The organism is Enterobacter asburiae (assembly GCF_001521715.1).
GTDB classification, from domain to species: Bacteria; Pseudomonadota; Gammaproteobacteria; order Enterobacterales; family Enterobacteriaceae; genus Enterobacter; species Enterobacter asburiae.
On sequence record NZ_CP011863.1, the window covers coordinates 1,419,472 to 1,477,142 of the forward strand.

The 57,671-nt window shown below is 57.9% G+C and carries 48 protein-coding genes and 1 pseudogene (2 of these 49 only partly in view); 20 read left to right on the top strand and 29 right to left on the bottom strand.

The features are described 5' to 3' along the window. Positions 1-1,429, bottom strand: partial view of a response regulator gene (locus tag ACJ69_RS07065; protein WP_155616770.1) — the start only. It extends 2,177 nt beyond the left edge of the window; the window shows 1,429 of its 3,606 coding nt (coding positions 1-1,429); its start codon is at positions 1,427-1,429; the stop codon falls past the left edge of the window. Then, positions 1,422-2,045 (bottom strand): response regulator, encoded by a 624-nt coding sequence (locus tag ACJ69_RS07070; RefSeq protein ID WP_054829801.1) that lies wholly within the window; start codon positions 2,043-2,045, stop codon positions 1,422-1,424. The genes ACJ69_RS07065 and ACJ69_RS07070 overlap by 8 nt, the downstream gene beginning before the upstream one ends. A 236-nt stretch (positions 2,046-2,281) precedes the next feature. Here ACJ69_RS07070 and ACJ69_RS07075 point away from each other — a divergent pair, with 236 nt between their 5' ends. Next, entirely contained in the window at positions 2,282-2,914 is a 633-nt protein-coding gene (locus tag ACJ69_RS07075; protein WP_059346766.1) for a helix-turn-helix domain-containing protein, read from the top strand. A gap of 53 nt (positions 2,915-2,967) precedes the next feature. On the opposite strand, the gene ACJ69_RS07080 is transcribed toward ACJ69_RS07075, so the two are convergent. The 4 genes and pseudogenes from ACJ69_RS07080 to ACJ69_RS07095 form a co-directional block, all read right to left on the bottom strand. After that, complete coding sequence (locus ACJ69_RS07080) at positions 2,968-3,984, bottom strand: beta-propeller fold lactonase family protein (protein ID WP_059346767.1); 1,017 nt, start codon at positions 3,982-3,984, stop codon at positions 2,968-2,970. 219 nt (positions 3,985-4,203) lie between these two features. Next, positions 4,204-5,199, bottom strand: coding sequence for a DUF2891 domain-containing protein (locus ACJ69_RS07085; RefSeq protein ID WP_059346768.1), 996 nt, complete (start codon positions 5,197-5,199; stop codon positions 4,204-4,206). Positions 5,200-5,208: 9 nt separating this feature from the next. Next, positions 5,209-6,194 (bottom strand): annotated as a pseudogene (locus ACJ69_RS07090) (DUF979 domain-containing protein). Then, on the bottom strand, positions 6,191-6,913 hold the full coding sequence (locus ACJ69_RS07095; protein WP_047647698.1) for a DUF969 domain-containing protein: 723 nt from the start codon (positions 6,911-6,913) through the stop codon (positions 6,191-6,193). Before ACJ69_RS07095 ends, ACJ69_RS07090 begins: the two are co-directional and overlap by 4 nt. A gap of 199 nt (positions 6,914-7,112) precedes the next feature. On the opposite strand from ACJ69_RS07095, the gene ACJ69_RS07100 reads away from it, so the two are divergent. Then, the gene (locus ACJ69_RS07100; RefSeq protein WP_023335754.1) at positions 7,113-7,658 is read left to right on the top strand and encodes a winged helix DNA-binding protein; all 546 of its coding nucleotides are present in this window, start codon (positions 7,113-7,115) and stop codon (positions 7,656-7,658) included. A 2-nt stretch (positions 7,659-7,660) separates the two neighbouring features. On the opposite strand, the gene glgX is transcribed toward ACJ69_RS07100, so the two are convergent. The 3 genes from glgX to treZ are packed head-to-tail and all read right to left on the bottom strand — an operon-like array spanning position 7,661 to position 14,004. Further along, positions 7,661-9,736, bottom strand: coding sequence for a glycogen debranching protein GlgX (glgX, locus tag ACJ69_RS07105; protein ID WP_059346769.1), 2,076 nt, complete (start codon positions 9,734-9,736; stop codon positions 7,661-7,663). A 15-nt stretch (positions 9,737-9,751) separates the two neighbouring features. After that, entirely contained in the window at positions 9,752-12,220 is a 2,469-nt protein-coding gene (treY, locus tag ACJ69_RS07110; protein WP_059346770.1) for a malto-oligosyltrehalose synthase, read from the bottom strand. Then, a complete protein-coding gene (gene treZ, locus ACJ69_RS07115) occupies positions 12,217-14,004 on the bottom strand; it encodes a malto-oligosyltrehalose trehalohydrolase (RefSeq protein ID WP_059346771.1) in 1,788 nt (595 codons plus the stop codon). Before treZ ends, treY begins: the two co-directional genes overlap by 4 nt. A gap of 132 nt (positions 14,005-14,136) precedes the next feature. Here treZ and ACJ69_RS07120 point away from each other — a divergent pair, with 132 nt between their 5' ends. The 4 genes from ACJ69_RS07120 to ACJ69_RS07135 all read left to right on the top strand — a co-directional run bounded on the left by ACJ69_RS07120 (position 14,137) and on the right by ACJ69_RS07135 (position 17,541). Continuing rightward, positions 14,137-14,664, top strand: a complete 528-nt coding sequence (locus ACJ69_RS07120) for a GNAT family N-acetyltransferase (RefSeq protein WP_029741295.1) — start codon at positions 14,137-14,139, stop codon at positions 14,662-14,664. Positions 14,665-14,750: 86 nt separating this feature from the next. Continuing rightward, a complete protein-coding gene (locus tag ACJ69_RS07125; RefSeq protein ID WP_407027165.1) occupies positions 14,751-15,500 on the top strand; it encodes a 5'-nucleotidase, lipoprotein e(P4) family in 750 nt (249 codons plus the stop codon). 141 nt (positions 15,501-15,641) lie between these two features. Next, on the top strand, positions 15,642-16,628 hold the full coding sequence (locus ACJ69_RS07130; RefSeq protein WP_059346773.1) for an MBL fold metallo-hydrolase: 987 nt from the start codon (positions 15,642-15,644) through the stop codon (positions 16,626-16,628). 1 nt (position 16,629) lies between these two features. Then, positions 16,630-17,541 carry a LysR family transcriptional regulator gene (locus ACJ69_RS07135; protein ID WP_059346774.1) on the top strand — a complete coding sequence of 304 codons (912 nt, stop codon included), beginning with the start codon at positions 16,630-16,632 and terminating at the stop codon, positions 17,539-17,541. Here ACJ69_RS07135 and ACJ69_RS07140 read toward each other — a convergent pair. Next, entirely contained in the window at positions 17,532-18,416 is an 885-nt protein-coding gene (locus ACJ69_RS07140; RefSeq protein WP_054829803.1) for a LysR substrate-binding domain-containing protein, read from the bottom strand. The genes ACJ69_RS07135 and ACJ69_RS07140 overlap by 10 nt on opposite strands. Positions 18,417-18,528: 112 nt before the next feature. Here ACJ69_RS07140 and ACJ69_RS07145 point away from each other — a divergent pair, with 112 nt between their 5' ends. Continuing rightward, a complete protein-coding gene (locus ACJ69_RS07145) occupies positions 18,529-20,016 on the top strand; it encodes a UbiD family decarboxylase (protein WP_047060908.1) in 1,488 nt (495 codons plus the stop codon). A 28-nt stretch (positions 20,017-20,044) separates the two neighbouring features. On the opposite strand, the gene ACJ69_RS07150 is transcribed toward ACJ69_RS07145, so the two are convergent. Genes ACJ69_RS07150 through opgC form a run of 5 tightly spaced genes read right to left on the bottom strand, consistent with a single transcriptional unit; the run spans position 20,045 to position 24,151 of the window. Further along, complete coding sequence (locus tag ACJ69_RS07150; protein ID WP_054829804.1) at positions 20,045-20,470, bottom strand: ATP-binding protein; 426 nt, start codon at positions 20,468-20,470, stop codon at positions 20,045-20,047. After that, positions 20,471-20,809, bottom strand: coding sequence for an STAS domain-containing protein (locus ACJ69_RS07155; RefSeq protein WP_059346775.1), 339 nt, complete (start codon positions 20,807-20,809; stop codon positions 20,471-20,473). Continuing rightward, positions 20,799-22,013, bottom strand: a complete 1,215-nt coding sequence (locus tag ACJ69_RS07160) for a PP2C family protein-serine/threonine phosphatase (RefSeq protein ID WP_059346776.1) — start codon at positions 22,011-22,013, stop codon at positions 20,799-20,801. Before ACJ69_RS07160 ends, ACJ69_RS07155 begins: the two co-directional genes overlap by 11 nt. A 9-nt stretch (positions 22,014-22,022) precedes the next feature. Continuing rightward, positions 22,023-22,922, bottom strand: coding sequence for a hypothetical protein (locus ACJ69_RS07165; protein ID WP_029741304.1), 900 nt, complete (start codon positions 22,920-22,922; stop codon positions 22,023-22,025). Between the two features lie 11 nt (positions 22,923-22,933). Beyond that, positions 22,934-24,151 (bottom strand): OpgC domain-containing protein, encoded by a 1,218-nt coding sequence (gene opgC / locus ACJ69_RS07170; RefSeq protein WP_059346777.1) that lies wholly within the window; start codon positions 24,149-24,151, stop codon positions 22,934-22,936. Positions 24,152-24,432: 281 nt separating this feature from the next. Between opgC and ACJ69_RS07175 the strand changes: the two genes are divergently transcribed. From ACJ69_RS07175 to ACJ69_RS07215, 9 genes are all read left to right on the top strand, one after another. Further along, the gene (locus ACJ69_RS07175) at positions 24,433-26,250 is read left to right on the top strand and encodes a glycosyltransferase family 2 protein (RefSeq protein WP_029741306.1); all 1,818 of its coding nucleotides are present in this window, start codon (positions 24,433-24,435) and stop codon (positions 26,248-26,250) included. Next, positions 26,247-27,578, top strand: coding sequence for a DUF3131 domain-containing protein (locus ACJ69_RS07180; protein WP_059346778.1), 1,332 nt, complete (start codon positions 26,247-26,249; stop codon positions 27,576-27,578). The genes ACJ69_RS07175 and ACJ69_RS07180 overlap by 4 nt, the downstream gene beginning before the upstream one ends. Beyond that, positions 27,575-29,122, top strand: coding sequence for a DUF3131 domain-containing protein (locus tag ACJ69_RS07185; protein ID WP_059346779.1), 1,548 nt, complete (start codon positions 27,575-27,577; stop codon positions 29,120-29,122). Before ACJ69_RS07180 ends, ACJ69_RS07185 begins: the two co-directional genes overlap by 4 nt. Next, on the top strand, positions 29,107-30,501 hold the full coding sequence (locus tag ACJ69_RS07190; protein ID WP_059346780.1) for a DUF3131 domain-containing protein: 1,395 nt from the start codon (positions 29,107-29,109) through the stop codon (positions 30,499-30,501). The genes ACJ69_RS07185 and ACJ69_RS07190 overlap by 16 nt, the downstream gene beginning before the upstream one ends. Then, positions 30,498-30,923 carry a globin family protein gene (locus ACJ69_RS07195; RefSeq protein ID WP_029741310.1) on the top strand — a complete coding sequence of 142 codons (426 nt, stop codon included), beginning with the start codon at positions 30,498-30,500 and terminating at the stop codon, positions 30,921-30,923. Before ACJ69_RS07190 ends, ACJ69_RS07195 begins: the two co-directional genes overlap by 4 nt. An 11-nt stretch (positions 30,924-30,934) precedes the next feature. Next, positions 30,935-33,601, top strand: a complete 2,667-nt coding sequence (locus ACJ69_RS07200) for a hybrid sensor histidine kinase/response regulator (RefSeq protein ID WP_059346781.1) — start codon at positions 30,935-30,937, stop codon at positions 33,599-33,601. Continuing rightward, positions 33,598-35,754, top strand: coding sequence for a glycoside hydrolase family 2 protein (locus ACJ69_RS07205; protein WP_059346782.1), 2,157 nt, complete (start codon positions 33,598-33,600; stop codon positions 35,752-35,754). Before ACJ69_RS07200 ends, ACJ69_RS07205 begins: the two co-directional genes overlap by 4 nt. A 108-nt stretch (positions 35,755-35,862) precedes the next feature. Beyond that, positions 35,863-36,150: a VF530 family protein gene (locus ACJ69_RS07210; protein WP_033145603.1), complete on the top strand. Its 288-nt coding sequence runs from the start codon at positions 35,863-35,865 to the stop codon at positions 36,148-36,150. A gap of 7 nt (positions 36,151-36,157) precedes the next feature. Next, positions 36,158-37,450: a glycoside hydrolase family 10 protein gene (locus tag ACJ69_RS07215; RefSeq protein WP_059346783.1), complete on the top strand. Its 1,293-nt coding sequence runs from the start codon at positions 36,158-36,160 to the stop codon at positions 37,448-37,450. Positions 37,451-37,489: 39 nt separating this feature from the next. On the opposite strand, the gene dsbG is transcribed toward ACJ69_RS07215, so the two are convergent. From dsbG to ACJ69_RS07285, 14 genes are all read right to left on the bottom strand, one after another. Beyond that, positions 37,490-38,248: a thiol:disulfide interchange protein DsbG gene (gene dsbG / locus ACJ69_RS07220; RefSeq protein ID WP_059346784.1), complete on the bottom strand. Its 759-nt coding sequence runs from the start codon at positions 38,246-38,248 to the stop codon at positions 37,490-37,492. A gap of 41 nt (positions 38,249-38,289) precedes the next feature. Next, a complete protein-coding gene (locus ACJ69_RS07225) occupies positions 38,290-38,901 on the bottom strand; it encodes a DsbA family protein (protein ID WP_059346785.1) in 612 nt (203 codons plus the stop codon). 7 nt (positions 38,902-38,908) lie between these two features. Continuing rightward, positions 38,909-40,933 (bottom strand): protein-disulfide reductase DsbD family protein, encoded by a 2,025-nt coding sequence (locus ACJ69_RS07230; RefSeq protein WP_059346786.1) that lies wholly within the window; start codon positions 40,931-40,933, stop codon positions 38,909-38,911. A 47-nt stretch (positions 40,934-40,980) separates the two neighbouring features. Continuing rightward, entirely contained in the window at positions 40,981-41,352 is a 372-nt protein-coding gene (locus ACJ69_RS07235) for a hypothetical protein (RefSeq protein ID WP_059346787.1), read from the bottom strand. A gap of 87 nt (positions 41,353-41,439) precedes the next feature. Further along, positions 41,440-42,000, bottom strand: a complete 561-nt coding sequence (locus ACJ69_RS07240; RefSeq protein WP_059347818.1) for an RNA polymerase sigma factor — start codon at positions 41,998-42,000, stop codon at positions 41,440-41,442. A gap of 5 nt (positions 42,001-42,005) precedes the next feature. Then, complete coding sequence (locus tag ACJ69_RS07245) at positions 42,006-42,425, bottom strand: MATE family efflux transporter (RefSeq protein WP_054829807.1); 420 nt, start codon at positions 42,423-42,425, stop codon at positions 42,006-42,008. Between the two features lie 194 nt (positions 42,426-42,619). Further along, on the bottom strand, positions 42,620-44,170 hold the full coding sequence (locus tag ACJ69_RS07250) for a methyl-accepting chemotaxis protein (RefSeq protein ID WP_059346788.1): 1,551 nt from the start codon (positions 44,168-44,170) through the stop codon (positions 42,620-42,622). A gap of 89 nt (positions 44,171-44,259) precedes the next feature. Then, positions 44,260-45,276, bottom strand: coding sequence for a LacI family DNA-binding transcriptional regulator (locus ACJ69_RS07255; protein ID WP_029741322.1), 1,017 nt, complete (start codon positions 45,274-45,276; stop codon positions 44,260-44,262). A gap of 28 nt (positions 45,277-45,304) precedes the next feature. Then, entirely contained in the window at positions 45,305-46,711 is a 1,407-nt protein-coding gene (locus ACJ69_RS07260; RefSeq protein ID WP_059346789.1) for a sucrose-6-phosphate hydrolase, read from the bottom strand. Next, on the bottom strand, positions 46,711-48,081 hold the full coding sequence (locus ACJ69_RS07265; protein WP_023619263.1) for a sucrose-specific PTS transporter subunit IIBC: 1,371 nt from the start codon (positions 48,079-48,081) through the stop codon (positions 46,711-46,713). The genes ACJ69_RS07260 and ACJ69_RS07265 overlap by 1 nt, the downstream gene beginning before the upstream one ends. 66 nt (positions 48,082-48,147) lie before the next feature. Beyond that, the gene (locus ACJ69_RS07270; protein WP_059346790.1) at positions 48,148-49,665 is read right to left on the bottom strand and encodes a carbohydrate porin; all 1,518 of its coding nucleotides are present in this window, start codon (positions 49,663-49,665) and stop codon (positions 48,148-48,150) included. Between the two features lie 173 nt (positions 49,666-49,838). Continuing rightward, positions 49,839-50,729 (bottom strand): aminoimidazole riboside kinase, encoded by an 891-nt coding sequence (locus ACJ69_RS07275; protein WP_059346791.1) that lies wholly within the window; start codon positions 50,727-50,729, stop codon positions 49,839-49,841. An 88-nt stretch (positions 50,730-50,817) separates the two neighbouring features. Next, entirely contained in the window at positions 50,818-52,029 is a 1,212-nt protein-coding gene (locus ACJ69_RS07280) for a diguanylate phosphodiesterase (protein ID WP_059347819.1), read from the bottom strand. A 95-nt stretch (positions 52,030-52,124) separates the two neighbouring features. Then, positions 52,125-53,606: an alpha/beta hydrolase gene (locus ACJ69_RS07285; protein ID WP_059346792.1), complete on the bottom strand. Its 1,482-nt coding sequence runs from the start codon at positions 53,604-53,606 to the stop codon at positions 52,125-52,127. 266 nt (positions 53,607-53,872) lie between these two features. Here ACJ69_RS07285 and ACJ69_RS07290 point away from each other — a divergent pair, with 266 nt between their 5' ends. The 4 genes in view from ACJ69_RS07290 to ACJ69_RS07305 are tightly spaced (at most 23 nt apart) and all read left to right on the top strand, a layout consistent with a single transcriptional unit that may run on beyond the window. Then, a complete protein-coding gene (locus tag ACJ69_RS07290) occupies positions 53,873-54,727 on the top strand; it encodes a MurR/RpiR family transcriptional regulator (RefSeq protein ID WP_029740906.1) in 855 nt (284 codons plus the stop codon). A gap of 12 nt (positions 54,728-54,739) precedes the next feature. Continuing rightward, on the top strand, positions 54,740-55,315 hold the full coding sequence (ddpX, locus tag ACJ69_RS07295; RefSeq protein ID WP_059346793.1) for a D-alanyl-D-alanine dipeptidase: 576 nt from the start codon (positions 54,740-54,742) through the stop codon (positions 55,313-55,315). Between the two features lie 15 nt (positions 55,316-55,330). Then, positions 55,331-56,863 carry an ABC transporter substrate-binding protein gene (locus ACJ69_RS07300; protein ID WP_059346794.1) on the top strand — a complete coding sequence of 511 codons (1,533 nt, stop codon included), beginning with the start codon at positions 55,331-55,333 and terminating at the stop codon, positions 56,861-56,863. Between the two features lie 23 nt (positions 56,864-56,886). Beyond that, positions 56,887-57,671: the 5' portion of an ABC transporter permease gene (locus tag ACJ69_RS07305; protein ID WP_032656950.1), read on the top strand. Its footprint extends 238 nt past the window's final position; 785 of the gene's 1,023 nt are visible here — the first part of the coding sequence; it begins with the start codon at positions 56,887-56,889; its stop codon lies beyond the right edge, outside the window.

Sequence of the window (57,671 nt, forward strand, 5' to 3'; positions counted from 1 at the left end):
TCTTCAACTTGTCCCGAAAATATCGGTCGATCATGAAGCTGGCGCCCAGCTGGTTATGCAGGGCGCCATCCGCTTTCCCCGAGTTGACCAGCTCCAGAGCGGTTCCGCAGTTTTCCGTATAGATCCACCTGATGCCCGGCCATTCTTTCGAGAGCTGTTGAACCAGCGTCTGAGTCCTGTCTCCAACCACCGCAAGCGTCATTGCGTTATTCAGCGCAACAGGGGCACGCGGCTGGTTTTTTACGACCAGCACGCCGGGGGTGTAGATCCACGGACGGCTGAAAAGCGCCATATCTTCGCGGGAGGAATCAAAGATGGCCGTGCCGACCATGTCTCCTTCATTATTCTCCAGCCGATCGTACACCTCCAGCGCAGAGTTAACCCTGACAGGCTCGAAGCGGATCCCGGTGCGAAGATGAATAAGACGCAGGAGATCGGCGCTTATACCATGAAACGCGCCGCTATCGTCCAGCATGCTGAAGGGGGTATAAAACGAGTTAACGAGCACCCTTACCGTCGGGTGATGCGTAATCCAGCGTTTTTCCTGCTCCGTCAAATCAAGCGGTTTCTGAAAGCGCCAGATGTCAGGCCGCTGCACCCACTGGCGAGAAATGTTCTTTTGCAGCGTCTCAGGTATGGCGCTCAGAACGGTATTGATAGATTCGAGAAGCTCTTTGTCATCGCTGCGCAAAATAAAGCGGTTACCGGCCCCTTCCGCATCGAAAACGTCCGTTGTCGTCAGGGCGTTGCCGTAGTTGCGTTCAATAAGGAAGCTCGTGGTGGTGATGTTGCCAAAGAAGAAATCGCACTGACCATGAACCACGCAGGCCAGGCCACTTTCATTGGAAGGAAAGCGAATGATACTGGCCGCAGGAAAGCGCTCCGAAACCTGCCGATCGCTGAGATAACCTTCTGTAACGGCAAGCTTCATGGCCATATCCGGTTTGACCGTATGTGACGCAGTGCTTTCATTGGTCACCAGTACCGGGAGATTTGCCATAAAGCTTCTGCTCTCGGCGAGCCCGTCCTGATTTACCGGTTGCCCACCGCCATCATCAACGAGGGTATCGACTTCCTTACGCTTCAGGGCTTCAATGGCCTTTTCCCGTGACGGGTAACGGAAAACGCGCACGTCAAGGCCAAGGTTGCTGGTAATGAGCCGGATATAGTCAGCATAGATGCCTTCGTAGAGACCGGAATCAGGAACGATATCAAACGGAGGATTATCCGGTGCCCATGTGGCGACTTTTAATTCGCGTTTCAGCCCTAACCAGCGCCAGTCACTGTCATCCAGGTTAAAGCTGAGCAACACGGGCCGCTCGCGGCTGAAAATCTTTAGCTGTTGTACTGAGGGTTCACCTGCATAATCAACCGTCGCGATCATCCAGAGGGGAAGAAACAGTAGCGCTCGGGACAGAAATTTATTCAAGATTGTTACGCCGTGCGAATTCAAAAATATCCAGTTGAGTTTTACAACCCAGTTTATCCATCAGGCGGCTTTTGTAAGTGCTGACGGTTTTGTTGCTGATCTTCATTTTGGCGGCAATTTTCATATTTTCCAGCCCCTTAATAATATGCTGGAAAACCTGAAACTCCTGGGGCGACAGCATCCCCAGCCTTTCCCGATCGTCTATCGCCTGCTGGCTTTGCGGGGATTCGAAACGTTTGAGAGGGAAATAGCCATAGCCATTTTGCGCCGCACGGATGGCGGTGATGATCTCGGGTAAGTTATTTTTTTTGCTAATGAAGCCATCCGCGCCGCTCAGGGCACTTCGGGGCGAATAAAATTCAGGGTTTTTGCCGGAAATCACAATAATGATCCCCGGATAGCTGTTCGCACGTAACGTCCTGACGACTTCGATACCATCGAGCGTGGCAATATCAATGTCGATCACAAGAATGTCCGGATGATGCTCGTCGATCAGCGAAAGCGCTTCCGCGCCATCGCCTGATTCAGCCACAACGCTGTGCCCTTCCTTTTCGACCAGAAACTGAATAGCCATTCGGGCTATTGGATGATCGTCAACAATCATGACTTTTGCCATATTAATACCCGAGATAAATTTAGCGCCTTTGTATTTTAGCTGAGTTTATATTTATTAAACACCCTCTCAACTATAGGGATAATAATCGCAAAGATTGTAGTCCCTGTCCTACACCGCCATGATGACCATTCCGATTTTATGCCGCTGACAGGCCACGTATATTTATCTGTGTTTTGAAAAATAAAGCTACGTCAGTTTTTTCATATTAAATGCAGAAATAGGTGAGGCGATTTCGTATGGTCAATAATCCCGACAATGGTTCTCATGCTATGCATGAAAAAGAAAAGCGAATTATCATCGTCGTCCGCTGTGTGTTTACGTTACAGGGTCTGAGTGCTTTATGTCATTCTGCCCACTGGCGGGTACAGGCGATAACGCCTGAGGCATTTGATGCGTACACGGTGCTCAACGATCAAAGACCTGATTTACTCATTATTGAATCGGAGTGTTTTGATGAACAACGTTCACAGGCGTTGACCGTCATGAACGTGCTGCCACATAAAACGATCGTATTGACGAACAGTTACTCCGGTGGGCTCTGCAAAGTCCCTTCTGCGGGCGGAACGACAATCATGGTTGATAAGTCGGGGTCCGTGATGGCCCTAAAATGGCTGCTTCAACGAACCGCAAATGAGAGGCACAGCGTGCAACCAGGGCCCTGTCGCGTTCGACACCACCGGGCCAGAATGGCGGAACGTGAAGTTCTCCGTCCTCTGCTCAACGGTGACAGTCCCGATGCGGTTGCTGAAAGAATGGGTATCACCTATTCGGCCGTTAGCCGCTATAAAATGTCCGCCCTGCGCCGTGCTGGCGTCAGAACGCTTAATGAAATTGTTATCGGAAACTACAAAGGATTGCTGACAGCTTAAGGCTGTCAGCACGTGATTCTTGCCTGAAAACACGTTCAGGCAAGACGATTGCGTTACTCTTTAATGGTAGCAACGACCTTTTGCTCTTTTCGGTCGACTTTTGACAGGCTGAGATCTTTATTCAGCACCCAGAGATAGTTACCGTCCTTCGTAAAAACAAGTGCTTGTCTTGGCTCATTAAACCCTTTGATGGTGGTCGTGACGTTCAGGCTGGCAACATCGATCACCGACAGGCTGTTCCCCGTTAAGTTACCGCTATAAATGAATTTTCCATCCGGAGAGAGCGCGGCGCCATAGGGATTTTTTCCAACCTCAACGGTGCGGATGATTTTCTGTTTCGGCAGATCGACGACCGCGATGGTGTCGCTCCCGCTGTTAGCCGCATACAGTGTTTTACCGTCCTGACTAACAGAAATAGCGCGTATTTTGCTGAATCCTTTTATTTCCCCCGTAATTTTATTGGTTGACGTATCCACTGCGGTAATCTTGTCGCCAAGGAAGTTTGTCACGTAGAGAGTACGGCCATCCGGACTCAGCTTCACGCCCTGTCGGGGCTGCGAAAAACCGGTAATGACCGTTTCTGCCAGCCCGCTATCGGTATTAAGACGGGTCACGGTGTTACCTGCCTGATTGTTGATCCAGAGCGTTTTGCCATCTTTGCTTAAGGCTGTACCAAAACTGCCCGGCCCCGTTGAAAAGGTATGCGTGACGTTCAACGACGCGCTGTCAATACGTTCAACGGTCCCCTTACTGCTGTCTGATACGTAAAAGCTGTTGCCATCCGGTGCGAAAACGATATTACGCGGCGTAATAAAACCGTTGATAACCTGCCGTAACTCGCCCTTTTCAAGATCGTATACGGCGATATCCGTTCTGGCGCTGTAAGAGACCACCGCCAATTTTTCATCGGGACTTATTGCCAGCGAGTTGTTTTGAATAGAACCATCAAATGTTTTTTGTACGGCGACAGGCGTGGATACTTTTTCATTTGCCAAAACGGGGGCGCTTAGCGTGGAAACGAAAAGAGTTCCGGACATATATATAATTAATGCAAGCGGACTTTTATTCATCGTAAGACTCCATAATAAAAAACAGTCAATAATATGAAAGTTATTATCTGTCTGTTGAGTCTGTAGAGTACTTACCTGTCCTTTTAAACTAAAGATATAACGGCGTGAATATTCCGAAAGCGTGTAAATTAAAATAAGGGAATCTTTTGATGCTTTACAATAATGCAAAGAAACCGTGTACCAGCGAAAAATAACCGACACACGGTAGATGCCGTTTGTTTACTCCAGCGCCAGCAGCGCAAAGCTCGCCAGCCAGTGTCCGCCGCTGTAGTGGCTGCCGACCACATGCTCAACGCTTGCCGACAGGTGTTTCGCCACCGCCTCGCGCAGCGCCCGCTGCGCCGGATGGTTAGCGGGAAGCGCTTTAGCAATATGCTTCATGCACCAGGCGCGGCTGAGGTTTAACCCGTCGAGATGGGCAATTTTCGGGTCGGTACGGTCGCTCACTTCCGCCGGGTTCATCAGCGCCGCAGCGGAGCCGACATCCGGCAGAAACGCGTCAAACCAGGCCGGGAAGTCTTTCAACATCTTGCTCATCAGCAGCGCTTCCGTCAGCGCCCCGGAAATATACTCATCCCCGCCGGGTTCGTAGTGGGCCGGATAGCGCGTATCGGCGAGATAAAACCGCTCCGCCGCCGTGACAATCGCCTGCTCAAGCGCGCTATCTTCTACGGCTCGGGCGTAGTCCAGCCCCAGCGCGAGGGCAAACGCCGTGTTGTAGTGCGTCCCGACGCGGATCGGATAGGTGAGCTTGGTGAGGTAATCCACCAGTCGGTTACGGATATCCTGGGTTAACGGCTCCAGCGTCCGGTACCAGCCTGCGGCCTGCGGCAGCGAAGACTGTTTTAGCTCCTGGGTCAGCGCCAGCAGCCAGCCGTAGCCATACGGGCGCTCAAACGAGGTGCGGAACGGCGCGGTGAAATAGGCCAGCTCCTTCGCCACGTTATCTTCCGTCAGGTGCTCGTCGAAAAGCGCGACGATCGCGTCCCGGCTCGGCAGTTCCGGATAGAGTCGCACGCAGCGCAGCAGCAGCCAGTAGCCGTGCACCGCCGAATGCCAGTCAAAACAGCCGTAGAAAATCGGGTGCAGTTCGCGAGGCGGCAGCACGTCGCCATCATCATTCAGCAGATGCATGATGTGGTTCGGGTATTCCTGGCGCAAATAGGTCAAAGGCATGCGGGCAAACGCGTCAGCCTGATGTTGCGTTAATTCCATAACAGCTCCTTAGCGAAACACGAGGAAATACATGAGGAACACGTTCACCACCAGCAGGGTTAACGCGGTCGGGATCTGGATCTTGATCACCTGATACTTATCTTTCAGCTCCAGCAGCGCGGCGGGAACGATATTGAAGTTCGCGGCCATCGGCGTCATCAGCGTGCCGCAGTAGCCCGCGTACATGCCAATCGCCAGCAGCGGCGCCGGGTTGCCGTGATGCACGTTAATAAGAAACGGCAAGGCGATCCCGCGCTCAGCACCGGGAAGGCCGCAAACGCATTCCCCATGATCATGGTAAACAGCGCCATCCCCACGCAGTAAATCACCACCAGCATAAAGCGGTTATCCGGGTTAACGAACAGGCTCACCACCTTCTGCACCGAATCACCGGTATTGGCCGCCACGAACACGCCGCCGAGCATGGCCAGCATCTGCGGCAGGATCACCGCCCAGCCGATGGTATCGACAAGGCGACGAGACTGACGAATGGCATGCAGCGGCGTGCCCTTGGTCAGCCACCAGCCGGTGAGGATCGCCGCTACGCAGGCCACGCACAGCGCCGCGAGGGTAAGCTGCTTCTGGTCGAGAAGATAAACGCCGCCAATTGACACGCCCTTCAGGAACAGTGTTCCGATAACCGTCACCACTGGGATCATCAGCGCGGGCAGGAACAGCCAGTTTTTAAGGCGGTTTGACGACGCGAGACGTTCGTCTTCGGTGGACATTTTATAGTGCCCTTTCCCGACCAGGCCAAAGCCCGCCAGCAGCGCGATAGCGATAACGCCCCCGCCGATTATTCGATACGCCAGCGATTTCCCCAGCTCCTGCACCATCAGGTCACCGAACAGGAAGATCCCGCCGAATAAAAACCAGAACAGCGCCGTGGTAAAGCGCTTCGGATTGGCGCGATCGCGCAGGGTCATCACAACCAGCAGCATCACGACGAAGCCGATCAGGTAGTACACGCGGTTAATGGTGATAAGCGTCATCATTGCGCGGCCCCCTGCGTACCCTGCTCTGCACGCCAGGCCATGACGTCGCGACGGATGCTGGCATCCAGACGCAGCAGGCGCGTCATATGAATAACTAATGCCGCAATGGCGGTAGGAATGGCCCACAGGCCAATATGCAGCGGTTCGATGCCCGAAATACCGTTCTCTTTCAGGAACGCGTCGATCAGCAGCACCGCGCCGAAGGCAATAAAAATATCTTCCCCGAAGAAGACCGCGATGTTGTCGCACGCGGCGGCATGGGCTTTGATTTTGTCGCGGATGTGCTGCGGCAGCTCGCCGTATTCGTTCAGCGCCGCCCCTTCGGCCATCGGCGCCAGCAGCGGACGAACCGTCTGAGCATGACCGCCCAGCGACATCAGCCCCAGCGCGGCGGTGCCTTCACGGGCGACAAAATAGAGCATCAGAATACGCGCCGAGGTGGCGCTGGCGATTTTCGCCACCCAGGCCTGGGCGCGCTCCTTGAGCCCGTAATATTCCAGCAGACCAATCACGGGCAGGATCAGAATGAAGGTCGCCAGCGATCGGCTATTCACGAACTTTTCGCCAAAGGTCTCCAGCAGCATCCCAAAATCCATCCCGACCAGCAGACCCGTCGCCAGCCCCGCCACCACGACCACCAGCAGCGGGTTGAAGCGCAGTGCAAAACCAATAACCACGATCGGTATCCCGATCAGCGGCAACAGCGTAGTACCGTCCATAACGTTTACCCTATCCAAAGTGAGCGTTGCGCGCCGACGGCTATTTTTTTAATTTGCGGCGAGCGATGTTGTGTTTTTCGTCAGGTTTCGGAAAACCTGCGCTAAAAAGCTATATCTGAACCTCAAAAACATGTAAACAAATTATCAATAAAATGTTCTTATTTTATCGATGAGTTTACATTTCTGGCTAAGGAACGTTATGACCTCGAAAAAGAGTGCTTCACCCGATCGCGACGATATCAACGATGGCCGGATCGTCTCTTCCCGTCATCTGGTGTCCGAGCGCTGCGCGGAACTGTCAGAGCTTGAGTACGCGCTGATCATGACCAGCAACGCGTTCAATAAATGGATGGTGCGCTGCATGGCCGCTGCCGGTGAACCGGATATGGGCGCATTTGACGTCTCGCTGCTGCATCATGTGAACCACCGCGACCGCAAGAAAAAGCTGGCCGATATCTGTTTCGTACTTAACGTGGAAGATACCCACGTGGTGACCTACGCCCTGAAAAAGCTGGTCAAAGCGGGCTACGTGACGAGCGAGAAAGCGGGCAAAGAGCTCTTTTTCTCGACTACCGAGGAAGGGAAAGCGTTGTGCATGAAGTACCGGGACGTGCGGGAGGCGTGTCTGATCGCAATCCACGCGGAGAGCGGCATTGCCGGGAAGTCGATTGGCGAGACCGCGCAGCTGTTACGCACGATCTCCTCCCTGTATGACACCGCCGCCCGCGCGGCGGCATCACTCTGAAGCTAAGGACGTCTAAAGAGGGTAATACTGCGTCCGGCCAGTTCGTACTCTACGGTTTCGGTGAACGCTGTCCCGGCGGCAGCGCCATCTGCCGTAGACAGCTCCAGCACCCATCCCCCTTCGCCAAACTGCGGGATCTGGAACGGCACGGTGCCTTCAAACGGGTTGAACAGCATCAGCACGTCGTGCCAGATGCCGTCCTCCTGCCTGAGATCCGGCCTGCTGATGGAGACGCCGAGCGTTGAGCCCTCATCCCACTGCTCGGCCTGCTGCGGGCCGCCTCCGGCATTGAACCAGCGGATCTCCAGCCCGTCGCGCCAGCTTTCACGGCGCAATAACGGCTGCGATGCGCGAAGCGCAATGAGCCGTCGGGTAAACTCGCGCAGCGCATCGTCGTTTTCGGTGATCCCGTTCCAGTCGATCCAAGAGATCTCACTGTCCTGACAGTAGCCGTTGTTGTTGCCCTTCTGCGTGCGGCCAAACTCGTCCCCGGCCAGCAGCATCGGCGTGCCGTGGGAAAACAGCAGCGTGGTCAGGAAATTACGCTTCTGCCGTTCGCGGGTAGCAATAATATCCGGGTTCTCCGTCGGCCCTTCTTCGCCATAGTTGTACGAGCGATTATCGTTATGCCCGTCGTTATTGTCCTCGCCGTTGTCGGCGTTGTGCTTCTCGTTGTACGACACCAGGTCATTCAGCGTAAAGCCGTCGTGAGCGGTGATGAAGTTGACGCTGGCCCACGGGCGACGCCCGCGCAGATCGTACAGATCCCCGGAGCCCAGCAGGCGTGCGGCAAAGTCGGTAGAGACGTTATCGCCCTTCCAGTACTCGCGTACAGTATCGCGGTATTTGTCGTTCCACTCCCCCCAGCCCGGCGGGAAACCGCCGACCTGATACCCGCCGGGGCCAATATCCCAGGGTTCGCCAATCAGCTTCAGTCTCGATAACACCGGATCCTGCGATATGGCGTCGAAGAAACCGCCGCGCGGGTCAAACCCTTCCGGCTCGCGCCCCAGTATCGTCCCAAGGTCGAAACGAAAACCGTCAATATGCATCGACTCCGCCCAGTAGCGCAGGGAGTCCATCACCAGCTGCAGCACGCGCGGGTGCGAGGTGTTGACCGTATTTCCCGTCCCGGTGTCGTTGATGTAGTACCGGTGCTGGTCCGGCAGGGTGCGGTAATAGCTGTAGTTATCAATCCCCTTAAACGAGAGCGTGGGGCCAAGCTCGTTCCCTTCCGCCGTGTGGTTGTACACCACGTCCAGAATCACCTCGATGCCCGCATCATGATACGCGCGGACCATGTCGCGGAAGCCCTGGATCCCCGCCGGGCCGTAATAGCGCGACGCCGGAGCAAAAAAGCCGAGCGTGTTATAGCCCCAGAAGTTCTTCAGGCCGCGGTCGAGCAGATGCTGGTCGTCGGGGAACCAGTGAACCGGCAGAAGCTCCACCGAGGTGATGCCAAGACTCTTGATGTAGTCGACCGAGGCTTTGTGTCCCATCCCCTCAAACGTGCCGCGCAGCTCGGGCGGGATGGCCGGGTTCATCTGGGTAAACCCTTTCACGTGGCTCTCATAGACGACGGTATGCGGCCAGGGCACATTGGGCCGGCTGTTGTCCTGCCAGTCAAAGGCGTTCGGGTCGATGACCTTGCATTTCGGGGTGAACGGCGCGCTGTCGCGCGTATCAAAGCTTAAATCTAATTCGTCATGCCCCAGCTCATAGCCGAAATGGGCGTCGTTCCAGTCAATATCGCCCACCAGTTCGCGGGCGTAGGGGTCGATAAGCAGCTTGTGCGGGTTAAAGCGGTGACCGTTTTCCGGATCGTAAGGGCCGTAGACGCGATAGCCGTACAGCGCGCCGGGCTTCAGATCCGGCACATAGCCGTGCCAGACCTCATGGGTATATTCCGGCAGTTCCAGCCGGGCGATTTCGGTTTTCCCGGACGGGTCAAACAGACAGAGCTCCACCCGCTCGGCGTGAGCGGAAAACAGCGCGAAGTTGACGCCCTTCCCGTCATAATTCGCCCCCAACTGCTGGCCATGACCGGCCCGAATTTCAAACGTAGTATCCTTTGCCATTTTCGTTCTCCACGATTATTCGCAGGTAAGCAGAACCAGTACACATCCCTTTTCTGACGTTAAATTCAGCGTCTCTTGCAGAATGCGGCTCTCACCGCTGAACAGATCCCGATAGCGTTTCCCCGCCAGCTCCTCGGGTATCGCCACCGTGGTATTGACCCACAGCTGATGATTATCGGTGACATCAAAAACCAGACGCGGCACGGCGACAATCAGCGCCTCCTCGTCCTTAACGCGCGCATAGACAATCAGATTTTCCTCGCGCTCGCCGGAGACCTTAAGCGGCAGCCAGTCGCCGTAGCGGAAAAGCGCGTCGTAATGCGGACGCAGCCGCAGCAGCGTGGCGGTGACGAACTGCTTAACGCGCCCGTCTCGCCAGCAGGCCGGGTTGTCAAACACCGTGGCATCCGCCGCGCTGAGGTTGTGCACCAGCGTGTTGAAGTCCGGCTCCCGTCGGTTATCAGGATCGACAAGGCTAAAGTTAAGCGCCTCGCTGCCCTGGTAGATATCCGGCACGCCGGGAGCCGTCAGCTTGATCGCCGTCTGGCTGAGGCTGTTCATCAGCCCGGCCCGGATAAAGGGCTGCATCGCCTCGCTAAAATCCTGCAGGAACAGCGCGTTGTCCGGCGAAAGCAGGTGCCGCGCATAGCTCAACACCACGCTCTCATAGCTCTCGTTGCTGTCGATCCAGTCGGTGCGCTGTTTTGCCTCGCGCAGCGCTTTCTCGAGGAAGCCGATAAAACGCGCTTCGAGTTCTTTAAGCCCTTCGGCGTCGTCCGGAGACTGCGTGGCGGGCCAGACGCCCGCCAGCGCCTGATAGATCATCCAGGTATCGGCGGCGTTCGGCGCGGTGCCGTCATTGAGAAAACGCACCTGGGTCTGGTTCATCTGTCGCCAGCGGGCCAGGTTCTCACCCCAGCGTTCAGGCGCTTCCGTCAGGGTGTAGAGTCGCGCCCGGGCGTCTTCCCCGCGCTTGGTATCGTGCGTGGAAGTGCCCAGCAGCGCGTCGGGCTGACGGGCCAGACGAATGCGCATCTCCTGGTGGAAGCGGGATAATGAAAACGCGCGCGGCGTCGGGTCGGCGCCCACTTCATTGAGCGCCAGCTCCAGGTTGTGGCGGAAGAACAGCGTGTCTTCAACGGACTTCGCCATCAGCGGCCCGGTAAGCTGCTGGAAGCGGGTTCTGAAAAGCGAGGCGGACTCGCGGCACTCTTCCGGCAGGTCGCCGGTAAGAATGCGCACAAGCAGGCTCAGCGCCGCTTCAGACGTCGCCACGCTGGCGACCACGCGGTTAAGCAGCGCCACGTCAGGCGGGGTTAATCCCTCCCGGGTGCCGTAGGTGCGGTAGACCGGAAAGGCGATAAGCAGCTCGCGCAGCGCGTGGCGGATCTCCTCGCGCGGCAGCGCAACCTCATTGCGGCGGGCCAGATCGTCAGCAAGGTTAAGAAGCGTGGTGAATTCACCCTCAAAATTGCGGTCGGTCATCAGGCCCTTGGCATCGCGCAGTTCCGCGCGGCGATCGACCGTTATCCCCAGCGTTTCGTCGTGGATGGTCTCCAGGCGGGTCAGGTTATCGTCGTCGACCAGCACTTCCGCCAGCGAGGCGATAAACTCGTAGCCGGTGGTGCCGGATACCGGCCAGTCTGCGGGGAGCTGTTCTCCCTTCGCGAGGATTTTTTCAACCGTGATGTAGCACTCGGGCCCGGTTTTCTCCCGCAGGCGCTGCAGATACCCCAGCGGATCGGCCAGGCCGTCGACGTGGTCGATTCGCAGGCCGTCCACCACGCCCGCGTGAACCAGCTCAAGGATCAGCCGGTGCGAATCGTCAAAGACCGCGTCGTCTTCAACCCGAACGCCGAGCAGCCCGGTGATCTCGAAGAAGCGCCGCCACGAGAGCTGCTTCGGCGCTTCCCGCCAGGACATCAGCCGCCAGCTTTGCGCTTCATGTAGCTCAGCGATGCTCTTATCCTCGCTGTACGTGCCCGGGTTGAGCGGATACTCGGCGTCATAGTAGACCAGCGCGGCCTTGTTCGTGACAGGGTCACGTTTTAGAGTGATCGCACCCTTCTCCAGCTCCGCCTCAAAGGTGTCGCCGAGGAACGGCAGCGTAAGCGGGCGCGAGCCGTCGATATCGAAATAGCGGAAATAGCGGCTCTGCTGGCCGTATTCAATCACGTCCCTCCACCAGGCGTTTTCCAGCGAGGTGGACATATGGTTAGGGACGATATCCAGAATCAGCCCCATGCCGGCCTGCTTAAGCGCCGCGGCCATGCGGTTGAAACCGTCTCGTCCGCCGATTGCGGGGTCAATTTCATTCGGGTTGGTCACGTCATAGCCGTGAGTGGAACCCGCTGTGGCGGTAAACACGGGCGACGCATAGAGATGGCTGATGCCGAGATCTTTCAGGTAAGGCACCAGCGCCGCAGCGCGGTCGAAGGTCATGCCGTTACGGAACTGAATACGGTACGTGGCGGAAGGGATCATAACGATGCTTCTCCATCAGCAAAGCGAACGACAATACCGTTCGGCGTTAAAACGTCAGTGACTTCCGGCCAGGCAAAGCGCGTCTCACCCGCGAGTTCGGGCAGCGCGACGGGCTTATTACCGATATTCAGCGCCAGAGAGAGCGTCCCCGACGTGAAGCGCCAGCTCACCGCCACCATGCCGGGCGCGGTCTTGATTACCTTGCCCTCAACGGCGCCGCCATGATGCAGAAGCGGAACGATATGGCGATGACGCAGCGTCAGCAGGTGGCGCGTGAAGCGCAGCCACGTTTTACCTTCGTCGGTGGCAATCTTATTCCAGTCGAGTTTTGAACGGATAAACGTGTTCACGTCGTTCGGATCCGGGACGGTTTCATCGTGCCCGGCGTGGCCGGTAAACTCTTTTGCGCGCCCTTCCCGCACCGCCTTTGCCAGATCGCCGTGAAAATCGGTGAAGAACAGGAACGGATGCGTTTCCCCAAACTCCTCGCCCATAAACAGCAGCGGGATATGGGGGGAAAGCAGCAGCGCGGCAAGCAGCACCCGCGTCTTGTCGGCACCGGCCAGGGTGATAAGCCGCTCGCCCTGGGCGCGATTCCCGGTCTGATCGTGGTTCTGAATAAAATCGACGAAGAACTGCGGCGGCTGCGTCTGGCACTCCACCCCGCGGGATTCGCCGGTTTGCAGCGACACCTCGCCCTGGTAGACAAAGCCTTCCGCCAGCGCCCGGGCGAACTTTTTCTCCGGCTCAAAGGCAAAATCCTGGTAATACGCGTGGGTCTCGCCGGTGGCAAACACGTGGGCAGCGTTGTGGAAGTCATCATTCCACTCGGCGGTAAACAGCGGCGTGTTGCCCTGTTTATCGCGCGGATGCAGGAAAATCACGTTGCGGCTGTCTTCCGTGGTCAGGTGAACGTGGCGGTGCGGGATCGTCTCGCGGATTTTGGCGGCAATCTCCTCCAGAATGTGCGTCTCCGCGCTGTCTTTAATCTGGTCGATGGCATCAAAGCGCAGGCCGTCCAGACGATACTCCGTCAGCCAGTAGAGCGGCGCATCGGTGATGTACTGCCTCACCGGCTCGCGTTCGTAAGCGATGCCGTTGCCCCACGGCGTCATCCGCTGTGCATCGAAAAACGCGGGCGACAGCAGGGGCAGATAGTTCCCCTCGGGGCCGAAGTGATTGAGCACGATATCCAGCACCACGGAAAGCCCCAGCCCGTGCGCGGCGTCGATAAACGCGTGGAAATCCTCCGGCGTACCGTAGGCAGAGTGCGGGGCGTAGAGCAGCACGCCGTCATACCCCCAGCCGCGGGTACCGCCAAACTGAGAGACGGGCATCACTTCAAGCTGGGTAATACCGAGCTCTGCCAGATACGGCAGCTTGTCGATGGCGGCCCGGAAGGTGCCCTCCGGGGTAAACGTGCCAACGTGCAGCTCGTAGATAACCGTGTCTTCCCACGGCCGCCCTGCCCAGTCCCGGTTGACCGGCTGATAGCGTTGGGGATCGATAACGATGGAGGGGCCGTTAACGTCGCCTTTTTGCGCGCGCGAGGCAGGATCGGGCACCGTCATGCCGTCATGCAGAACAAATTGATATTCTGCACCGTGCGTCACGCCGGGTACGTCAGCCTGAAACCAGCCGTCGCCAGCTGCCGTCATCGGCACGTCGGCGGCGGCCAGACGTAGCGTAAGTTCTTTCTGTCCTTCTGCCCAGACGCGAAAACGTACAACGTCATCGGAAATAAACTCAGCACCCCACTGCTTTTGAAATGTCCTGAATTCCATTCATTGTCCTCGAATGACCCACATTTTACGCGGAACGAAGTACAAGCTTAGTTCAGGATTAAAAGTGTGTTAGGCCAGCGAATTTAACCGCTTCGTCTATTCTTTATGAAATAACTCACTACCGGGAATACTATGCAGATTCGAAAAGGACTCAGTACCGACCTCACGCGCCTTGAATGCTGTGACTTTTCTTTCACCATTAGCCACATTGCGCGAGAGCCCTTTATCCACTGCGATTTGCATATCGAAGCCGTCGCCGTTCCCTGGATTAAAACCTACGAGCTCGACATCCAAACTCTTGAAAACCACTGCGTTAATCCGGACGCCATATTTCTTATTGCCGAAACGGATGACGGGGAAATTGCGGGATTTATTACCGCGTCAATCGGCTGGAATAAGTTTATCTCGGTGGATTACATTGCTGTAGAGCGCACGAAACGCAGAACCGGCGCCGCGCAAAAATTAATGGCCGCCGCGCACGTGTGGGCCCGCAGCGTAAACGCCCCGGGATTACGGCTTGAAACACAAAATGTGAACGTCTCTGCCTGTCTCTTTTACCGCAACTACGGGTTTACCCTGGGCGGGTACGATCGTTATCTCTACAATGCCTTACCGGAAAAGGACGAGATCGCCCTGTTCTGGTATTACATGCTGGTCTAACGGCGCGGCCTTCATATTTCTGTCATTGAATTTCATTACGCTTTCGGGATTTTAACCAGGGTGTTGAGGAAAAAAGTGTGAATTCAATGGCTAAGGCATTACTGCTGGCATTACCTGTTTTGAGTGCAACGGCAGCGGCGAAGGCCGCCGGGGGCGAGCTGTGTGAACCCAAAGCGTACGAAATGGCGCTGCGCTATCAGCAGAAATCGGCAGAGATCATGGCTCTTCAGCTGCAGACGTATCGGTTTGCCACCGAGCGTTTCAACGAAAAGTTAAAAGACCTGAAAACGCCTGAAAATTACGCCGTAGTAATGGACCTGGATGAAACGGTGCTGGATAACCCCCCTCTGCTGGTGCGCGACACGGAGCAGTGTCACGACTTTACAAAATGGGACACCTGGAGCGACTGGGAGAAACAGGGTAAACCCGGCTTAATTCCGGGCGCGAAGGCGTTTCTTGACCATGTGAATCAAAGCAAGGTCCGTATCTATTACGTTTCGGACCGTATGCAGGAAAATAAAGCCGATACGCTCAGGACGTTAAAAGCCCTGGGACTTCCGCAGGTATCCGATGAAAGCGTTCTTCTGGATACGGTCAGCAAGGAAGAGCGTCGCCAGAGCATCCTCAAAAAGCAGCAGATCGTGATGCTGTTTGGCGACAGCCTGCCGGATTTCGCCGTGCAGTTTAAAAATAAAAAGCCGAGCGAACAGCAGCGCGAGCTGGTTGAGGCCAGCGCGGAACACTTCGGAAACGACTGGATTGTGCTGCCAAATGCCGCTTATGGCTCCTGGTCGAAAGCCACGCCGGACAGCTGGAGTGCGCAGCTGAAAAAATAACGTTTTACGAGCCGGGAAAGGCAGCATCGCCACCCGGCCTCTTCGCTGTGCTATCCACTGCGTTTATAGGTCCTATCATTTCTGGGCAGGTTCTTATAATTTTACGAAGAAGTAAGATGAGCGCTTTCAAAGGAGACTCGTATGCTTACCGTGAAAAAACTTGCTCTGTCCACGCTGATTTCCAGTTCATTGCTTTTTTACCCTGCGCTGCAGGCGTCGGCAGAGACGCCTCAGCACGTCGTTAAACAACCGGCGGGCGGATACAGCGTTCAGGTCGGCGACGTTCTGGTCACCGCGTTTACGGACGGGACCGTCGCGCAGGATCTGCACAAGCTGCTGCGCCGGACAACGCCGCAAAAAATTGATGCGCTGCTCGCGAAAAATTTCCAGACCAACCCGCCTGAGGTATCCATTAACGCGTTCCTGATTGCGATGCCCGGACATAAAATTCTGGTGGATACAGGCTCAGGCCAGCTTTTTGGCCCCGGCAACGGCGGACGTCTGATTGAGAGCCTCGCCACGCAGGGGATTAAACCCGAGGACATTACTGAAGTCCTGCTGACTCACGCCCACTCCGATCATGCGGGCGGCCTGGTGAAAGACGGCAAGGTGGTGTTCAGCAACGCGCGCGTTTTCGTTGGCAAACCGGACGTCGACTTTTTCTTTAACGACGAGAATCAGAAAAAAACCGGCTACGGCAAGAATTACTTTGACGTCGCGCAGAAGACCTTAAAACCCTATCTTGACGCCGGTAAAGTGGTGCCGTTTAGCGGCACTTCGGAGATTCTCCCGGGGCTCACCGGCACGGTTCATCCCGGCCATACGCCCGGCTCAGCCTTCTACACGCTGACGAGCAAAGGCGAGAAAATCACCTTTGTCGGCGACATCATTCATGCCGCGGCGATACAGTTCCCGCAGCCTGACGTGACCATTACCTACGATGAAGATCAGAACAAAGCCGCAAGCGTGCGCGAACATGCGTTTGCGGACTTTGTGAAAAATAAAGACCTGGTCGCCGCGCCCCATCTGCCGTTCCCGGGTATCGGCTATGTCACCAAAGGCGAAAACGGCGGCTATGCCTGGGTCCCTGTGACCTATACCAACCGGGACGCCGGCTGCGCGAAATAAGATGACGCCCAGCTCTGACATGGACATAGACCTGATCCTGACCCTGGACGCCCTGCTTCAGGACAGGAATATCACCCATGCGGCCGCGCGGTTGGGCATCAGCCAGCCCGCGCTGTCCGCTCGTCTGGCGCGTCTGCGAACGCTGTTTGGCGAACCGCTGTTTATTCCTTCCCCACATGGACGTGGGGTGCTGCCCACGCCGCGTGCGGAAGCGCTTAAGCCTCAGGTGGAGAGCGTGCTGCGCGGCATCAGCGCGCTGTTTGCCCCCACCACGTTTGATGCGCAGACCAGTACCCGGACCTTTGTCATCGCCCTGCACGAAAACCCGGCGCTGATGCTCGGCGCCGGGCTGCTTAACCAGGTGGGTACCGAAGCTCCAGGTATTCGCCTGCGCTTCGCCCTGCCACAGATGTCCGAACTGGCGCAGCAGCTGGAAAACGGAGATGTGGATATCTACATCGGCGTAAGCGCGGGCGCCCATGACGGCTGGGTGAGGCGCAAACTGCTCGACGATACGTTTGCCACCGCCCAGCGCAAAGGCCATCCGCGCGGGACCGGAGCGTTAGACCTGGAAAACTACTGCGCGCTTTCTCATCTGGTGGTGTCATCGGCGGGAGATCCGTTTACCGGCTTTGTCGATCAAACCCTGGCCGGGCTGGGCTACCAGCGACACGTTGCGATGTCCACGCAGAGCTACGCCATGGCGCCTGCGCTTGTTGCCGGTACAGACCTGGTGTGCACCCTGCCGGAACGGATGCTGAAACAGTTTGCCAGCACGCTGGATCTCTTTGCGCCGCCGCTGCCGCTCCAGCCGATTATCATCAACATGTACTGGCACCCGAAAAACAGCCAGGATCCGGCGAACGTCTGGCTGCGCGAGCAGCTGCTGCAGGCCGCCGGGCGTCAGGTGTGATCGAGCGTAACCAGAAACTTTTTAAGCACTTCTGAGCGAATAATCCGGTAACAAACCAGCGTCAGCTCGCTTTCCCGGAGTCGGTCGAGGATGTCCACGTAAACCACATTCTCGACGCTCACCGCCTTTGCCGACGCGGGCAGCAGCGCCAGCCCAAACCCCGCCGAGACCAGGCTTATCACCGTGGGCACGTCGGTCGCGTTTTGCACCACGTCCGGCTGAAAGCCCGCCCCGCTGCAGGCGTCATAAAAGTACTGTTCCAGCCCCATTCCCTCCGGGTCGCGCAGGGAGATCCATTTTTCGTCTTTCACCGACGAAAGCGTCAGCGCGGAAGATCCCGCCAGCGGATGCTGACGATACAGTGCCAGCACCGTTTTCTCTGACGTGAACGGGCGGCTTTGCAGATCGTCAGGCAGCGACGGCAGCGGCGCCCGGATAATAGCCACGTCGAGCTGGTTGCTCTGCACGGCGGCGTAGAGCGTCTGCACGTTTCCCGTCACCAGCGACATGGTAATGGCCGGCCAGCGCGTATGCATCTGGCGCAGCGCGGCGGGCAGCCTGCCGTCGAACATCGCGCTCGACACGCACCCCAGGTTTAATACCCCCTGCTCGCCCCGTGCCGTTTGCCTGGCGTCGAGAACCGCCTGCTCGGTCAGGGAAATGGCGAGCCTGGCTTTCACCAGAAACGCTTCACCCGCGGGCGTCAGGGTTAAGCGGCGATTCGCCCGGCTGAAAAGAGTGACGCCTAAACGTTCTTCCAGCGCCTTTATCTGCTGGCTCAGGGCCGGTTGCGCCATGTTCAGACGCTCGGCGGCCCGGTGCATATGGAGCTCTTCGGCCACGACGATGAAATGGCGCATCTGACGAAACTGCACGGAACGCTTCCTTTTTTGATATGAATTTACTTATCAATTTAGCAGTAATGATGCAATTGATGCTATTGGTCATTGCCATAAAAATGGAGGTATTCAAACGAGGGAGGAAAATATGGAAAACCCGATCAACGATCTCCGCAGCGCCATCGCCCTGCTTCAGCGCCACGAAGGGCAGTATCTTGAAACCGATTATCCGGTCGATCCCAACGCGGAGCTGGCGGGGGTTTACCGCCATATCGGCGCGGGCGGCACGGTAAAACGTCCCACCCGTACGGGACCGGCCATGATGTTCAACAGCGTGAAGGGCTATCCTGGCTCCCGCATCCTGGTGGGCATGCACGCCAGCCGCGAGCGCGCGGCGCTGCTTCTGGGCTGCGAGCCCTCTGAGCTGGCAAAACACGTCGGTCAGGCGGTGAAAAAGCCGGTTGCGCCGGTTGTCGTTCCGGCCTCGCAGGCGCCCTGCCAGGAACAAGTTTTCTACGCGGACGACCCTGACTTCGACCTGCGCAAGCTGCTTCCGGCCCCAACAAACACGCCGATTGATGCCGGTCCGTTCTTCTGTCTGGGGCTGGTGCTGGCAAGCGATCCGGAAGACAGCTCGCTGACGGATGTCACCATTCACCGCCTCTGCGTTCAGGAGCGCGACGAGCTTTCCATGTTCCTTGCCGCCGGTCGGCATATCGAAGTCTTCCGCAAAAAGGCGGAAGAGGCCGGAAAACCGCTGCCGGTAACGATCAACATGGGGCTCGATCCCGCCATCTATATCGGCGCATGTTTTGAGGCGCCCACCACGCCGTTTGGCTACAACGAGCTGGGCGTCGCCGGGGCGCTGCGCCAGCAGCCTGTCGAACTGGTGCAGGGTGTGGCGGTAAAAGAGAAAGCGATCGCGCGGGCGGAAATCATCATCGAGGGCGAACTGCTCCCTGGCGTGCGGGTAAGAGAAGATCAGCACACCAATACCGGCCACGCGATGCCGGAGTTCCCGGGCTACTGCGGCGAGGCGAACCCGTCCCTGCCGGTGATCAAAGTGAAAGCCGTGACCATGCGAAACCACGCGATCCTGCAAACGCTGGTGGGACCGGGAGAAGAACATACCACGCTGGCCGGTTTGCCGACGGAGGCCAGCATCCGCAATGCCGTTGAAGAGGCGATCCCGGGCTTCCTGCAAAACGTCTATGCGCATACCGCAGGCGGCGGTAAGTTCCTCGGGATATTGCAGGTGAAAAAACGCCAGCCGTCAGACGAAGGTCGTCAGGGCCAGGCGGCGCTGATTGCCTTAGCCACTTACTCGGAGCTGAAGAACATCATTCTTGTCGATGAAGACGTGGATATTTTCGACAGCGACGACATCCTGTGGGCGATGACCACCCGCATGCAGGGTGATGTCAGCATCACGAATATTCCGGGGATCCGCGGCCACCAGCTGGATCCGTCCCAGTCGCCGGATTACAGCACCTCGATTCGCGCAAACGGCATCTCCTGCAAGACCATCTTCGACTGCACGGTGCCGTGGGCGCTGAAGGACCGCTTCGAGCGAGCGCCGTTTATGGAGGTGGATCCGCGTCCGTGGGCGCCGGAGCTGTTCGCTGATAAGAAATAGGAAAAATTTCGGGCGTATGGCCAGCAGGTCATACGCTTATTTTCTTTTCAAGCGTGGCAATATTTTTATCCGCCTTTCGCTCCACCGAGAAACGATCGACGCTCAGCAAAATGAGCATCAGCCCCCTGCCGCTCTCCAGTAACGGCGAAATTTCGCAGAAGCGGTCTCGTCGGGCGGCCTCAAGCCGCTCCAGCGGGAACGCATCACCCGCGTCGGTAAAGACAACGCAGACATTATGGTTCCGGATGTCGAACTGTACGCTGAATGCGCGTGAGGCATCCTCATGCAGCGCGTGCCGGATGATATTCGTCGCCACTTCACTGACGGCCAGATCGAGCGCGAAACGCCACTCATCGTCAACGGCAAGCGCGCTCAGACGTTCTCCCAGCCAGCCAGCAAGCGGCGTCAGGGAGCCGAGCTCTGCCGGAAATGCCGCATGCTCCGGCGTCAGCATCTACTGCCCCAGCTGCGCAAGCGCGCTGTTTTTATCCGGATAAATGCGGAATATGCGATCCATTCGGGTCAGGGTGAACATATTCATGATGCCGGGGTTCAGGGAGCACAGCGCCATTTCGCCTTTCCCGTTCATCAGCTTAAACAACGACACCAGCATCCCCAGCCCGCTGCTATCGATAAAGTCCACTTTGCTAAAATCGACAATTAAGGCTTTACGATCGCTGCCAATTTCTTCCGTCACAGAGGCCTTAAACGTCGCGGCAATGGACGCATCCAGCCGCCGGACCGCTGGCGTGAGAATGTTGGCATGCGGTAATCGTTCAGTGTTAATAATCATTCTGTTCTCCCTGACGCTCAATAACTAACAGTGAAACGTCATCGGTTAAGGCGGTCGGTTCATGTCTATTTTCATTGCGCCAGCCGGTCAAATGTTGGCCGAACCGCGGCAGGAGCTCGTCAACCGGCAGATGGGCATGCTCATGAAGCCAGCGTTCCAGACGTTGCGGGCCAAACTGCTCGCCCTCGCTATTCTCACACTCCGTGATGCCGTCACTGAATAAGCATAAGCGATCCCCTGGATTGAGGGTAAAAGCGACGTCCTCCCAGCTGAGGTCGGGCATCAGTCCGACAGGCGACCCACCCTCGCCAACGTAAGTGACGGCACTCTCTGCGTTCACAATCACGGGAGTAGGATGCCCCGCCTGACACAACAACCCCTGACCACTGACGGGGTCGATCGCGCCGTAGATGATGGTGAAATAGCTGGTGATGTCGTTTTCTTCACTGCAAAAGCGGCTGTTCAGTATTCTGATGACCTCAGCAGGCGACTGAATTCCGCCCTCTGCGGTAAACAAAAAACGGTCCACAACCCGGCCGTGCAGGAACTGACGCGCCACGGCGAGGGACATCATTGCTGCCCCTACGCCGTGACCGGACACGTCAACGCAGTAGAACCCCAGATGAGAGTCCAGAGGAAAAATATTGAAGACATCGCCCGATACCCAGGCAGACGGTAAGAAAAGCCAGTCGGAAAAGTAGTTCCCGAAGCGCAGCCGGTGTGATGGCAGAACCGAGTGCTGAACGCGCGCCGCCAGCTCAAGATCCTGTTCAATCTGGCGTAACGCTTCACTCAGGCGCTTATTATGCGCCGCAAGGGTCGCTTCCAGCGTCAAAATACGTACCCCGGCATGGAGTCGCGCCCGTAACTCAGCCTGTTCGACGGGCTTGCTTAAAAAATCATCCGCCCCGGCATCAAAACCCTGCGTTAAATCTCCTGCATTCTCGCGGGCCGTGAGCAGAATGATATACACATAGTGGCCAAACTGACGGCTGCGGATCGTCTGACAGAGCGTAAGCCCGTCCATTTCCGGCATCTCCCAGTCGCTTATCACCATACTGATCGGCTGGCTGGACAATATTTCCAGCGCGGCGACACCATTTTCCGCCTCGCTCACGATATACCCCCACTGGGTGAGCATTCGGGAGAGTAACCGACGATAAATCAGCGAATCTTCAACGATTAACACGTGCAGCGCTGACATGTATCCCTCCTATAGCGGTAAGAACCATATAAGACTCACGGTCCCTTCCCTGAATTTTGCGTTACCGTTGCCGTGCCCCGGATAGCGCGTCCCCGCATAGTTCGCGTACTGGATGGAGAACGAACCTGGCGTATAGCCCGCATAGCCAAAGCTGTAGCTGTAATCGCCGTTCCAGGGCTGCTGCTGGCTGCTGTCCGGGAACCAGAACGCCGTTGCGCGAACGAAGAAATGTTGTTTGAAGGTATAGCCGCAGCCGCCGAGCATGACGTTTTTATTTTTACGGATGTCATCGCTGCTGAGGTCGTAGTAGCGCGGAACCCAGCTGTACCCGACCTGACAAATGATAGAGTCGCCTTTATTAATCAGGAGCGTGTTTTCAACCGGTTTCGGTAGCGAAAACTTGTAGGCCAGGGTAAAGGCGCCCTGTTCGAAATAGGTGTGTCTCCGGCTACCCGACGTCCAGAAGTGGTTATCGCCGTAGTTGCCGTAGACCAGGCTGAACGTATTGGCATGCCAGTCGTCATAGCCAAAACTGTAGCGAAAATCGGCGGTATAGCGGTTGGTATCTCTGACCGGCAACCGGGAGGTGATGTTGGCAAACCAGAAGCTGTAGGGGGAATACTGCAGACTAAGATTCAGCGTCTGGTTAATTTTTTTCGCCTGCGCGGCGCTGTCCGAGCTGTTGGGCACGCTCACCATCTGCTCTTTCAGCCCTGAACTGAAGCTCAGGGCGCCTGAAAATTTCTTGTCATTGCCTGAGAACAGACGCCCCCACCGGCTGGTAAACACGCCTGCCTGAACGGGTTCGCCGTTCTTATCGCGCAACGTCTCTTTCTCACTGCTTTGCGCCGCATCCGCCGCGGGCATTGCGGCGAGTAAGACGCCCGCCAGGAGCCATTTTTCGCGCATAACCGCCATCCTTAGTTAGGTATCCAGCGTGCGGCGACGTTGTATTTTGCCATGAGCCACAAAATGCCCAGTGCCGCAGCATGCACTAACGTATTTTCTATCCAGGCATGACGCCACAAATCGAAGGTGATGAACTGACTGACCAGCAGCACCACGTACACATGCAAAATGAAGGTATAAAGCGAGTGCTGGCCTAACGGAATAAGAAACCATCCCAGCAGGCGGTTGAGCGGCGTCCAGCAGTATGTCAGCACCAGATAGACGGTAACCATCAGGGCGATATCGTTTAACACCCGCACCGGGCCCAGCCCATTTTTCGCCGCCCAGGTGTGATAAAAGGTGTTGAAGCTGTCAGGCGGGATCACGTGCATCAGCAGCGCGGGGGGCATAAACGGGTTGGTATGGTTCTGTGCTATGAACCCCAGAATGAGCGCCACTATCACCAGCGCAACCACCACCACTTTACCAGCAGGCGTGCGTGCGAAAGAGATCAGTTCGGCTTTATACCAGCCGCTGGCCATGCCCAGAACAAAGATGAATTGCCAGGCCAGAAGCGGAAAGGCAAATTCGAACTCCGACGGCGTCAGCCGGAGCGGCCACCGCTGCCACAGGCCGTACACCAGCAGAGATGCCCCCAGCAGCCACCAGACGTTACCCTTCTGTAGCATCCCCAAAAATAGTGGGCTGAAGAGCAGCAAAAAGATATACAGCCCCAGAATTTGGGTCTGATGAGGGCCAATCTGCAAATAGAGGATAATGTTGAACCAGGTCTCTTTTATTTGCGGCGTGACCGGATAAAGCGACCAGCTTTCACCCGAAAAGCGGTCGGTAAAATGAGTGACCTCGAAAATATTAATATGTGGGATATATGCCAGGAGAATAAAAGACACTATGATAATGATATTTACACGATATATTTTCCACGCTCTAAGATAAAGCCCCCACGAAACCGTGAGTAATACCACTTTTTGCAGGCGAGCGCGATTCAACATCCCCAACATAAATCCCGAGAGAATGACAAAACCTTCTGCGCCGGTTGTTAACCCAAAGCGCTCCCAGGAGAATATATTAAATACCGACATAACCTCCGTATGCGCCACGACCATCATGACGAGGGCAATGCCGCGCATAAAGTCAATTCTCAGGTCCCTGACCCCTGCAATGGCATACCGCCATGATGTTGATTTGGCTAGATCTTCTTGCGCGATAGACGGCGCAATATGGCTCATAGGATGTCCTTTGCCTGGAAACGAAAATTAACGCCTAAATAAAGTAGATAGCCTAAAGGAATAGTAACCGCAATTTATCACGGACAGATGAGACGAATTAAGCAGCATTTAATCTTAATTAACCCCCACTAAATAATAGTCATAAACGTGGCTGGACACTTTTATTCGGCGTTCTACACTTATCTTAAATCTTGTTTAATCGCTATTTTCTTTCGCTTTTGGGCAACTGCCTGCGCAGCAGAATGGCTCTGCATTTTCACGGAATCAGGAACGCCGGAACTATGGATTTTTATTTTTCCCGTTTTGAACATCGTCGACCTCCGGAACCGTTAAAAACGCCGCGCTGGGTAATGATGACCTGGCAGGTGTTAGCGGTCGCGGCGCTTATTCTGGGCGCAAATTATATTTACTGGCGCTGGACCGCCTCCCTGAATACGGACGCGCTATGGTACGCCATACCGCTGGTACTCGCCGAAACCCTGGCCTGGATCGGTACCGTGCTGTTTACCATCAACTTATGGAAAGAACAGGATCCTCCCCAGAGTCCACCTCCGAGCGAGATTAACGACTGCCTGTTATCGGAGGAGGCCGTAGAGCCCCGTCCCGTTAAGGTGGATCTGTTCATTGCCACCTACTCCGAAGACACCGAGCTGGTGAGGCTGTCCATTCGCGACGCCCTGAAGATGGATTACCCGTACCCGATTGACTACCGGATCCACGTCCTCGATGACGGCCGTCGCCCGGAGATGAAAGCCGTTTGCGATGAGGAAGGCGTCAATTACATCAGTCGACAGACCAACATCGGCTTTAAGGCCGGTAACCTGCGCAATGGTCTTGAGCAAACCGACGGCGATTTTATTGTCATCTGCGACGCCGACACCCGGGTCTTTCCCACCCTTCTCAGCCATACGCTGGGCTATTTCCGCGACCCGGACGTGGCCTGGGTGCAGACGCCGCAGTGGTTTTTCGATCTTCCGGAAGGAGAAAGTTTGTCGCGCTGGGGCAAGCGGAAAGCGGGAAAAGTGGGCTATGGCCTGGGCTGGCTGATTCAAAAGTGTGTCGGCCCGGTCACGGTTGGCCGCGACCCGTTTTTTAACGATCCGCGCATGTTCTATGACGTGATCCTGCGGCGGCGCAACTGGGCGAACGCTGCGTTCTGCTGCGGCGCGGCGTCCATCCACCGTCGCGAGGCGGTCATGCAGGCCGCGCTGAGAAGCTACGTCTGGTCCGTCGAAGAGGAGATCCATCGCCATACCCGCGACATCCGCGATGACGAAACGCGGAGCGCGCTCCAGGAGGCGATGCGCCCGCACGTGGCATTTGACACCGAACTCACGCCCTACAAGTTTCACGTCTCCGAAGATATTTACACCTCGGTACTGCTGCACGGTGACGCCGCAAGACGCTGGCGTTCGGTCATGCATCCGCGCGTTGAGTCGAAGATGCTCTCTCCGCAGGATATGCTGACCTGGATGATCCAGCGCTTTAAATACGCCGCAGGTTCACTGGATATTTTATTCCATGACAACATCTTCAGCCGTCGTCGCTTCAGGCTTTCACTCCCCCAGACGCTGATGTATGCCACGACCTTCTGGTCCTATATGGCCTGCGTGTGGAACACGGTATTTTTGATTTCACCGATTATTTATCTGTTCACCGGCATTCCGCCGGTATCGGCCTGGTCGACGCCGTTCTATCTCCATTTTCTCCCCTTTTTTATTTTCTCCGAACTGGCCTTTATGTTCGGGACATGGGGGATTTCGGCCTGGGACGGCAGGGCCTCCTACCTCTCCTTCTTTTCCATGAATCTGCGCGCGCTCAATACGGTGCTGCGGGGCGAACAGATCAAGTTTCACGTTACGCCAAAAGAGAGGCAGACGGGCCGTTTTCTCTATCTGGTGAAGCCGCAGATTGCCATTGTGGTGCTGACCCTGGCAGGGCTTGTCTGGGGAGGCATTCAGGTTGCACGCGGACAGGTCGACGATCCTTCTGGCTACGTCATCAATATTTTCTGGGGAGGAGTGAACATCGCCGCCATGCTGCCGCTGATATTCGCAGCCATGTGGACGCCCGCCGAAGACGATGAGGTCACCCAATGAGAATACGTGATGCCCTGCTTTCCGCGCGCAGTTATCTCACTATTCTGCTGGGGTTCCTGCTCGGCTTTGCCATTGTGGTATGGGTTGAGAAACAAATGCCTTCGCGCGTGGAAAGCAGCGGCGGAATCGCGCTCAGTAAAGATTTCCCTCCGCTGCCCGCGAAACGCGGGCTGACCTATGAAGAGGCCATCTGGGCGCGGGTGGCCTGGCAATACTATGTGAACAATACCCAGCCAAATGGTCTGGCGAATGCCAGCGACGGTGAGCCCTGGCTGAGCCTCTGGAGCGTAGGGAGCTATCTGTTTGCGGCCGCTGCCGCAGAGCAGCTCAATATCATTTCCACCGATGAGTTTGACGAGAGGGTCAGCGCGGCCCTGTTTACGCTGGAGCAGCTGCCGCTTAATGAGAAAGGCCTCCCTGCCGCGTATTACCATGCGGACACCCTCAAAATTCTGGGAAAACCTGACGCCTCCGCAATAGGCCTGAGCCGCCTGCTGACGGCGCTGCAGACCATTCTGTGGCGCTATCCTCAGCACGCGGCGGCCATCCGCGATCTGTTTAGCGCCTGGCGCACCGGCGCGCTGATGGAAAACAGCACCCAAAGCCAGGCGGCGGTACCGCTCCATCACTGGACGCTGGCTGCCGACGAGCAGCGAGACAGCTTTGGCTACCGGCTCTATGCCAGCCATACGCTGCGCTTGATTGACAGTGCGGCGGGACTGGCGGTCACCAATCCGCCCGAAGGGCAAAAGATGATCGACCTGGACGGGATCATGGTTCCTGATGAAGGGCTGCGCACGCCCTGGGGCAAGCAGACCTCCCTGATCAGTCTGCCCTATCTGCTAACCGGACTCGAACTGGGTTTTGACGCACAGAGCGCTGAAATTGCATGGCGGATTATGCAGATCCAGCAGCGGCGCCACGGTCTGCGCAGCCCAAAACCACCTGTCAGCACCGATTACGCCGAACCGGCGCCGGATTACGTTACCGATCTGCCCAACAGGCAGCCGGTTCAGGCGCGCGCCCTGCGCGAAGAGGTCCCGGAGAAGGTCGCGATCGCCTCCACCCGTACCGCGTTTGCCTGGTATGCCCTGTTCCGCAATGGCTGGAGCGAGGCGCTGCGCCAGCAGGTTCTGCCGCTTCTGGTGCCGGGTAAAGGCTGGCAGCGCGGCTTCAATCTTAATAACAGCGTTAATAGCGTCGTGGACGCCGACACCAACGCCATCGTGCTTGAAAGTCTGTCCTACATCGCGCACGGCCAGATGCTCTGTCTGGCCTGCCTTAACACTGCCCCCCATTCATCCACTCCCGCAGGAGCAACGCCATGAAGCCACGATCCCCAATCCTTTTCCACCTGCTCACGGGAATAACGATCTGCTGGCTGGCGATATCGACCGTGCGTGCGGAAACCGAGCTGCCTGCATCAAGTTACTCCCCACGCAGCGGCGAGCTGACGGCCCGAGAGATGACCATTGCGAAAAACGCCTGGCAGTATTTCGTCTCCAACTATCAGCCCACGACGGGGCTGGTAAATGCGGTCAACAAATATCCCTCCACCACCATGTGGGACAGCGCATCCTATCTGGCCGCCATGACCGCAGCGCGCGAGCTCGGGATCATAGATAAAGCAGAGTTCGACCGCCGGATGCTGAAATTCCTCGCCACGCTTAACACCCTGGTGCTGTTTCGCAACGAGCTGCCCAACAAAGCCTATAACACCATCAGCGGCCAGAAGGTGGATTACACCAACAAGCCCGGCGAAATTGGCTTCTCGGCCCTGGATATCGGGCGAATGCTGGTCTGGCTGAAAATCATCAAAGAGCGTTACCCGGAATACGGCAACAGCGTTGATAACGTGGTGCTGGGCTGGGATTTCAGCCACGCGATCGACCCCTGCGGCACGCTGTACGGGGCCTATCTGGAGAACGGCCAGCCGAAGTATGTTCAGGAAGGCCGCCTGGGCTATGAAGAGTACGGAGCGGCAGGTTTTCAGCTGTGGGGGTTTAATACCTGTAAAGCCAGCCGTCCGCAGCCGTACGAGCTGGCCGAGATTTACTGCGTGCTGGTTCCGTATGATTCACGCGACCCGCGCAATACGTCGCAGCATAACTACGTGGTGACGGAATCCTACCTGCTCTACGGTCTGGAGTTCGGCTTCGATAAGCCGACCGACCGGGATAACGCCCCGCGCGACTACTCCCTGACGTGGATGAAAAACTTTGCCGATCGGGTTTATCAGGCACAGGAGAACCGCTATACCATCACCGGTGTCCTCACCGCGCGCTCTGAGCACCAGCTCGATAAAGCGCCATACTTCGTCTATGACACCGTCTTCAGCGACGGGTACAACTGGAACACCATTACCGACAAAGGACAATTCGTCCCTAACGCTGCCGCCATTTCACTGAAGGCGGCGCTGGGGATGTGGGTCCTGTGGAACTCGCCTTATACCGACCGCCTGCTGAACACCATTGAGAATGCGAACGAAGAGGGAAAAGGCTATTACGAAGGGCTGTATGAAAACGGCGACGGGCCGATCAAGGAGTTCACCGCGAACAATAACGGCATCATGCTGGAAGCACTGCTGTTCAAAAAAGAGGGAAAACTGCTGGCCTTCAATACCGACAACCCGAAAAGCAAGGATTTTGCTCCGTCGCTGTGGGATCAAAAGCTGCTCGATCAGTTTGAAGAGAACAACGCCCTGCGCAGCCGCCCGTTCCTTGCCAGCACGCCGGCCGTAAAAAGCTGGTGCGACCGGACCGGCGTCACGCAGCGCACCAAACCCGCCTGCCAGGCCTGTCAGTGCGCGTCATGCAGCGCGGACGAGCCGGTTAAACTGCCTCCGGTAACTGCGCAATGCTTAAAACCTTAGCCAGAGGGCTCGCGGGATTAATCCTCGCAGGTGTGGTCATCTTTGCTCTGTTTGGCCATCAGGGGGCTGGCTGGCGCTGGCTAATCAATGGCGGCTGGCACTCCAGCGCGCGTATCGCTGCCCTGACGCCGGAAGAACAGAAATGGGCGGCGATCGCCTGGCGCTATTTCGTCAATAATACCCAGCCGCAAACGGGCCTGGTCAACGGAAGCGACAAACAGCCCCGCGTCACGCTCTGGCAAATGGGCGATACGCTTATCGCCCTGCTGGCGGCAAAAGAGCTGGGGCTGATTGATGAGGCCGAGTATGACGCCCGCCTGACGCGGCTGATGGGCACTCTCAACCGCCTGATGCTGACCGAGACCCGAACGCCAGGACGGCTCTATTCCAGCCAGACGGCGGCGCCGATCGATTTTAGCGGCAAGCCCGCTAAAAATGGCTGGTCCGCACGCGACATGGCTCGCCTGATGCTCGCCCTGCGCCTCACCGCTGAGCGGGAGCCGCAGTACAGCGAGTATCTTGATAAAATCATTTTGCGCTGGAACTTTTGCCCGGTCATCGATGGTGAAGGCGAACTGTGGTCCTCTTCCCTGCAAAACGGCCAGCCGTTGGTCCGTGAGGAGCTGCGCCTGGGCGAAAGCGAATATGCCGCGACGGCGTTTCATCTGTGGGGATTTTCCCCGGATAAAGCGTTTACGCCACCGATGCACCACGTCATCATCGCTCAGCGGCGCGTTGCCGTGGACGCCCGCGATCCGCGCACCACGTGGCAGCCCTCCCTGATAACCACCCTTCCCTATATGCTGCCGGGCCTGGAGTTTGGCTGGGAGCCGGAAGGCGTTGCGGCCGATCTGCAAAAGCGCCTGCGCAAGCAGGCGGAAAACGTCTGGCTCAGTCAGAAAAGCCGCTGGGAGACCGATAAAATCCTGACGGCCAGAGCGGATTTTTCACTGCCTCAGGCCCCCTGGCATATACAGGATACGGTCTGGGGAAATGGCTATGCCTGGAACTCTGTTGGCGATGATGGCAGGGATTACACCCGCTTCGCGCAGGTGTCGACAAAAGCGGTTTTTGCTCTGTGGGCCTTGTGGGATACCTCTTATACTGACGTGCTGATGTCGGTCACCGAGCACCTTAACGATCCGCAGAGAGGCTGGTACGAAGGCCGCCTTGAAGCCACGGGCGATACCAACGCCTCCCTGACCCTTTCTACCAATGCCACGGTTCTGGAAGCCCTTTTCTTTAAGCACAATGCCGGGCCGCTGTTTGACGCCCGCCGGTCTAAGAAAGAGAGCTACTTTACGCGCCGTGTGGCAGAGGAATATACGCCAGTCGGGCACTGTCTGCCGGGCGAAAACGCCTTAAGGAGGACGCCGTGAAGTTTTACCGCGATCTGTTTGAATCCAGTCTGAACCGCGTCTTTCCGGATAATGACAAAACAGCTTTTTTTCAGACGTTCTATGACGCCTTCGTCCATATGTCACCCGAGACGGAGCAGCATTTTTCTCGCCTGCCGGATCGGGAAGGCCAGCAGACCCTGTTTAAAAGTTTCTTCGCCATGCTTGCGGTAGACGGCGCCCTGATCGTACCTGATTTTCTCGAGCGGCTGGCGCGGGAGCAAAGCGACGACGGCCTGCACCTTCCCCCACGATTTTTCGCCCTCTGGCGCGAAGCGATGTTGAACGCGGTGAGCCAGCGCGACCCGCAGTGCGACGATGAGATCCTGACGGCCTGGGCGATGGCGATAGCGCCCGGGCTGGAATACCTGCGCCGACAGGCCGAACTGCACTACCGCGCATAGGGAGGATCACGATGAACGCATTCTCGTACGATCTTAACGCGCTGCCGGCCGCCGTCATGATTTATGACCGAGATGAACGCCTGCAGGCCTGGAATGACAACGTGGCCCTTTTTTATCCGGTCATCACCCCCTGGCTGCAGGTGGGTACGCCCCTTGCAGAGCTGGCGGAACGCTTTATCGATGCTGTTTACAACGTCGACCCCGGCCTGCGCCAGACGCTACGCGAGTCGGTCGTCCGCAACTGTCGGCAGGATAAACACTGTGAGGTGCGGCAAGTGGGCCAGCGGCGTATTTTCGTCCAGCATCAGCGCCTTGCGGACGGCGGTATTGTCAGCTTGCACAGCGATATTACGGAGCTGGATGAGGCGCAGCGCTCGCGCCACCAGCTGCATGACGATTTCCTGCTGACGGCGGAATCCATTCATATAGGGATCTGGGACTGGCAGGTTTCCGGCGACGCGTTACAGGTTAACGACACGCTGCTTGCCATGCTGGGTCAGTCGCGATCCCAGTGGAGATATCCGCTTCAAAAGCTGCTAGACCTTGTTCACCTTGACGATCGCCTCATACTACGTGAGGCGCTGCTTGCTTCAAAACAGGCGCATCGCCCGGTCTTTGAATGTGAGATCCGCATGCATCACCCCACCGAAGGACTGCGCTGGATGCTGCTGTCCGGGCAGGTGGTCACGCTCTCCATCGAGGGAAACGCCGAGCACGTTATTGGCACACTGCAGGATATTACGCGGCGCAAAGAGGCTGAGATTCAGGCGATCGCCTCAGCCCTTGAAGCACAAAAAGCCAATGAGGCCAAAAGCGCATTTCTGGCGAACATGAGTCATGAAATCCGCACCCCGATGAACGGCATTATTGGCATGACCCAGCTGTGCCTGGATACCACGCTCAGCGCCGATCAGCGCGATTACCTGACGCTGGTGATGAGTTCCGCGCAGTCTTTGCTGCATATCATCAACGATATTCTCGACTTCTCCCGTATTGAAGCAGGCAAAATTGTACTGGATATTGATCCGGTCAATCTTCGTCACTTCATTCAGACCTTAATTCGCCCGCATATGCCGGGCGCGAGCGAAAAAGGCATCGAGCTTCTGGTTGATATTGCACCCGACGTTCCCGACGTGCTGCTGGTCGATGGCGCCCGGCTGCGTCAGGTTCTGACCAATCTGCTGGGTAATGCGCTGAAATTTACGCACCAGGGAGAAGTTATCCTGATTGTTGAATCCGGGGATGACCCGAATCACTGGCGTTTTCGGGTGCGCGACAGCGGTATTGGCATCCCGGCTGATAAGCAAAAGGCCATTTTTGAAGCCTTCAGCCAGGCGGATAACTCAACCACCCGCCGCTACGGAGGAACAGGGCTCGGGCTAACCATCTCTTCGCGACTGGTTGCGGCGATGGGCTGCGAGCTAACGGTCACCAGCGAGCCGGGGAAAGGCAGCGAATTTTCGTTCGTCCTACCGCTTGCAACACAGTTTCTTGCCCCGGAGGCACGCCCGCGCAGCCAGCGCTTTAATGGGGAACCCGTGCTGGTGGTCGATGATAACGAAACCAACCTCCGGCTGCTGGCCGCCATGCTGAGCCAGATGGGGCTGAAACCCACCTGCGTCAACAACGCCAGCGAGGCCATCAACCGGGTTAAAGCGAGTGCCTGGCCGCTGATCCTGCTGGACGCGCAGATGCCGGATATGGACGGCGTGTCTCTGGCCCTTGAGCTTTCGGTGCTGCCGCAGATTTCTGAAAGCCATATCATCATGCTGAGCTCCATGAGCCGACATTTTGATATCAATATGCTGAAGCGGATCGGCATCAAAAACTATCTGCATAAGCCTATCGCTCAGGACGAGCTGCATCAGGCGATTGCCGCGGCGTTTGAACGTGCGCCGAAGACCGTGGGGGAAACCGCGCCCGCCCCCGTCGCCGCCCCGGGCGCTACGGGGCTGCGGATCCTGCTGGCTGAAGATAACCTCGTTAATCAGAAAGTTGCCGCGCGCCTGCTGGAACGCCTCGGCCATACCTGTCAGATCGTCGACAACGGCGTCGCGCTGCTTGAACGCTGGCGCGCGGGCGAGTGGGACGTTCTGCTGATCGATCTTCAGATGCCCGAGATGGACGGCGAGACCGCCATTCGCCTGCTTCGTGAGGAGGAACGCTCCCGGGCAGAACCGGCTCAGCCCGCCGTCGCCATGACCGCACACGCCATGCAGGGGGATAAGGAGCGCTGTCTTAACATGGGCTTCGACGGCTATATTGCCAAGCCCATCAGCCAGGAGCGTCTCGCTGAGGAGATAGCTCGCGTGCTCGAGCATCATGATGATTCCTCCGTTTTTCCTGATGAAGCTCGCCTGATGAAACAGTGCGCTGACGACCCTGCCCTGGTTCAGGAGCTGCTGGCCCTGTTTGGCGAAGGGCTGGAGGAGGCCATGAAAAGCCTCACCCGGGCTATCGAAAGCGATAACCGTGAAGCGCTGCGCCGCACGGCCCACAAGCTGCGCGGAGAAGCCGTCACGCTGGATTTCGGGCTTCTCGCCCGTCAGCTGCAGGCGCTGGAGAGCGAGGCGCACACGCAGGACAGGCAACAGCTTGCAACGCTAAACGAGCGTCTTCAAATGGAATCGCAGCGCCTGATGGCGTGGCTCAACGCGCGAGGGGTAAACGAACCATGACCCGTAGCTGCGCGCTGCTCTTTGCGCTGTTTATTCCACCGCTGGCGGCGAACCCGGTACCGGTCAGCTGGTCACTTGCTGGCACCTGGCGGGTTCAGGACGCCAACGACGGCACGCCTCCTTCCGCGTCAGGCTGGCGCGGGCTGAAAGTTCCCGCCAACTGGTACAGCGCGGGGTACGATCATCAGGGCGCGCTGTGGTATAAGCACGCCTTTACGCTACCCCTTCAACCGCCCGACGTGATGAGCACCCTGGTATTTGACGGCGTCGATTACCTTGCCGATGTTACGCTGAACGGCCAGCCGCTGGGCAAGCACGAGGGCTATTTTCAACGCTTTTCGCTGGATGCCAGCGCCGCGTTACAACGTCACAACCAGTTAGTGGTTCGGGTGGATAGCCCTTACGAAGATCCGCACAAGGTCTGGCCGCTGCATAAAACGCTCATGAAGGGGATTCTTAATCAGCATGATACGCGTCCCGGCGGCGCCTGGTCGGCGGAAGGACAGGACGCCAACTCTGGCGGAATTTGGGCACCGGTCAGGCTGCATCTGAGCCGGGGCGCCACCCTTGATGAAATCATCCTGCGGCCTGACTGGTCGCAGGGGCTGAAAAGCCCTGCATTGAAGGCTGAGATTCGCTATCGCGCACTTGGGAAGGGACAGGCTACCGCGCGACTCACCGCCACGCCCGCCAATTTCAGCGGTAAACGCTTCCAGGCAGATTTTCCGGTTACCCTGGAAAACGGCGCCCATTCCGCTCGTGTCACGCTGCCCATGCCTGCGGCAAAACTGTGGTGGCCGATCGGCACCGGGAAACCCCATCTGTACACGGTTCGCGTCTCATTACGGGATGAGAAAGGGTTAATGGATACGGCGGTCACCCGCACCGGACTGCGCAAGATCGTTGAGCAGCCAGGCAACAAAGGCTGGCTCATTAACGACAGACGCCTTTTTGTTAAGGGCAGCAATTACATCGGCTCTCCCTGGCTCGGCACCATGACGCGAGAAAAATATCGTCGCGATCTTCGTCTGGCAGAAGCCATGAACGCCAACGCCATTCGCGTGCACGGACACGTTGCCGGGCGCGCGCTGTATGACGTTGCCGATGAGATGGGCATGATGATCTGGCAGGATGTTCCGCTGCAGTGGGGCTACGTCAGCAGCGACGCCTTTACCAAAAATGCGGTTCGACAGACTCGGGAGATGATCGAACAGTTTGGCAACTCACCCGCCATCATCGTCTGGGGAGGCCATAACGAACCGCCCTGGAATTCGCCCTGGATGGAAAAACGCTTCCCGGACTGGAACAAAAACCTCAACCGCGAGCTCACGCAGCGGGTAGCGGATACGCTTGCCGAAGATACCTCCCGCATCGTGCATCGCTTTTCCGCCGTTGAGGAGCACTACTGGGCGGGCTGGTATTTCGGTAGCGTACGTGACCTGCTGACGCCGGCCAAAACGGGGATCATCACCGAGTTTGGCGCGCAGGCGCTGCCCCGCTTGTCCACGCTAAAAACCATCATCCCGGCTGCGCAACTCTGGCCAAAAACCACCGCCGCTGACGATCCCGGCTGGAGCGTCTGGAAATACCATAACTTCCAGCCCTTTCAGACGTTTAAATTTGCCGGTATTCCGCGCGGAAACACCATTCAGGAAATGATCCGTAATACCCAGGCGTATCAGTCTCAGCTCGTCGCCACGGCGGCCGAGAGCTATCGCCGACAGCGCTACCAGCCGGTGACGGCCCTGTTTCACTTTATGTTCGTCGAGACCTGGCCCTCCATCAACTGGGGCGTGGTGGACTATCTGCGTAAGCCTAAAGCCGGTTTTTACGCGTTAAAACGCGCATACCAGCCGGTTCTGCCTTCTATTGAACCGGTCACCCCGCAGTGGAAATCCGGCACGGCGGCGACCGTGCGTCTCTGGGCCATCAACGACACCTGGAAACGGTGCAGCGAATGCCGTCTGTCGTGGCGTATCACCCAGCGCGCTAAGGTGCTGGCAAAGGGGACGATGACGATGACGATCCCCGCAGATTCGGGAACGATGGTCAAAACGCTGACGGCCACGCCAGTGGGTCAGGATGAAGTGTCGATTACGTTTGCAATTGAAAACAAGGCGGGAAAAAGGGTTGGTGAAAATCAGCGCACGTAATCCGTCATAAAATGAGCGAGGGAAAAGGAAAATTGCCGCTTCCCCAGCTTTCTTGTACCCTTTCACCGGAAACCCTGCCCCCACGAACATTGAGAAATCCGGACACCTATGACTGCACATATTTCCAAAGATCCTTTGCATGGCGTAACGCTGGAGATGATGGTCAACGCCCTGGTGGCAAAATATGGCTGGAGCGAGTTGGGCGACCGAATCAAAATTAACTGTTTCAGAAAAGATCCCAGCGTTAAATCGAGCCTGAAATTTCTGCGCCGCACCCCGTGGGCGCGCGCGGAAGTCGAAGCCCTGTATCTGGACTCCCTCAACGATGAGGTAAGCACAGAACAGGCGGCGCCCGCCTTTAATCCCTGGGCCAACAGTCGGATTATCAAGAGCTAATACGCAAATGACGCGACACGTAAAACGGATTGGTGCGCTGGCTGCCTGCGCGCTTTTACTTGTGAGCTGCTCCTCAAAACCACCCAAATCACTGGTTACCCCTCTCCCCACCGCGAGCAAACCGACGCAGCAGGCAAACGAGCCGATGCGCGGGATCTGGCTGGCAACCGTCTCTCGTCTCGACTGGCCGCCGGTGGCCTCGGTGAACGGCCGCAGCGCGGACCAGCGCATCGCGATGCAAAAACAGGCGCTGATCGGCAAGCTCGACAACCTTAAGCACCTCGGTATTAACACGGTGTTTTTCCAGGTGAAGCCGGACAGCACGGCCCTCTGGTCATCCAAAATTTTGCCGTGGTCGGATATGCTGACGGGCACCATCGGCGAGTATCCGGGATACGATCCGCTGCAGTTTATGCTGGATGAAGCGCACAAGCGCGGCATGAAGGTCCATGCTTGGTTCAACCCGTACCGCGTGTCGACCAACACTAAGCCGTCAACCATCGCCGCCCTGAACCGGACCGCCTATCAGACCCCGTCCAGCGTCTATGTCCAGCACCCGGAGTGGGTGCGCATCTCGGGCGACCGCTTTGTGCTCGACCCGGGCATTCCGGAAGTACGCGACTGGATAACCAAAGTGGTGACCGAAGTGGTGGCGAACTACGCGGTAGACGGCGTGCAGTTTGACGATTACTTCTATACCGAAACGCCTGGTTCAGCGCTCAATGACGCACAGACCTGGCGGCAGTACGGCCAGGGATTTGCCTCAAAGGCAGACTGGCGAAGACACAACACGCAGCAGCTGATCGTCCAGGTGTCCCGCGCGATTAAACAGACCAGGCCCGACGTTGAGTTTGGCGTCAGCCCGGCGGGCGTGTGGCGCAATCGCTCCTTTGACCCGGCTGGCTCGGACACCCGCGGCGCCGCGGCCTACGATGAATCCTACGCCGATACGCGGCAGTGGGTGCAGCAGGGCCTGCTGGACTACATCGCGCCGCAGATTTACTGGCCTTTCTCCAGGGATGCCGCGCGCTACGACGTGTTGACCAAATGGTGGGCCGACGTCGTGAAGCCGACCCACACTCGCCTGTATATCGGCATTGCGTTCTACAAGGTAGGCGAGCCGTCGAGAAACGAGCCGGACTGGACGGTTCAGGGCGGCGTGCCGGAGCTGAAAAAGCAGCTCGATCTCAACGATTCGCTGCCCAACGTGAACGGCACCATCCTGTTCCGGGAAGATTACCTGAACCAGCCGCAGACGCAGCAGGCGGTGAACTACCTGAAAGGACGCTGGGGAAGCTAAATGCCATCAGGCAGAAACGCCCCGTTTCTGCCTGTTTTTTTACGGCTTCGGCCCGAACATCGCCTCAAGCTGCTGCGCATCCGGCATACCGACCACCTGCTGCAGCTCATTTTCCGCATTCAGATAGTAAATGGCCGGCGTGGCGTTAGCGCCCAGGTTGTCCATCAGCGTCTGGTGCTTCTGCAGGATCTCGACCGTTTCGCGGGATGCGTCCCCTTCCGGCTTGGGCAATTTTTTCCCACCGGACAGCTCGTATTCGCGCCAGGCCGAAACCGGATCTTTCGCATTCAGAATCGCCGAGGCGTTACGTCCGCTGTTGGGGTTGAGAAACGCAACCAGCAGCGTATTAAGCTGAACCTTGCCCGCCTTAACCCACGGCTGCGCTTCGGCCCAGAACTGCTTGCAGTACGGACAGAACGGATCGGCAAACACAAAGACTTTACGCGGAGCGTTATCCACCCCTTCCTTCAGGGGATGCGCAGCGTTGAGGTTCTTCCACATCTCGCGGCCCATCGGGGCGTAGATCTCTTTCTGGAAATAGCCTTCGCTGAGGTTTTTTCCTTTGTCATCGTACAGATAGCCTGAAATGACGTGTTTGCCGTCCGGCGTTAAAAAGAGCGTCACGCCCATATCCTGATACTGCCCAATCCAGGCGGGCGCGCCGCCGGGCGCATCCAGCTTCTTAATGATTTTAATGTTCTGCTGCTCGCTGAAGTGCTTCACCACCTCCGGTATGGCTTCAGCCGCCTGCGCCAGCCCTGAGGTCGCCAGCGCTGAAAGTAACAGTATTTTTTTCATTTCCCTCTCCGGTTTGTTGGGGGCATTCCGCCCCCTTCAGGTTAGCGGTTTTTCAGTGCGTCACTGACCATTTCGTCAAACTGTTCAAAAGGCACCCAGCCGGGTAACAGTCCCTCGCCGATGAGCGTGGCGGGCGTGCCCTGGATCCCCATTTTTTCCGCGACGATCAGGCTGCGCTTGATCGTCAACATACTCTCGTCATCCGGCGTCGCGACGCTCACGCCCGCCCGCTTCTGCGCCTCCTGAATGCTGGCGTCATCGTGGTAACCCTTTTTGGCCATCAGGGTCTGGTTCAGCTTCATAAACTGCCCGGGCTCCTGACGCCAGAGCGTTAACGCATCGCGCGCGGCGGTCAGTGAGCTTTCCGAGCGGAAAGGTAAAAACTTAAAGACCACCGCGACGTCCGGATGCTTTTCGACGATCTTCTCCAGATAGGGATCGAATTTTTTACAGTACGGGCAGTTGTAGTCGGTAAACACCACCAGGGTGAGCTTTGGGTTTTTCGCGCCGATGCGCGGGGAGTTCGGATCGTTAAACAGGAAATCTGCGATCATCTTCTGCGCCCGCTGCTCCTGGTCCGGCGTCAGCGGCTGGGCAGCGAACGCCTGAACCGGGGCCAGCAGGAGCAGAAGCGTAATAAGGAGTTTTTTCATAATACGTTTAGCCTTTTGCATTGTTCAGGGTGGTGACCAGGGCGCGCTTGTCCAGCAGCGGCGAGAGGATTTCCCCCTCGGGCATGCCGGGGCCATACGCTGCGTTAAACGGAATAGCGTAACGGTTTCGCTTCGCCAGAAACTCCGCGATAAACGCGGACGGCTGGCTCCAGTCTCCGCGCAGGGCCACCACGTCCGGCTGGCGCAGAGCGGCAATAACGTCCGGCTGATTCAGTACTCGATGCTCGTTAACTTTGCAGGTCACGCACCAGTCCGCCGAGATATCCACAAACACCCGTTTCCCCTGCGCCAGCGCCTGCTGGATGGCCTCCTCGCTGAGCGGCTGCCACGGGATGGTCTGCGCAGCATTTTGTGCCGGAGCGGCAGGCGGCGCGTTAAGCAGCCCGCGCGCCTGATACCCGCCGAGTGCCGACAGTGCGATCACCACGAACCAGAACAGCGGTGAGGATTTTTGCCCCTTCAGCGCGAACAGCGCCAGCGCGACGGCGATCAGCACCAGCATCACAATCTGGCTGACCGCCTCGCCCAGATGCACGCTTAACAGTGTCGCCAGCCACAGGCTGGAGGCGAGCATCATCAGGCCCAGAACGACTTTTAGCGTGTTCATCCAGCGGCCGGGTTTCGGCAGCAGCATGGCCGTTTTCGGCACCAGAGCGACAAACAGCCACGGCAGGCTCATGCCCACGCCGAGCATCAGGAAGATGAGCCACAGGGAGTGCAGCGATGCGCCAAGGGCAAAGGCGACCGCCGTACCGAGGAACGGCGCGGAGCACGGCGTGGCAAGCAGCGTGGCGAACATCCCTTCGCAGAAGCTGCCGCCAATCCCCGCACCACCTGCCGTAGCCAACCGTCCCGTAGCGGCGGAAGGCAGCAGCATCTCAAACGCGCCAAACAGGTTCAGCGCAAACAGGAAGGTGACGGCGACCATCAGGCCGATAAACCACGGGTTCTGGAACTGAATGCCCCATCCCAGCGACGCCCCGGCCAGCTTCAGCGCGGTCACCATCCCCGCCAGCAGCATAAAGGAGGTGAGGATCCCTGCGCTGGTGGCCAGAAACCGCAGCCTGATCGCGCGCCTGTCCGATCCCGCCTGCAGGATGCTGTTAAGCTTCATGCCCATGACCGGCAGCACGCAGGGCATCAGGTTGAGGATCAGCCCACCCAGCAGCGCAAAGAGCACCATTTTGCCCGTCCCTTCAGGCGCGGAGGACGCTGCTGGCGTCGCGCCAACGGTCATGGTGGTTTGCTGCGCGTGACCGCCACTGGTCAGCACAAACGACAGCGTCTTTCCTTCCAGCGAGGCGGGTTTATCGCCCCATTCGTCGGTCACGGGTACCGCCACCCGAAGGGTATTGCCGTCGTGTTTAATGACCGGCTCGCCGGGAAGAATGTCACCCTCCAGCGGGTCAAAGTAGATCCCCGGATTATCCCACTTCCCGTCCGTCGTGCCGGTAATCACCAGCTTGTCGCCAGCGAGCCAGGCTGAGAGATCCGCGGATACACCAGACGTACCGGGCACGGCGCGCATCGCCTGCTCGAACTCGCTACGGAAGCCCTCATCCGCCGGCTGGGTAAAATCGAGGTGCAGCGGGTAGTCCGTCAGCAGACAGACGTTACTGCACGTGGAAAGCGTGAGCGTCCCGTCGAGCGTATCGCCCTTCACCCCGTCGAGCGTAATCGGGATAGTGACCTTGTCGTGATAGCCCTGCGTGGTCATGCCGGAGATATCGAAGCGCGACGGGACCGGCCAGGACCAGCTATCCATTACGCCTTCCGGCCAGCTGATTTTCGGCGCCACGCCGCCCTCGCCCGGCGATCGCCAGTAGGTTTTCCAGCCGGGCTTCAGCTCAACGGTGAGCAGGCCTTTAATGTGCGTTTGTTCCCTCTCCGCCTGAAAGCGGATGCGGGCGTGATCGTTTTGTGGGGAAACCAGCCAGCCGGTGTCTGCCGCATGGACAATGCCGATGCAGGACAGCCACAGGAAGACGAATCCCCTGAAAAGGTTAACCATGTTTTACTCCGTGAACAGTGAAAATTATCGTGTGAGGACGATGATTTTCATTCACGGAAAACGCAGTTTTTAAGATGTATTCGGGGAGGCGGTGCCTGAACGGGCTGCTCTGCGGGAGTCAATGCCCGCCCTTGCGTAAATAGCTGCAGCAGCGCGAAGAAGATAATAATGGCCGGTAGCGCGCCGTCGAAGAACAGCGGCTGCGCGCAAAGCAGCGAGTGTGCGCCAAGTTGACAAGGCGACGGGCCGGGCTGTTCGGTGCTGCTGCTTTGAGCCGGGACATCTGCACTCAGAGAAATCTGCGGATCCAGTCCCTGTAAAAAATGGTTGAGCATCACCGCACGCTGCACGAGGCAAAGCGCCATCGCGAGACAGGTGACGATCAAAAGCCATTTTCCGAGGAGCTGACGGTTGCGCATAACATTCCAGAGTAACAAGACGCCCCGATCATAAACGATAGTGATGAATCTACAAGTGTCGGAAGTGTAAGGTTTTGTCTGTCGTCGCTATACGCCCGTCAGCGCGTCGTAGACGTCCCGCAGCCGCGTGCGCAGAAACAGCACCGCCTTGTGCTTGCGGGATAACAGCGCCTGCTCGCTGGCGCCCGACTCCTCTGCCAGCATTTTAATGCTGTAGCCGTGGAGTTCGGTCTTTTCAAACACCTCCCTCTGCGGCGCTGGCAGTTCAGACAGCGCCTGCCCCAGCTCTTCCCACAGCAGCGTTTTGAGATACTCCTCCTCCGGCGTGTGCGGGACGCCGAACAGGGTTTCGGCCAGCTCGTCTTCCGGGAAACCCTCTTCGTCTTCGCCCGTAAAATAGCCGGAGAGTGAGACTTCGCGCTTTTTACGCGCCCGGTCGGTCATCTCGTTACGCGCCGCGCGGAACAGCCAGGCGGCGACGTTTTCGACCGGCTGTTCCACTTTCATCAGCTGATACGTCACTTCCTGCAAAATGTCGTCGGCATCATCGCGAACGGACGTCCGCCCGCGAATGAAGGCTTTCAGCCGGGCGCGGCAGGCATTGAGCGCCGACATCAGCATGGATCCGCCCGCCTCCCCGGCTTTCATTTCGCTCACTCTGCTTCCGGCGCTTTTGGCGTGGCGTCGTCGCGCTTATCGTCACGATGACCGTGCCAGCCGCAGTGGCAGCGTCCGTGGCGACCAAACCCTTCGCGGCGCTGCTGAATAAACGCCTCGCGCTGCTCGGGCGTCATGTTCATCCAGCGCTCGTGCATCCGGCGGTGCGCGCCAAACATTCCCGGACGGAAACCCAGCCCGCCAAACAGAATGCGGCTCAGCACCAGAATGCCCAGCGCCTGCCAGAAGCCAATGGCCTTAACGCCGAGAATGGTCGGGAGCAAGGCGTTCCACAGGGTCATCACCACCAGGCCGAGCATGATGAAAATCACCGCGCCGATGACTAAACCCTTACCCATACGGTGGCGACCGAATCCGCGCCCGTGACCTCTGTCGTGCATATCAAAATCTCTCATGGGGTTTACCTCGTTTACAGTAACTGATTATGGCTTGTGATGAGGTAGACGGATGAGGGAGGGAAATATTGCTGGGGGTAATGAAATAATTACTCTGGCCGCACATTCGCGGTTATTGCCCGGCGGCGCTTGCGCGGGCCTACAGGTTTCGTAGGCCGGGTAAGCGTCAGCGCCACCCGGCACATGTCAAAGGCTTACGCCTGCACCGGCAAACTAAAACTCGAAATGCTCCGCGAAAGCTGCTGCGCCTGCTCTTCCAGCGATGCCGCTGCCGCAGCGGACTGCTGCACCAGCGCGGCGTTCTGCTGGGTCACGCCATCCATCTCGGTCACTGCCTGGCCGACCTGGCTGATCCCGCGGCTCTGCTCTTCAGAGGCGACGGAGATCTGCTCCATCAGCGTATTCACTTTATTCACCGACGAAATAATCGAGTCAATCACCTCGCCCGAGCGGCTAACCAGCTCCGCGCCGTTTTTCACGCTGGAGACCGACTGCGCAATCAGGCTCTCGATGTCCTTAGCCGCCACCGCGCTTTTCTGCGCCAGGGTGCGTACTTCGCTGGCTACGACCGCAAAGCCGCGGCCCTGCGTACCGGCGCGCGCCGCTTCTACCGCCGCGTTCAGCGCCAGAATGTTGGTCTGGAAGGCGATGCTGTTAATCACGCTGGTAATGTCTTCGATGCGCTTCGAGTTCGCCGCGATGGTGTTCATCGTGTCGATCACTTCACGTGTCACCGCTTCACCGGTGTGGGCATTTTTCACCGCGTCCTGCACCAGTTTCCCTGCCTGATAAACGTTGTCGGTATTGTTCGCCACCGTCGCGCTCAGCTCTTCCATGCTCGCTGCCGTCTGGGTCAACGCGGAAGCCTGCTGTTCGGTACGTGACGCCAGGTCGATATTCCCGGAGGCAATCTCCTGCGCCGCGTGCGTTACGGTATGGCTCGCGTCGCGCACCTGGGCGATGGTCCCCAGCAGCGCCTGACGCATCTGTTCCATCGAGCTCATAAGATGATCGATTTCGTTATGTGCGCTCCCCTTGACCGGCACAGGAACGTCCAGCTTGCCTGCCGCAATCTGGCTGCAGTGCTCGCGCGCCAGGTTTACCGGCGCAAAGACAAAGCGCTTCATCAGCAGGCTGACGGCGACAATCACCACCACAAACAGGCAGGCGATAGCGGCAATAATCACCAGGCCGGAGACGAAGTGGCTGCTCGCGTCTTCGTTCAGGCTTTTGGCGTATTTCTGGTGGACGGAAAGGACCTGGTCGAGAACGATCTCGTACTGACGGTCAAGACGGGAGACTTCCGGGATCAGCGCGTTAAACTTGGCCACATCGTGCGCCTCGGCGGCATCGATCAGCGGCGCCAGCCCCTGGTTGCGGTAGTTTTGCCAGGCATCCTGATAGGCAGTCACCAGCGGCGCTTCATCCGTCAGACGTGGCGAAGCCATAAAGGCCGCAAAGGCGTGGTCCGCTTTGGTCAGCGCCTCTTTCACGGCGGTTAGCTTTGCAGCCCCGTCCGCAGAGTTGCCCGCTTCCACCATCTTCACATACTCCATCACCCGCACGCGCAGCGTACGGCTATGGTTGATAGGGTCAATAATGGACAGCACAACCTGGATCTCTTTGTTGACGTTATCCAGGGAATTATTACTTTTAATGATGAGGCCAACGCTGGTCACAGTGCTGACAACAAAGAAGAAAAGCAGTGAGAACAGGACGATCAGGGACGACTTTTTCAACGACATAAACCAATACCTCAAGGAGAATTATTCCTTATGGTTATCGGCCATTCCAAAACTTAAATTAATTAAAGTTATTGAAGTATCGAACCAGGCTATTTCGCTGGCTTATAGCGTCGCTGCAGGGTGGCATTGAGCTTGCGCTGCAACGGCTGCGGCGTCTCCCCTTCGATCAATTTGCTAATCAAATCAAAGCAGTGCCACGCCAGCTGGCGGTTATCCTGACGAATGGTATCCACGGGGATCGTCAGCGAATCGTAGAGATAATGATCGTCAAAACTGGCTAATCTGATATCACTTTGCAACAGGTTGTGCTGGCCCATATAGCGCAGCACCCCTTCCAGCAGCCCGCAGGCGGCGGCGAACAGCGCTTTCGGCGGACGCCCCAGACGGGCGCAGAGTTCAGCAAACATCTCGTACCCGGAGCTCGGGTGATAGTTGCCGTGAATGATCCACTCGGGGCGCAGCTCCACGCCTGCCTCTCGCAGACCTTGCTTAAACCCTTCCAGACGATCGCGCGTCGGAGAAAGGCGCGGCTGGCCGCCGAGAAAATAGAATTCATCAGGATGCTGGCGCGCAATGTCGGCCACCAGTTCCGCCGTCGGGGTAATCGAATCGGTGATCACCAGCGGCAGCGCGCTGTCGTTGATGTGGCGGTCAAACAGGACAACGGGCAGCTGCTCGCTCAGCTTGTGGTAGTCCGCATCGTTAAGCATGCTGGAGGCCACAATCAGCCCGTCCACCTGGCGCGCCACCATGTTGTTCACCACCACCGTCTCCTGCCCCGGGTTTTCATCGCTACAGGAGATCAGCAGCTGAACGCCCGCCTCGCGGCACAGCGTTTCCAGCTCGTGAGAAAACACGGCAAAGCCGTAGTTGGTGATCTCCGGGACCACCAGACCAACGGTGTGGCTGCGGTTATCGCGCAGCGACCGGGCGTGAATGCTGGGCTGATAGTGGTGCTCTTTTGCAATTGCCAGCACGCGCTCGCGCGTCTCTTCCGCCACGCGAAGCTCTTTGCTGCGCCCGTTCAGGACCAGGCTGGCGGTGGCTTTTGACACACCCGCCAGCTCAGCGATGTCTTTAATGGTGACGCGTTTTGTTTTTCTCACAACGACTTAGATCCGGCTGCCAAAACCCTCATTCTATCATGCAGGCGCGCAGCGACCAGTAGCGTAATGTGATATCGGACGCACCTTCGAATCGCACCCGGGCCGGATGGTCAGGAAAATAGCGGCTGCTCATCACCCCTTCACCGTGATTGATGAAGATTTCAACGCTGGAGCGGTCGCACAGAACGCGTAAATGACTGACGTCGCCCTGCCAGTAGCGGGTCAACGTTTCACCGGTTTTCAGGCTCGCGCGTTCAAGACGTATACCATGTTCATCGACCGTGAGACGCAGTGCGCCGCCAAAATCGACATTCACCTGCGATGCACTCAGCTCAAACTCCAGGCGCGTCGCGTCCAGGTCCGGCGCCTCGCTGGCGCGCCCCTGCCAGCGCTGCTCATCTTCACGCAGCCCCGCCAGCTCGCGCGCCGGGGTCTGCCAGAGCCTGCCGTCGCGATAGCGTAATTCACGCGGGCAGGTCATCTGGTGCATCCAGCCGTGCGCCCGGGTTGGCTGAAGCATCTCTTCCCCGTCCGGTACGCCCATCCAGCCGATCAGAATGCGTCGTCCGTCTTCCGCCAGCGTCGTTTGCGGAGCGTAAAACTCAAAGCCCGCGTCCAGCTCGTGCAGATCGCCGTGATCGAATGCGGCGCTTGCATAGTCAAACGCCCCGCTCGTCCAGGTCGCCGGATAGGTGTTGAGATAGCGATGCGGCTCGCGCGCCAGCCCCTGCGGACAGCTGATCAGGATGTGCGTTTCGTCGAGCGCGAACAGGTCCGGACACTCCCACATATACCCCGCATCCGTCAGGCCGTTGACCCCGTGACCGGCGATTTCCCCGCAGGACGTCCAGGCGTGCAAATCGGCTGATTTAAACAGCAGCACCTTGCCCCGCTTTTGCACATCCTGCGCGCCGAGCACCATGTACCACTCCCCGTCGTGCTGCCACACCTTCGGGTCGCGCACGTGGCCGGTATAGCCTTCCGGCAGCGCCAGCACCGGCCCCAGCTTCTTAAAGGTCCCGTCCGGCTGTTCAACGGCGAGGCACTGCCAGGCCGTGCGGCTGCCGTCATCAAACTTAACGTTGCCGGTGTAGCACAGGGTCAGTATGCCCTGGTTATCCACGGCGCTACCGGAGTAGCAGCCGTTGCGGTCATACTCTTCGTCGGGCATCAGCGCCAGCGGCTCGTGCCGCCAGTGCACCATGTCCGCAGAGCTCCAGTGCCCCCAGCATTTAAACCGATGCTCGCAGTCCAGCGGGTTCCACTGATAGAACAGGTGGTAGCGGCCGGCAAACCAGATAAACCCGTTGGGATCGTTCATCAGCCCCGTCACCGGCGCGGGGTGCCACTGCGGGTAGTGGCTATCCGCCAGCGCCCGCGGCTGACCTTTCATAACGGCCTGCAGGATCGCAGGCCAGCGGGAAGGTAACGTCATTATTCAGAGTCCGTTTTATATTTCAGCAGCAGTGAGACGGTAAACGCCACGCCGAAGGCAATCACCATACCGATAATATAGTTGAGCAGCGAGCTGGCCTGCACGATGGCCATGCCCGGAATAGCGGTCAACCCAACGGCGGTCATGTAGACATGGACAGAGACCACCCAGGCCCCGCCCACCGCGCCGCCGATCAGCGCGGCGATAAACGGCTTAACAAAGCGCAGGTTGATACCAAAAATAGCCGCTTCGGTGATGCCCAGCATCGCAGAAAACGCGGACGGTAATGTAATGGCTTTGATTTTGGCATCTTTGGTTTTGAACCACACCGCCAGACAGGCGCCGCCCTGCGCCACGTTCGCCATGGCCCAGATAGGCAGCAGGAAGTTAACGCCAATCGACGGATTACCCAGCAGCCCGGCTTCAATCGCGTGGAAGCTGTGGTGAATACCGGTGATCACAATCACCGAATACAGCCCGCCGAACAGCAGACCCGCCAGCCAGCCCGCGTGGGCAATTAATGTACTCAGGATAAAGGAGATGCCGTCGCCCAGCGCGCGCCCCGCCGGGCCGATAATCAGCAAGGCGATAAAACCGGAGATAACGACGGTGAGGAACGGCGTCAGGATCAGGTCTAAGGCGTCCGGGATCGCGCGGCGCAGGTTTTTCTCCACGATGCTCATAAACCAGACGGCCAGCAGCACCGGGAATACCGTGCCCTGATAGCCAATCATCGCGATCTCAAGGCCGAAGAAGTTCATGGTGTGGAAGCCGGACGCCACGCCCCAGGCGTTGGTCAGCGCCGGGTGCGTCAGAATGCCGCCCAGCGTCGCGCCAAGATACGGGTTGCCGCCAAATTCCCGCGCGGCGGTAAAGCCGATCAGAATAGGCAGAATGATAAACGCCGCGGAGCTGCACATGTCCAGCATGATGTAGATGGCGTTATCCGCATTGACCCAGCCGTAGGTTTTCACCATGCCGAGCAGGCCCATCAGCAGGCCGGATGCCACAATCGCGGGAATGATCGGAACAAAGATGTTGGAGAGCAGACGGGCAATGCGCTGGAACGGGTTCAGCTTGCGCGCCGCCAGATCCGCGGCCTCAGACTTGCTGGATTCGCTAATCCCCGCCGCCTGAATAAACGCGGCGTAAACCTTGTTGACCACGCCCGTGCCAAAAATCACCTGCATCTGCCCGGCGTTACGAAAACAGCCTTTTACGCCGTCGACCTTGCCGATCGCCTGCTGATCGGCAAGCGCGTCATCAACCAGCACCAGACGAAGACGCGTTGCGCAGTGAGCCGCGCTGGCGATATTTTCCTTGCCACCGAGCAGCGGAATAAGCTCGCGGGCGATTTGATTAAAATCCATAGATACCTCTGCCTGACTTCTTTTTATGATGTGCGAAACGCTCCCGCCAGGCGGGAGCGTGATGGGTTAAAACCAGGTTTCCATCTGGACCCCAAAGTTCCATTCCCCGCCGGCGTTGAAGCCGCTGCTGCCAAAGGCATCATCGCTGGCGTAATGATCCAGTTTGCTGCTCCAGTCCATCCAGGTGGCAAACAGACGAAGCTCCGGACGGCTGAAGAAATCGCCGATTTTGCTCGCTTTTAACGTCGGCGCAAAGGTTAGCTTGTAGAAACTGCCGTTAACGGCGTTGCGGTCCTTATAGCCTTCCGGATTTAAATCCATGTACTGATAGCTCCCCTCAAAGGCCAGAGCGAAGTTCTGCGTCACTTCTTTAATCAGGCGAGTGTTGAACGTCACCCACTCATAGCTATCGCCCTTGACGTAGCGATCTTTACTGCTCTGCGCCAGCACGGCGGGCGCAACGCTCCAGCCACCGCCGATCGGCGTGACACCGTAACTTGCGAAGCGCCAGGTATCCGCCTCAGGCAGCAGTGCCCCGTCGGAACCGATGCTTTTCACTTCCGCACCCAGCCCGTGGCCGTACAGCAGCGCCGTTTTGGCCGTCCCTTCCCGCAGGCCGTAGAAGCTCTCGTTATGCAACCCGACCAGCGCATGAACGCCGGTATTGGCGGCGTCAGTTTTGATGAGATCGCCGTTGGTGTCTTTACGGTCGTCGTTATCCTTCGCCCGCAGGCCGCTCACCATCAGCTGGAACGGTCCGGCGAAGTGGTTCATGCTGAGGATATAGTTCTGAACGTTATTGGCGGTCTGCTCCACGCTGCCGAAGTTGCGGCCGTAGATGGAGAAGTTGCTGCGCAGCGAATCGTTCCATTTCACGTCATAGACGCCGCCGCCGGTACCGGCCAGGAACACCACGTCGGAGTCCAGCCAGTGAATATCAAAGTTGTCGCGGTCGAAGCGTTTACCCGCCCAGAAGGTGCTGCCCTTCAGCGCGCCGGTAAAATCAGGCAGGTTGCCCAGCTCCGCGAAGGCCTGGCGAATATTGAGATCGCTGGTATCGGCTGACCAGTCGTTATAGGTTCTCTGACCGTCGGCCAGCATCGCTTTGAAGCGCGTGGTGGCCCCGTTGTCCAGGGTTTGCTTGTGCTCCAGGTTCAGCTCAACGTAGGTGTCTGCTTCGTTACCCAGACGCCCTACCGCACCACCGGTTTCACCGGCCGGGGTCAGATAAGGACCGCTTTTGCTGCTGGAGGCCGCATCGTTCATCAGCAGGCCCGAACGGGCGTAGCCGTGGAACTCAAATCCGCTGCTTTGATCCGCCTTCTTCTCCAGCGCGGTGGTGCGCTGCGCCACCGCCTGGGTTGTCGTTTGCGTCTGCTGCTGTGCGGCAACCAGCTGCTGCGTTTTTTGTTCCGCATCGGTGGCGCGTTTTTCAGCCACCTGCGCACGCGTTTCCGCCGCCTGGAGGCGCTGCTCCATCGCGGCAAGACGCGCTTCGATACTTGTCATATCCGTCTGGGCAAAAACAGAGGTACTTCCGGCCAGCATGCCTATCATCACGGCAAGTCTGCGTTTTTTATACATTTTGTCGCATCCCTAAAAGAAGTCATTAAACGTGCTAAATTGCTAAACCGGTTTAGGTTGCTGATACTAAACCTCTGAATTTTGGATCGGCAATCTTTTTTGCTAAACCGTTTTAGTAAGTGTGATCGAGGCGACAATTCAGGCCGCCGGATGGCGGCCAGTGAAGGGAGGAATTACAGTTCGTGCTGCCACGGCAAGGCGGTCATCGCCCCTTTGGCCGTAGTGGCTAATGCGCCGCAGCGCTGGGCTAAGGCGATGACCGGCGTCAGGTCCTGCCCGGCGGCCAGGCCGTAGAGCAGTCCGGCGACGAAGGCATCGCCCGCGCCGGTGGTATCGACACACTCAACGGGGGTTGCCGGATAGTGCTTCGCGGCGCCGTCATGCCAGGCGATCACCCCCTCTTTTCCCTGGGTGACCAGCACCAGACGCGCCGGACAGCGCGCCATCAGCGCGTTCAGACCGACGTTAACCTCTACATTTCCGGTTAAAAACGCCAGCTCTTCCACAGAGAGTTTCACCACGTCGGCGCTCTGCAGGGCCTGCTCCAGGCAGCGGCGCAGCGCGTTCTCATCCGGCCAGAGGTCCTGGCGAATATTGGGGTCGAAGCTGACGTAGCCGCCCGCTCCACGGATGGCGGCCATCGCCTCAAACGTCGCGGAACGGCTCGGCTCTGCGCTTAACGCGATGGAACAGACGTGCAGCCACTCTCCGGCGCTGAACGTCGGCAGATCGGCGGTTTCCAGAAACAAATCGGCGCTCGGGCGCACCATAAAGGTAAACGAGCGTTCGCCGTGGTCATCCAGATCGACCACTACCGTTGAGGTGCGGTGCGCCGGGTCAAGGCGCATAGACTTCACGTCGACCTTTTCGTCAGCGAGAGTTTTCGCCATAAAGCGCCCGAATGGATCGTCGCCAACCCTGCCGATAAAGGCGCTCTGGCCGCCCAGCCGGGCAATACCGACCGCAACGTTTGCCGGTGCGCCGCCGGGACACTGCAGCAATCTGCCTTCTCCATCGGGCAGCAAATCCACTACCGCATCGCCAAGTACCCAGATTTTTTTCATGTGCTCCTCGCAGCTAAACAATGTTAAACCGTTTTAGCTATTTAAGCACAGGCAGGACGAAGGGGAAATAACGCGGGAGGAAAATTGGCTAACGCACCAGATGCGGCCAGTGAATATCACCGACGCCATTAAGCTGCGGGCGGGCAAACAGAAAGCCCTGGAAACGGCGGATCCCGGCAGACTCGAGCCAGCACCACTCCTCTATCTTCTCGATCCCCTCGGCCACCAGGGTAATTTCCAGATCGGAGCAACAGCTGACGATGGAGCGAACAATTGCCTGCTTCGGGCCGCTGAGGTGGATATCGCTGACTATCTCCCGGTCGATCTTAATTTTATCCGGCTGGAAACGGGTCAGCAGCGAAAGACCGGCATACCCGGAACCAAAATCATCGATTGCCAGGCCAATGCCCTCACCGCGAAGCTGCTTGATGGCGCTATTGAACTGGTTGAAGCCGGAGATCATCTCGTTTTCCGTCACTTCAATGACCACCTGCTCCGGCTGAAGGCTATGTTTTTTTATCGCGCTGACCAGGAATTCCACAGCGTTGGGGACATTCACCAGCGACATCGGCAGCAGGTTTACCGCAATCTTATGGCTGCCAATGCCCAGCTTTTCCGCCAGCGCAAAGGCATACGCTTTCGTCTGGAGATCGACTTCGTAGATTTTGTCCGGGTCTAGGGTGCTGAAGAAATGCTCCGGGCTGCCGCCGTCGTTGCCGCGAATAAGGGCTTCCAGCGAGCTGATCTTCCCTTCCGAGGGCTCAACGATGGGCTGGAGTGCAAACTGACAGGTTTGGTTGGCCATCAGCCCCAGGCGTTCGCCAAAGGGCAACGCCTCGGGTGACAGCGTCCATTTCTCTGGTACGTAACGCGCACCCGACAAGGCCGGACGTTTGCCCGTGATAAACGTCTGGATAAATTTGAACACCCGGTCATCGGATGTGAGATAGCTTTCCAGCTTGCTGTAATTCAGAACCGACTGCAGCACCTCTTTCGGCGACTGCGTTTGCAGATCGAACAGCAGCATACCGACGTTTTCGAAGCGTCTGCGCGGGCCATAGTCCCGCATCAGCTCTACCACTCCACTGTGCCGCTTGTCGTCACGGATTTTATGGAACAGCTTAAGCACGCTCTCTTCCGACCCTTCGAGGATTTGCAGCACGTCACTGCCTTTTGCAAGCAGAACCCCGGTGATATTCAGACTGGCATTGCGGATCCGGGCGCGCTCCACCAGCTCCCTCAGCGCGGAGGACTGACAGGATAAATTCAACTGGCTTCGATAAATCAGAGTCGTCAGCACAAAAATGGGATCCGATGAGAAAGAGAGGTGCATTGAAGCTATTATTTAACATACTTAATCAATGCGACCTAACATATTCACGCCACAGGGGAACGTTACTTTTCCGCGTCCCCGATCCGGCTGTTAATCCTCTCCTGCATATAGCCGTAAAACGGGTTCGAGGTGACCCGCATCAGCGCCTCTTTTCCGACGCTCAACACGGACGTTTCGCCCCAGAGCGCAATTGTTCCCAGGCTGATGCCGTAGCGGTTTTTCACCCCAGGCTCACGGCCATAGAGATCGTCATCCGGGGGGAACGGCACCGCAACGTGCGACAGGGAATAGACATCCTGCGGCCAGGCCTGCGCAAGCGGCACGACCGTCTCCCGGGTGCTGCCAGCCGGAGTGATTTTCGCCACCGTCGAGAAACTGTGTGCGTCCGCATTGGTAATAATAGTGACGCCGTAACGCCTCTGCGCAACCGGCAGCAGCGCCGAAGTTGCCGTCCACGACGACGGTTTGAACAGCGGGCGGAAGCTCGCCGCCTGGTTGATATCAAACACCACCAGCTCGCTGCCGTTTGCCGGAAGCTGGTCAAACAGGCCGGTCACCACCGCGCGGGTGCTGACCGTAGAATCCATCACCGACTGGAACGCCAGCACCGGCGGCAAATTCGCCAGTCTGTTCTCCCGCGCTGCGCGGCCGATTTGCTCCTGCAGGGCCTTCGTCAGAAGCCATGACTGGCGGGCGGCGTTCACCGGGAACGAGTTATATTTGTACGGATTATATTCCGGCGCGATATTCAGCCACGCCGCTTTAGCAAACGCCGGCAGCAGCGCCGGTAGCCCGGCGAAACCGGCAAACCGCGCAAAGGCCGTCACGCCAATCATCGGTGAGAGCAGTATCACATGCTGCGGTTTACGCAGCGAAGGCGCGTCCAGCGCATCGAGGGTATATTTCATCGCCAGCGCCCCGCCGTTGGAGTAGCCCACCAGATGCAAAGGCGCAGCCTCACCCGCCAGACGCGTGGCTTCCCGCACCGCAAGACGCGTCGCCGCGAGCCACATCTCCCAGTCGACGTCCGTCAGCGCGCCGGGCGCGGTACCGTGCCCGGGCAGACGCGGGACCACGGCCACAAAGCCGTGCTGTTGATAGTTCACCGCAAGGCGCCGGACGCTGTAAGGCGAGTCCGTCAGACCGTGCAGCAGCACCACCGCGCCGCGCGGCTTTCCGGCAGGCATCAATACAAACGAGCGGTTGGCATCGGGCGTAAACTGTCCCGGCCACACAAGGCTCTGGCGATAATAGCGGTTTAACGGCGTACGTTCCTCGCCCTCTGTTTTCGCCGTCACCGCGCGATCAAGATCGGCGAAAATGGCGTTTTCCCGGGCGATATACCGGGCAAAATCGGCGTTATCCATCTCGCGCACGGACATCTCATCGGCCCGCCAGGTATGCCAGAGGTGCAGTTCCGGTCCCTGCTGGGAGAGATAGACCCGAACCGCCAGCAGGACAACCAGTACGATCCCGACGACAATCCCTATTTTCTTTGCAAGCGCCATCAGGCGCACGCTGACTCGCCAGGGCAGATTTGCCATGCCGGGATCCCTTTTATATTCACGGTACATCTATCTTATCAAAAATGTGAACGGACTGACGGATTCACCAAATTCATACCTGCCGCGTCAGACAGTGCACCAAAAGTGAACTACGCTGCACAAATGTTGATCATTGGTTAAACAAATATTGCATGAAGTTTACTACACAGCGGGTTTCACCCGCCCTGTGAACATGGCACGCGTCATGCATTGTTAACCAGGTAACAAAAATTCGGCCATTGACAGCCTGTTAACAGCGAGGCGGTATGACGACGAAACCTGAGATGTTGAGCCGTATCGAAGCGACGTTCAGCCAGCTCACGCCCAGCGAAAAGCGGGTCGGAAGCTGGCTGCTGGCGCACGCCGCGCAAATCCCGTTTGAAACGGCAGAGAGCATCGGTCAGGCGAGCGGGACCAGCGGAATTACCGTCGGACGCTTTCTGCGCAAGCTGGGGTATCGCAACCTGGAAGATGCCAAAAAGAGCCTGCGCGATCCGTATCAGCCCTGGGGCATGAACGAGCGGCTGGACTCCTGGCAGCAGCAGCGCCCCCTTTCCAGCCGCCTTCAGCATGCCCTGTCGCTGGAAGTGGATGCCATCACGCAGGTGTACCAGCTGGCGCAAACGGACGCCTTCCGCCAGGTGGTGCACAACCTCGCCCACGCGGATGCGGTGTTTGTGCTGGGGATCCAGTCCACGCGCGGAATTGCCAACGCCTTCTTCAGCCACCTCGAGTACCTCCGCCCGCGCGTGAGCTATTCGGAGGGCGCTTCTGGCAGCTGGGTAGAATCCCTGAACTCGGGGTTTTCGCACCCGTACGTCGTGCTGACCGATACGCGCACCTACTCCGCGATGGCCCGCCAGTACTGCCGCGTCGCCAGCGAGAAAGGCATTCCGCTGGCCTTGATCACCGACATCTGGTGCCCGTGGGCGCGGGATTATCCGATGGATTTACTGCAGGTGAAAACCGATACCGGTCACTTCTGGGATTCGCTTGCCCCCGTGAGCTGTCTGTTCAACCTGCTGCTGTCGGGCGTGGTGGAAGCGCTGGGTGATGCGCTCCCGGCGCGTCTGGCGGTCAACCGACAATTACAACAAGAGTTTGGTCAATTCGAACGTTAAAGGAGCGGAGCTATGCCCGAAGAGAGTGAACTGATTGATGTGGCGAAGACGTTTCCCACGCTGCATATCGATCTGAAATACGCCACCGCCGACAACATCACCGGCCGTCCGATCTATCAGGAGGCGCTGTGCCTGCTGCATAGCGACGCGGCCACCGCGCTGGCAAAAGCCATCAGCATTGCCTCCCTGGCCGGGCTGAAGCTGGTGGTCTACGACGCCTATCGACCGCAGCAGGCGCAGGCCCAGCTGTGGGATGCCTGCCCGAACCCGGAATACGTGGTCGACGTGGCGATTGGCTCCAATCACAGCCGCGGTACGGCCATCGACGTCACCCTGATGGATGAACATAACGCCGTGCTGGATATGGGTGCCGGTTTTGACGAAATGCATGACCGATCGCATCCGTATCACCCCTCCGTGCCGCCGCACGCCCAGCGCAACCGTCTGCTGCTGAACGCCATCATGTTCGGCGGTGGTTTTGTGGGTATCAGCAGCGAATGGTGGCACTTCGAACTGCCGAACGCCGCCAGCTACCCGCTGCTTGACGACCGTTTTGCCTGTTTTCCCCTGACGCACACTTCTCTTTAAACCTGGAGCACTGCCATGAAAACATCGCTTCTCTCGACGCTGATCGCCGCCACGCTGGCGCTGAGCGCACCGCAGGCGCTGGCTGCCGTCCCGAAAGACATGCTGGCGATCGGTAAAGCCGCCGACCCGCAAACGCTCGATCCTGCCATCACCATTGATAACAACGACTGGACCGTCACCTATCCGTCCTACCAGCGTCTGGTCAAGTACAAGCCAGGCTCTACCGAGGTGGAAGGCGATCTGTCGACGGGCTGGAAGGCTTCTGAGGACCAGAAGGAGTGGACTTTTACCCTGGCGGATAACGCGAAATTCTCCGACGGCACGCCGGTCACCGCCGAGGCGGTAAAGCTCTCCTTTGAGCGCCTGCTGAAGCTCGGCCAGGGGCCGTCTGAAGCTTTCCCGAAAGACCTGAAAATTGATGCCGTCGATGACCATACGGTGAAGTTCACCCTCAGCCAGCCCTTCGCGCCTTTCCTCTACACGCTGGCAAACGACGGGGCGTCCATTATTAACCCGGCGGGGCTGAAGGCCAATGCGGCGGACGATGCGCGCGGTTTTCTGGCGCAAAACACCGCCGGTTCCGGGCCGTTTATGCTGAAAAGCTGGCAGAAAGGCCAGCAGCTGATCCTGGTCCCTAACCCCCACTGGCAGGGTGAAAAGCCGCACTTTAAGCGCGTCTCGGTGAAAATTATCGGTGAGAGCGCCTCGCGCCGACTGCAGCTTTCCCGCGGCGATCTGGACATTGCCGACGCCCTGCCGGTCGATCAGCTTGCGGCCCTGAAGCAGGAAGGCAAAGTCGCCGTCGCGGAATACCCGTCCCTGCGCGTGACTTACCTCTATCTCAACAACAGCAAAGCGCCGCTCAATCAGCTGGATTTACGTCGGGCCATCTCCTGGGCGACGGATTACCAGGGGATGGTGAAAGGCATTCTGAGCGGCAACGGCAAGCAGATGCGCGGCCCGATCCCGGAAGGCATGTGGGGCTTTGACGCCACGGCAATGCAGTACAGCTTCGATGAGGCCAAAGCCAAAGCGGCGCTGGAGAAGGTCAAAGACAAACCCGCCAGCCTGACCTTCCTCTACTCGGATAACGACCCGAACTGGGAGCCTATCGCCCTCTCCACTCAGGCCAGCCTCGGCAAGATCGGCATTAGCGTCAAGCTGGAAAAACTGGCGAATGCGACCATGCGCGACCGCGTCGGAAAAGGCGATTACGACATTGCCATCGGCAACTGGAGCCCGGACTTTGCCGACCCGTACATGTTCATGAACTACTGGTTCGAATCGGACAAAAAAGGGCTGCCGGGCAACCGTTCGTTCTATGAGAACAAAGAGGTCGATTCGCTGCTGCAGGCCGCGCTGAAAACCACCGATCAGGCGGAACGCACCAAAGATTACCAGCAGGCGCAGAAGGTGGTTATCGACGAGGCGGCCTATGTTTATCTGTTCCAGAAGAACTACCAGCTGGCGATGAACAAAGAGGTCAAAGGCTTCACCTTTAATCCGATGCTCGAGCAGGTGTTCAACATCGCCACCATGAGCAAATAACGGTTGTCGCCGGGGGAAAGCGTATGACGTTCTGGAGCATAGTGCGCCAGCGCTGCTGGGGGTTAATCCTGGTGGTGGCCGGTGTCTGTATTATCACCTTTATTATTTCACACCTGATCCCCGGCGATCCGGCCCGTCTGCTGGCCGGCGATCGCGCCAGCGACGAAATTGTGCAAAACATCCGCCAGCAGCTAGGGCTGGATCGGCCGCTGTATATACAGTTTGGCCGCTACGTGGACGCGCTGGCGCACGGTGATTTAGGCACGTCCATCCGTACCGGACGTCCGGTCGCCGAAGATCTGAAGGCCTTTTTCCCAGCCACGCTGGAGCTGGCCTTTTGTTCTCTGCTGCTGGCGCTGGTCATCGGCGTGCCGCTGGGGATTTTATCGGCGGTGTACCGCAACCGCTGGCTGGATCACCTGGTGCGTTTAATGGCGATGACCGGGATCTCCACGCCGGCCTTCTGGCTCGGGCTGGGCGTTATCGTGCTGTTCTACGGGCACCTGCAGATTCTGCCGGGCGGCGGCAGGCTGGACGACTGGCTCGATCCGCCGACGCACGTCACCGGGTTTTATCTGCTGGACGCGCTGCTGGAAGGCAACGGTGAGGTGTTCTTCAACGCGCTTCAGCACCTGATTTTACCCTCGCTGACGCTGGCGTTTGTTCACCTGGGGATTGTGGCGCGCCAGGTCCGCTCGGCGATGCTGGAGCAGCTTAGCGAAGACTACATCCGCACCGCGCGCGCCAGCGGCCTGCCCGGCTGGTACATCGTCCTGCGCTACGCCCTGCCCAATGCGATGATCCCGTC

Coding starts and splice junctions, on each gene's coding strand:
- ACJ69_RS07300 (WP_059346794.1), top strand. CDS start 55,331: ATGAAAACATCGCTTCTCTCGACGCTGATCGCCGCCACGCTGGCGCTG.
- ACJ69_RS07270 (WP_059346790.1), bottom strand. CDS start 49,665: ATGTATAAAAAACGCAGACTTGCCGTGATGATAGGCATGCTGGCCGGA.
- ACJ69_RS07185 (WP_059346779.1), top strand. CDS start 27,575: ATGAAGCCACGATCCCCAATCCTTTTCCACCTGCTCACGGGAATAACG.
- ACJ69_RS07285 (WP_059346792.1), bottom strand. CDS start 53,606: ATGGCAAATCTGCCCTGGCGAGTCAGCGTGCGCCTGATGGCGCTTGCA.
- ACJ69_RS07120 (WP_029741295.1), top strand. CDS start 14,137: ATGCAGATTCGAAAAGGACTCAGTACCGACCTCACGCGCCTTGAATGC.
- ACJ69_RS07150 (WP_054829804.1), bottom strand. CDS start 20,470: ATGCTGACGCCGGAGCATGCGGCATTTCCGGCAGAGCTCGGCTCCCTG.
- ACJ69_RS07095 (WP_047647698.1), bottom strand. CDS start 6,913: ATGGACGGTACTACGCTGTTGCCGCTGATCGGGATACCGATCGTGGTT.
- ACJ69_RS07075 (WP_059346766.1), top strand. CDS start 2,282: ATGGTCAATAATCCCGACAATGGTTCTCATGCTATGCATGAAAAAGAA.
- ACJ69_RS07100 (WP_023335754.1), top strand. CDS start 7,113: ATGACCTCGAAAAAGAGTGCTTCACCCGATCGCGACGATATCAACGAT.
- ACJ69_RS07290 (WP_029740906.1), top strand. CDS start 53,873: ATGACGACGAAACCTGAGATGTTGAGCCGTATCGAAGCGACGTTCAGC.
- ACJ69_RS07085 (WP_059346768.1), bottom strand. CDS start 5,199: ATGGAATTAACGCAACATCAGGCTGACGCGTTTGCCCGCATGCCTTTG.
- ACJ69_RS07210 (WP_033145603.1), top strand. CDS start 35,863: ATGACTGCACATATTTCCAAAGATCCTTTGCATGGCGTAACGCTGGAG.
- ACJ69_RS07200 (WP_059346781.1), top strand. CDS start 30,935: ATGAACGCATTCTCGTACGATCTTAACGCGCTGCCGGCCGCCGTCATG.
- treY (WP_059346770.1), bottom strand. CDS start 12,220: ATGATCCCTTCCGCCACGTACCGTATTCAGTTCCGTAACGGCATGACC.
- ACJ69_RS07265 (WP_023619263.1), bottom strand. CDS start 48,081: ATGGATTTTAATCAAATCGCCCGCGAGCTTATTCCGCTGCTCGGTGGC.
- ACJ69_RS07180 (WP_059346778.1), top strand. CDS start 26,247: ATGAGAATACGTGATGCCCTGCTTTCCGCGCGCAGTTATCTCACTATT.
- ACJ69_RS07205 (WP_059346782.1), top strand. CDS start 33,598: ATGACCCGTAGCTGCGCGCTGCTCTTTGCGCTGTTTATTCCACCGCTG.
- ACJ69_RS07240 (WP_059347818.1), bottom strand. CDS start 42,000: ATGAAAGCCGGGGAGGCGGGCGGATCCATGCTGATGTCGGCGCTCAAT.
- ACJ69_RS07275 (WP_059346791.1), bottom strand. CDS start 50,729: ATGAAAAAAATCTGGGTACTTGGCGATGCGGTAGTGGATTTGCTGCCC.
- ACJ69_RS07215 (WP_059346783.1), top strand. CDS start 36,158: ATGACGCGACACGTAAAACGGATTGGTGCGCTGGCTGCCTGCGCGCTT.
- ACJ69_RS07175 (WP_029741306.1), top strand. CDS start 24,433: ATGGATTTTTATTTTTCCCGTTTTGAACATCGTCGACCTCCGGAACCG.
- ACJ69_RS07235 (WP_059346787.1), bottom strand. CDS start 41,352: ATGCGCAACCGTCAGCTCCTCGGAAAATGGCTTTTGATCGTCACCTGT.
- ddpX (WP_059346793.1), top strand. CDS start 54,740: ATGCCCGAAGAGAGTGAACTGATTGATGTGGCGAAGACGTTTCCCACG.
- ACJ69_RS07080 (WP_059346767.1), bottom strand. CDS start 3,984: ATGAATAAAAGTCCGCTTGCATTAATTATATATATGTCCGGAACTCTT.
- ACJ69_RS07145 (WP_047060908.1), top strand. CDS start 18,529: ATGGAAAACCCGATCAACGATCTCCGCAGCGCCATCGCCCTGCTTCAG.
- ACJ69_RS07125 (WP_407027165.1), top strand. CDS start 14,751: ATGGCTAAGGCATTACTGCTGGCATTACCTGTTTTGAGTGCAACGGCA.
- ACJ69_RS07070 (WP_054829801.1), bottom strand. CDS start 2,045: ATGGCAAAAGTCATGATTGTTGACGATCATCCAATAGCCCGAATGGCT.
- treZ (WP_059346771.1), bottom strand. CDS start 14,004: ATGGAATTCAGGACATTTCAAAAGCAGTGGGGTGCTGAGTTTATTTCC.
- opgC (WP_059346777.1), bottom strand. CDS start 24,151: ATGAGCCATATTGCGCCGTCTATCGCGCAAGAAGATCTAGCCAAATCA.
- ACJ69_RS07225 (WP_059346785.1), bottom strand. CDS start 38,901: ATGAAAAAACTCCTTATTACGCTTCTGCTCCTGCTGGCCCCGGTTCAG.
- ACJ69_RS07260 (WP_059346789.1), bottom strand. CDS start 46,711: ATGACGTTACCTTCCCGCTGGCCTGCGATCCTGCAGGCCGTTATGAAA.
- ACJ69_RS07245 (WP_054829807.1), bottom strand. CDS start 42,425: ATGAGAGATTTTGATATGCACGACAGAGGTCACGGGCGCGGATTCGGT.
- glgX (WP_059346769.1), bottom strand. CDS start 9,736: ATGGCAAAGGATACTACGTTTGAAATTCGGGCCGGTCATGGCCAGCAG.
- ACJ69_RS07190 (WP_059346780.1), top strand. CDS start 29,107: ATGCTTAAAACCTTAGCCAGAGGGCTCGCGGGATTAATCCTCGCAGGT.
- ACJ69_RS07165 (WP_029741304.1), bottom strand. CDS start 22,922: ATGCGCGAAAAATGGCTCCTGGCGGGCGTCTTACTCGCCGCAATGCCC.
- ACJ69_RS07135 (WP_059346774.1), top strand. CDS start 16,630: ATGACGCCCAGCTCTGACATGGACATAGACCTGATCCTGACCCTGGAC.
- ACJ69_RS07230 (WP_059346786.1), bottom strand. CDS start 40,933: ATGGTTAACCTTTTCAGGGGATTCGTCTTCCTGTGGCTGTCCTGCATC.
- ACJ69_RS07130 (WP_059346773.1), top strand. CDS start 15,642: ATGCTTACCGTGAAAAAACTTGCTCTGTCCACGCTGATTTCCAGTTCA.
- ACJ69_RS07155 (WP_059346775.1), bottom strand. CDS start 20,809: ATGATTATTAACACTGAACGATTACCGCATGCCAACATTCTCACGCCA.
- ACJ69_RS07250 (WP_059346788.1), bottom strand. CDS start 44,170: ATGTCGTTGAAAAAGTCGTCCCTGATCGTCCTGTTCTCACTGCTTTTC.
- ACJ69_RS07160 (WP_059346776.1), bottom strand. CDS start 22,013: ATGTCAGCGCTGCACGTGTTAATCGTTGAAGATTCGCTGATTTATCGT.
- dsbG (WP_059346784.1), bottom strand. CDS start 38,248: ATGAAAAAAATACTGTTACTTTCAGCGCTGGCGACCTCAGGGCTGGCG.